This is a genomic window from Ferrovum sp. PN-J185, assembly GCF_001581925.1.
In the GTDB taxonomy this organism is placed as follows: Bacteria; Pseudomonadota; Gammaproteobacteria; order Burkholderiales; family Ferrovaceae; genus PN-J185.
In genome coordinates this window covers 57,672-115,342 of the sequence record NZ_LQZA01000001.1, presented here as the reverse complement: position 1 = coordinate 115,342, position 57,671 = coordinate 57,672, and the positions used below count along the sequence as shown (strand labels likewise).

Genomic DNA, 57,671 nt, shown 5'->3' with positions numbered 1-57,671 from the left:
ATAATACTAGGAATGGCTGCCAATAATTCAATGGCAGTTCCCAAGGGACGTCGTAACCATTTAGGAGACATCTCTGTCAGAAAAATAGAAATACCAAAGCTAATTGGTAAGGCAATAATTAGGGCAATGAAAGAACTCACTAAGGTGCCGTAGATTTGCACTAAAGCACCGAATTTTTCCTGAACAGGATCCCAATCGTCAGAAAAAAGAAAACCAATTCCAAATGCCTTAATAGAAGGCATACTGGATATAACTAAAGACACTAAAATAGCCGCTAATATTAACAATACTAGTAGAGCAAAAAAGCGGGTTATGTTTTCAAAAAACACATCCCCTAAGCGATACAACCGCTCCTTAGAGGAGCGGTTGACTTGAGATAATTGAGGCTCTTGAGTGCTCATCTGTAATAGTAACTACATTAATTATTTATTAGGATTAACAATCACAACACTGCCTCAGATTTGATACCACATTAGTAAACTGACTTACCAGACGTATCTTTAATGTTTTTCCAAGTTTCTTCAACCTGTTTTACAACAGCCTTAGGCATAGGAATGTAATCTAATTCAAGTGCTGCTTTAGACCCATTATTATAAGCCCAATTAAAGAATTTAAGCGCTGCTTTTGCATTGTCAGGCTTTTCTTGCTCTTTATGCATCAAGATAAATGTGGCAGCAGTAATTGGCCAAGAATCAGCACCAGGCTCATCGGTTAAGATCTCATGAAAACCCTCTTCAGCAACCCAGTGAGCGTTAGCTGCAGCAGCAGCAAAAGTCTTACTCTCAGGTGCTACAAAATGACCTGACTTATTTTTCATCAATACATAAGTCATTTTATTTTGCAGAGCATAGGCGTATTCAACATAACCAATAGATCCATCTTGTTGTTTCACGTAAGAGGCAACACCTTCATTACCTTTACCGCTAATACCAACAGGCCATTTAACAGAAGTACTGCTACCTACTTTGGTTTTCCAGTTATCGCTCACTTTAACCAAGTAATTGGTAAAGTTAAATGTGGTACCAGAACCATCGGAACGGGATACGACTACGATATCTTGATCAGGAAGGCTAACACCTTTGTTTAAAGCGGCAATAGCAGGGTCATTCCATTTTTTAACATTACCCAAGTAAATATCTGCCAATAACTCACCAGATAATTTTAATTGACCTGGCTTAACACTGCTTAAATGTACTACAGGCACAACACCACCAATTACCATTGGCCATTGCATTAAACCATTCTTTTCTAGATCAGCTTTTTCTAAAGGCTTGTCTGATGCACCAAAATCCACTGTTTTAGCTTCAATTTGTTTAATACCACCACCAGAACCAATAGATTGATAGTTCAATCCAACGCCGGTTTTAGCTTTGTACGCTTCAGCCCATTTAGCATAGATGGGGTAAGGAAAAGTGGCGCCTGCACCAGTAATATTGGCAGCAGAAGCACTTACTGCAAGTGACGCAAATCCTAGAGCAACAATCAGTCTAGATAAAGTTTTAGTCATGGTTAAAACTCTCCAATCAAAAATGAAAATAAATGTTTCAGGCGTAGGTTACAGTTCAATCATTACACTTTCATTACGATCGTACTTATTACGCTACTTATTTCTTACAACAAGACTTTTACCAAGCTCGCTCCAATGCTCAGATTCGATAGTCAAATTAGCCGCACTTAAAGGATTGTGTTGCAACCAGCGCGCACTGATGGTTAAAGCATATCCTTTAGTATTGGGTGACAGCCTCATGATTGGTTCTGATAATTGACGTCGATCACGATGAATAAGTACCGCTAAGCGTAAGGCAAGAATCATTGACCACCCAATATCATTAGTTACTCGTGGTTGAACCTTGGTTAATCTACCCCGCTGAGCCTGCAATAATCCACCAACAATGGCTTGTTCTTGTTTGGAAAACCCCGGCATATCGGCATTATCAATAATGTAGGCTGCGTGACGATGGTATCCGGCATGGGCAATAGATAAACCAATCTCATGTAATTGAGCAGCCCAACCTAGATAAAGCGCATAGCGCTGATAGTTCTCTTTATCAACCAATTGCTTAAATAGTTTTAAGGCCAGTTGTTTAACACGTAAAGCTTGAGCACTGTCAGTATGGTAGCGCTGTGCGAATTCATTAACAGTGGTGACGCGAATATCCTCTTGATGTTCTATACGCCCTAACATTTCATAGAGTACGCCCTCACGTAAACCACAATCGGTGGTCACCATCTCAGTGATTGCTAACTCTTTAAAAATACTGAGCATAATGGCAAGACCGCCGGCTAATACAGGAATACGATCACTTTTAAGACCAGGAAGCTTTAAATTATAGGTATCGCCTGCCGCAATCAAACGCTCTTTGAGAAACTCAAGACCTTTTCTCGTGATAAGGCCTGCTGGAAAACCATTTTGCTCTAATAGTTCAGTGAGCGCTTTAGCGGTACCTGAGGAGCCCACTGCCACTTGCCACTGATGACCACCAAACTGTTTTTTTAACACTTGGCACTCAGTTGCTGCAGCAAGTTCAGCTTGTTTAAACGCTTTGTGGCTGACTTTAGCCTCAGGAAAAAAACGCGACGAATAGGTGACGCAGCCCATATAAAGACTCTCTACCACCAGAGGGCGATAGCGCTGACCTATAATAAACTCTGTGGATCCTCCACCGATATCAACGACCAAGCGTTTTTCATTGCTGCGCGGCAGAAAATGGGACACACCAATGTAAATTAATCGTGCTTCTTCATGGCCTGCAATTATCTCAATGGGTACACCTAAGATAGCTTCTGCTTGACGCAAAAATTGTGTGGCATTCTTAGCAACGCGAAGTGTGTTCGTGCCCACCACTCTCACCGCTCCTGCTGGTAAACCACGGATACGCTCAGAGAAACGTTTTAAACAGTTAAGCGCGCGTTGCTGAGAGGTATGATCAAGTGTTTTATCTTCTTTTAAGCCTGCTGCTAAACGTATGGTTTCTTTTAGTGCATCTAATGTATACAACTGACCGTTAACAACTCGAGCCACCTCAAGTCTAAAACTATTTGAACCCAGATCAATGGCAGCAATGACCGAATGAGACATAACTCACTTCGCTTAAGATAAAAACCATAGTCTACCAAATAAAAAGCCTGATTATAATTATTTACCACATTCGTATAGAAAGTCCTGTCGTTCAGAGCAAAGATATAAGACAAGGACGCCAAAAAAAATCCCTTCTTTTAGGGAAGGGAAAATATCAATAGACTTTTCTATTATTTGAAACCCTCTACAGAAGTTTTTCTGTCACAGATTGCTTCATAAAATGACGGGAATAGCGGTGGTCCATATTAGCTGTCGGCAATAACAATAGACAGTCAGCTGTATTAAAATCAGGATCCCAAGCCGGCTCACCACACACATAAGCACCTACTCGTAAGTAAGCTTTAATTAACGGCGGGACTTCAGCATTTACCGCCGAAGCGCTTTCTAAACGCTCTAAAGGTAAAGGGCATTTCGGGAACACGCGCCAATCAATTGGAGCGAGATTATGTTCTGCTAATTGTCGGTAAATGTTAGCTGCAGCAAATCCACCATCAATCATACTGATGCTGGCGCAACCCATTAAATATTGTACTTGATGAGACTTAATATAATCGGCTAATCCTGCCCATAACACAGCAATGGTGGCACCACTACGGTAATCAGGATGGACACAGGCGCGGCCCACTTCCATAACGTGATCTCTAACGTGCGCTAGACGAGATAAATCAAATTCCGTATCAGAGTAAAAGCCTCCCGCTTGCTCAGCTTGGCGAGCATTAAGAATGCGATAGGTCCCCACCACTTCATTAGTTCTGGTGTCACGAGCCAACAAGTGGTCGCATAATGCGTCAAAACGGTCCATGTCCACGCCAGGTTCAGGGCTAGATAAGCTCGCCCCCATTTCGTCAGCAAATACGCGCCAACGTAATTTTTGGGCCGCACGAATATCAGCTTCGGAGCGGGCATATTGAAAAACCAAACGGGGTTGCTTGGTTATTTCTAATTTTTTTTCAAGTTGAAACATTAATGACGTCCTTTTGTCACAATTATGGCGTTAATATGTAGCTTTGCTTTTACTAAAGCGTGAAGCTTTTATTAAACTTTTATGAAAAATTCACCTCAATCCATTCAAAAACAGTTTCTTAACCGAGAATTGGGCTTATTGGCTTTTAATCGACGTGTGCTAAATATGGCTCAAAGCGACGATACGCCGCTGCTGGAACGATTACGCTACCTGTGTATTGTCAGTAGTAATCTTGATGAATTTTTTGAAATTCGGGTCGCTGGTTTAAAACAACAAATTAACCAGGGTATTACTACTTCCGGTCCTGATGGCTTACCACCACAAAAAGTATTTGAGCTCGTCAGCCAAGAAGCACATGCACTCATTGATGAACAATACGCTCTACTCAATGACATTATTTTACCACGCCTGGCTCTGGAGGGCATTTGTTTTCATCGTCGTGGACACTGGACAGAGGAGCAAAAAGCCTGGGCAAGAGACTATTTCTTCCGTGAAATTTTCCCCGTATTAACACCTATTGGCTTAGATCCTGCCCATCCTTTCCCTCGTATTCTCAATAAAAGTTTGAATTTTGCCGTGGAGTTAAGTGGTGTGGATGCCTTTGGTCGTAATGCCACCCATGCTGTTGTTCAAGCTCCACGCAGCCTTCCTCGCTTTATCCGTTTGCCAGAAAAAATTGCTGGTTGTCCTTATGGTTTTATTTTTCTATCATCGATTTTACATGCTAATGTGGGTGAGCTTTTCCAAGGGATGACAGTGAATGGCTGTTATCAATTTCGCGTTACCCGTAACAGTGAATTGTTTTTAGAAGAAGAGGATGCAAAAAATTTACGTTTAGCTCTTGAAGGAGAGTTAAGTCATCGTCAATTTGGTGATGAAGTACGCTTGGAAGTAGCAGAAAACTGCTCTGATAGTATGGCCTCATTTCTATTAAATACTTTTGAGTTATCAGAGCGCGATTTATATCGCGTTAATGGGCCAGTAAATTTAGTGCGCTTGATGCAAGTGGCTGATATGGTGGATCGCCCTGATCTTCGTTTCCCACGTTTTAATCAAAACAATCCCAAGGAATTAAATGGTAAAAATAGTGACATCTTTACGTCACTGAAGAAAAAAGATGTATTACTTCATCACCCTTTTCAATCGTTTTCCTCAGTGGTTGATTTCATTGCCGTAGCGGCACAAGACCCACAGGTATTGGCTATCAAACAAACGGTATATCGAGCAGGGACTGATTCAGAATTAATTGAAGCCTTGATTGATGCAGCTCACCAAGGTAAAGAAGTGACTGTGGTGGTGGAACTCTTGGCGCGTTTTGATGAAGAGGCTAATATCAACTGGGCGGCTAAATTAGAAGAAGCTGGAGCACATGTGGTGTATGGTGTGTATGGTTTTAAAACCCATGCCAAAATGGCTTTAGTCATTCGCCGAGAAAACGGCGTACTCAAACGCTATGTGCACTTAGGTACGGGTAACTACCACTCAAAAACCACTAAAATTTATACTGATTTTGGTCTACTCACCGCCCATGAGGGTATTACCAGCGATGTGAATGAAGTGTTCTTACAGATAACAGGGTTAGGTAAACATGCTCCATTAAAACATTTGTTTCAATCACCCTTCACGCTCCACCCAGAGCTTATTCATGCTATACAAAAAGAAATTAGCATTGCTCAAGCAGGACGGCAAGCACACATCATTGCAAAAATGAATTCGCTCACCGAACCGTCAATTATTCAAGAGTTATACCAAGCATCTCAAGCAGGGGTTAAAGTGGATTTAATTGTACGTGGGGTATGTTTATTGCGTCCTGGAGTAAAAAATCTATCAGAGAATATTCGTGTGTTCTCTATTATTGGTCGCTTTCTTGAGCATCATCGTATCTTTTACTTTCAGCACGATGTCGATGAAACAGTTTATATATCGAGTGCAGATTGGATGGAAAGAAACTTTTTCAGACGTATTGAAGTCTGTGTTCCCATACTCGATAACACCATTAAAAAACGAGTTTTAAACGAAGGGCTTAAACCTTATTTACGCGATAATCTACGTGCTTGGCAAATGGATAGTAATGGCACCTATCATCAGCGCCAACCGCGTAGCGGAAAGGGTTTTGATGTTCATCACTATTTACTAAATCGTTATGATACAAATAAATCTTAATATTTTATCATTCACCAATAAGGGGTGATTATGGATTTAATTCTATGGCGTCACGCTGAAGCAGAAGATGGTTCACCCGATCATTTAAGAGCCCTCACAGCTCGCGGCGAAGATCAGGCAATACGTGTGGCCAAATGGCTCAATCAATCTCTATCTGACAATAATTATAGATTAATAGTAAGCCCTGCTAAACGCACACAAAGTACTGCTAAAGCACTTAATCATACTATTGAAACCAATCGTTTACTGGCTGTGGGAGCTCACGCGGAAGATATAATTCGCGCGGCACAATGGCCACACTCTCCTTTACCCGTTGTGGTGGTAGGACATCAACCTACTCTCGGCCAAGTGGCGTCACTGTTACTCTCAGGCAAACAACACAACTGGAGTATTAAAAAAGGAGCGATTTGGTGGCTCAGTTATCGCGAGCGCCACCATCACCCCGAGGTGGTTTTACGAGCTGTACTCAATCCTGATATGGTATGAGTGCTTTAATTGATAACATGCTGGGCGATATGTTTTGCCCAATAACTGACCTTTCCTTTATCCTGCCCTTCAACCATTACTCTTACTACAGGCTCTGTTCCAGAGGGGCGCAATAGTACTCTTCCTTGTTGTTGAAGATCTTGTTCTGCTTCTTTGACAACAGTCCATACAGGAGCACTATCAGTTAATTTAAATCCTTGCGGGGTGGGTACATTGATTAATATTTGTGGGTATAAGCTTAATGACCCCAACCACTCTGACAAGGAACACTGTTGATATTTCAGAGCAGCTAAAACTTGTAATGCAGAAACAATGCCATCACCTGTTGTATGTTTATCTAAACAGAGAATGTGTCCTGAATTTTCACCACCATAATACCAACCACGTTGCGTAAGGGCTTCGAGCACATAGCGATCTCCTACTTTGGCTCTAAAGAATGGAATAGCTAATTCTTTAAACGCATTTTCTACGGCAAGATTAGTCATGAGTGTGCCAACCACCCCACCTTGTAACTGTTGACGTACCTGGCGATCTTTCACAATAGCAAACAATAATTCGTCACCATCATAAAGACGTCCTGCTTGATCAACCATAACCAAGCGATCACCATCGCCATCTAAAGCAATGCCTAAATCAGCTCGATTTTCAATTACCTGCTGTTGTAATGACTGAGGAGCAGTAGCCCCTACCCCGTCATTAATATTTAATCCGTTAGGTTGATTACCTATTGTAATCACTTCAGCACCCAGTTCATGAAAGACCCACGGTGCCACGTGATAGGTAGCACCATGAGCACAATCGACCACGAGCTTCATCCCTTTTAAATCAAGTTGACTGGGGAATGTGCTTTTACAAAATTCAATATAGCGGCCAGGCGCATCATCAATACGTTTAACGCGCCCAAGTAAATCAGACTCAAGGCATACCATGGGACGCTCTAACTCTTCTTCTATGGCCTGCTCAACCGCATCGGGAAGTTTCTCCCCTTCTTCAGAAAAGAATTTAATTCCATTATCAGGATAAGGGTTATGCGAGGCGCTAATCATAATACCGGCCTGTAAACGTAGCGCCTTAGTCAAGTAAGCCACCGCAGGGGTTGGCATTGGCCCCACCAACAACACATCTACCCCTGCTGCAGAGAGTCCTGCCTCTAAGGCAGACTCCAACATATAACCAGACACTCTGGTGTCTTTACCGATAATCACTCGCGGACGCGTACTGTGGGTATTGGTGGATTGCGTTAATACCTTACCTGCAGCAAAACCTAAACGTAATACAAAATCAGGGGTAATAGGGGTATGCCCCACCCGTCCGCGAATACCATCCGTACCAAAGTAACGTCTTGCCATTATCGATATTCTCCCTCAGCGATTGCTTGCCACATTATTAGAGCTTGCTTAGTTTGTTTTACATCATGTACACGCAATATATCCGCACCAGATAATGTCGCCCAGAGAGCAGCGATAACACTGGGTAGCATACGCTCATTGACCTCTGTGTTTGTTACCTTACCGAGAAAACTTTTACGTGACACACCAATTAACAAAGGACAACCTAACTCTCTAAAACGTGATAGTTGTTGTAATAACTTTAAATTATGATCTACTGTTTTACCAAAACCGAACCCTGGATCAATATAAATTTTATCTCTATTTATGCCAGCTGTAACAAGTTCATCAATACGCTTATTTAAAAAACTATAAATCTCCTCAACCACATTGGTGTAGTGAGGTTGATGTTGCATGGTATTAGGTTCACCTTGCATGTGCATAATGCACACCTTGACCTGCGCTTGACGACAACAGTCAACTGCTAATGGATCAATTAAAGCGGTGACATCATTAATCATCTCCACGCCTACATCAAGCACCCTCTGCATCAACTCATGATGCCTTGTATCAATTGACAGTGGCACACCACAATCTTTCAGTGCATAGACTACCGGCAATACCCGGTTTATTTCTTCCTCAATACTGACAGGGTCAGCACCAGGGCGCGTGGACTCGCCACCAATATCAAGCATATCAGCACCCTCTGCAATGAGCTGGTGGGCATGAGCAACAGCTGAATCAACCTGATTAAACCGTCCTCCATCTGAAAAGGAATCAGGGGTGACATTTATAATACCCATCACCTGGGGTTGGGTGGTCCATTGAGAAGTTAACATGATTAGCTAAATAGAAAAAACAATCCCGGTATAACCGGGATTGTTATGAGACAAAACTACACTTCTTCGGCAGGTCGGGTGGTATGCCCGATAGTTGCACCAGATGTGCCTGTTGGATTTTTGGGTGGGGCTTTTTGCGAGGTAGTAGGTTTGGGAGGACGTGGGGGACGGCCTTCCATAATATCCTCGATTTGTTCAGAGTCAATAGTTTCCCACTCCAAAAGAGCTTGTGCCATGGCTTCGATTTTATCGCGATTGCTTTCAATCAAATGACGTGCCAGAGCATACTGTTCATCAATAATGCGACGAATTTCTGTATCCACTTTTTGCATGGTGGATTCTGACACATTTTTATGAGTGGTAACCGTACGTCCTAGGAAAACCTCTCCTTCATTTTCACCATACACCATAGGCCCTAACGAGTCAGACATACCCCATTGAGTTACCATACGACGAGCCATATCAGTGGCACGTTCAAAGTCGTTGCTAGCCCCAGTAGTCATTTGATTCATAAACACTTCTTCAGCAATACGGCCACCAAAGAGTACCGAAATGTTTTGTAGAATCTGATCGCGGTTCATGCTGTAGCGATCTTCTGTAGGCAATTGCATGGTCACCCCCAGCGCACGTCCACGAGGAATAATAGTCACTTTGTGCACAGGATCCGTTCTACTTAATAAACGAGCCACCACTGCGTGTCCAGACTCATGGTAAGCCGTATTGCGACGCTCATCTTCAGGCATAACCATGGAACGACGCTCAGCACCCATAATGATCTTGTCTTTAGCACGTTCAAAATCATCCATATCAACTAAGCGTTTGTTAAAGCGCGCTGCAAATAAAGCTGCTTCGTTAACAAGGTTAGCCAAATCAGCTCCAGAAAAGCCAGGTGTACCACGAGCAATGATATCCGCCTTAACATCAGGAGCAATAGGCACTTTACGCATGTGCACCATTAAAATTTGCTCACGACCACGAATATCAGGTAAAGGAACGACCACTTGACGGTCAAAACGACCTGGACGAAGAAGAGCAGGATCAAGTACATCAGGACGGTTAGTCGCAGCAATCACAATAACTCCTGAGGTACCTTCAAACCCATCCATCTCAACCAGTAACTGGTTTAAAGTCTGTTCACGTTCATCGTTACCACCACCAAGCCCAGCACCACGTTGACGGCCTACTGCATCAATCTCGTCAATAAAAACAATACACGGCGCATTTTTTTTGGCTTGTTCAAACATGTCTCGAACACGTGCAGCCCCGACACCAACAAACATTTCAACAAAATCAGATCCTGAAATACTAAAGAAAGGTACCTTTGCTTCACCTGCGATAGCACGCGCTAACAATGTTTTACCTGTTCCAGGATTACCCACCATTAGTACACCTCGGGGAATTTTGCCGCCAAGTTTCTGGAATTTACTGGGGTCACGTAAAAATTCAACCAATTCACCCACTTCTTCTTTCGCTTCGTCAACACCTGCCACATCAGCGAAGGTTACGGGGTTGGTATTTTCATCAAGCATTTTCGCTCGGCTTTTACCGAAGGAGAATGCCCCACCTCGTCCACCACCTTGCATTTGTCTCATGAAAAAGATCCATACGGCAATCAACAGCAGCATAGGGAACCATGACATCAACAGGTTCATGAATATAGAGGGCTCTTCCTCAGGTTTCGCTGAGACATTGACGCCATATTTTAATAAATCACTGACCATCCATGGATCAGATGGCGTATAGGTAGTAAAAGATTTACCGTCTGTTTTCTCGCCACGCAAAGCATGACCATCGATCACCACTCTACTGACGTGACCAGCTTTCATTTCATTAATAAATGCGGAATAGGAAAGGACTTCTCCTGAACTGGTTCGACCTTGAAATTGGCTAACCAATAACATTAAGACGACACCAACGAAGACCCAAGCCAGCACATTTTTGAAGATATTGTTCAAGACAGCAACCTCCAAGACATTACAAATTTAACCGTGGAACAACCCACGTCAATCCATTGTACTACTAAATAACTGATTTATTCAGCCCCTAAGTACCTATCGAGAGCGCTTTGCGCATCTTCTCGTAGGGTTTTTCCCAACAAATACACTTCCGTAGATCGATCCCTGGACGCAGCGGGCTTTCGCGTTTGCACTGTAATAAATACAGCGCGCATTAACCTGACAAAGTCTTCAAAATCAATACCATGAAAAACTTTGACTAAAAACTGGCCATTTGGTTTCAAACATTGCACAGCAAATTCCAAGGCAGCCACCCATAATTCTGTGGCACGGGCTTGATCATATAACGCCACACCACTTATATTGGGGGCTAAATCCGATAAAACAAGGTCTATTTGAGGGCTGGGCAATCTTTCTTTTAACAATTGCCTGATGTGGGGATCATTAAAGTCGCCCTCTAGAAAATCCACTCCCTGAATAGGCACCATAGGCAAAATATCAATTGCAACAACTCGCCCTCGCCCTTTTAAGCGCTCCTTGGCAACCTGCGACCAACCTCCAGGCGTGGCACCCAAATCAACCACCGAACTACCTGGGACAATAAGCTTGTCCCGGTCATCAATTTCCATTAATTTGTAAGAAGCACGGGAACGATAACCCTCTAACTTTGCCTTTTTGACAAAAGGGTCATTCACATGCTCGCGCATCCATGCTTTACTGGTGCGGGTTGGTTTCATGCAAAGGGCGATAAATAACTAAAATTTTACCCACCTGCTGCACCCATGCAGCGCCCAAACGCTGACAAATGGTTTGCGACCACTCATCACGAACTTGTCTGTCATCACTGGCTAACTTAATTTTAATTAAAGGATGAGATAACAGCGTGCGATGGGTTTCAAGGAGGACTGCTTCTGTCAAACCCGCCTGTCCTAACAAGATCACAGGATTAAGAGCATGAGCTCGTGAGCGCAAAAGAGCACGTTGCTGAGAATTCAATTGAGGAGCAACGAGCCCCTCTGGAATCACATTATAAGTATCTGACGTCGAGGATTTCATACTCTTTCACCCCCCCTGGAGTGATGACTTCTACTACATCACCAGCATATTTACCAATTAAAGCACGCGCTATGGGAGAACTAATGGATACTTTACCTTCTTTAATATCCGCCTCATCCTCACCCACGATCTGATAGGTGAATGTTTCTTGATTGGCTAAATCTTCAATTTCCACTGTAGAAGCAAAAACACAACGACCCTCAGCATCAAGTAAGGTGGGATCAATAATTTGCGCATTGGATAATTTAGATTCCAATTCGACAATACGCCCTTCAATAAAAGACTGACGCTCTTTAGCAGCATCATATTCAGCATTCTCAGACAAATCACCCTGGGCTCTTGCCTCACTGATAGCCTGAATGACATTGGGGCGCTCCACATGTTTTAAGCGATGTAATTCTGCTTTTAAACGTTCGGCACCGACAACGGTCAGTGGAATGGTACTCATACTAATACTCCCTACTTAACTATAGATTGTTGTAACGATTGTAGATCATACACAGATAAATTCTCTGATTGAGCCAGCGCCATACCAAGACATGCCGCCTTAGCACCGGCAATGGTTGTGTAATAAGTAATACGCCCTTGTAGCGCTGCATTACGAATCGACCATGAATCCTGAACTGCTCGCGACTGCTCTTCAACTGTGTTAATAATCATACTGATTTCACGGTTTTTAATCATATCCACAATATGCGGGCGTCCTTCAGCAACTTTGTTCACTGATATAACTTGGATACCAGCAGCTTGTAGTGCTTGCGCTGTACCTTTAGTGGCCACCACCGTAAAGCCCAATTGCGATAATTGTCTTGCCACATCTACCGCTTGCGCTTTATCGTTATTTTTAACACTCAAAAACACTTTACCTGAGGTTGGGTATTTCACCCCTGCAGCAATTTGCGATTTCAAAAAGGCTTCTGCAAAAGTGGCTCCCACTCCCATCACCTCGCCCGTGGATTTCATCTCAGGACCCAAAATGGTATCAACACCAGGAAACTTAATAAAGGGGAATACCGCCTCTTTTACTGAAAAGTGAGGAGGAATAATTTCACTCACCACCCCCTGATCTTTCAAGCTTTGCCCTACCATACAGCGTGCAGCGACTTTAGCTAATTGTCTACCGGTAGCTTTAGCAACATAAGGCACCGTCCGTGAAGCACGCGGATTGACTTCTAACACATAGACCGTCTCACCTTGAATGGCAAATTGTACATTCATTAAACCTACCACATTCAATGCCTTGGCCATGGCCACAGTCTGACGACGTAATTCATTTTGTAGTGATTCGCTAAGACTAAAGGGTGGCAGAGAACAGGCTGAATCACCAGAGTGAACGCCAGCTTGTTCAATATGCTCCATAATACCGCCGATGATAACTTGTTCACCATCGCTCACTGCATCCACATCCACTTCCAGCGCATCATTTAAAAAGCGGTCAAGAAGAATAGGCGCATCCTCTGTGACCGCCACACCATTCATCCCATCTGTGTCAGATATCACGTCGCGTAAATATTTTTCTAAATCAGCTTGGGTGTGAACAATTTGCATAGCACGACCACCCAATACATAACTAGGGCGAACAACAATAGGGTAACCTAATTCTTGCGCTAACTTAAGTGTTGATTCGCGATTAAATGCTGTACGGTTATCAGGTTGTTTTAATCCTAAATCATGCAGTAATTGCTGAAAGCGTTTACGGTCTTCGGCACGATCAATACTATCTGGTTGAGTACCCACAATGGGCACCCCCATTCTCTCCAAACCACGTGCTAATTTAAGAGGGGTTTGACCACCAAACTGAACAATCACACCGTGTGGTTTTTCAATGGCCACTATCTCCAATACATCCTCAAGAGTAAGTGGCTCAAAATACAAACGATCAGAGGTGTCATAGTCAGTTGAAACGGTTTCAGGGTTACAATTAACCATGATTGTTTCATAACCATCTTCACGTAAAGCCAAGGCGGCATGAACGCAACAATAATCAAACTCAATGCCCTGACCAATGCGGTTAGGCCCACCACCTAACACCATGATTTTTTTACGATCACTGGGGTTAGCCTCACACTCTTCATCATACGATGAATAGAGATACGCAGTGGCAGTCGCAAACTCAGCAGCACAGGTGTCCACACGTTTATATACCGGACGAATAGCGTGACTATGTCTTGCTTCACGAACACTGTCTTCGTTACGGTTGATGAGCGTTGCCAGACGTCTATCTGAAAACCCTTTACGCTTTAATCGTCTCAAATGATCCTTAGATAAGGCGGCGTCAGGGTTATTTTTCACCCACTGCTCTTCAGCAACCAAATCCTCAATTTCTGCCAAGAACCATGGATCAATATGACTTAATGTGTAAATCTCATGCAGACTCATGCCATCGCGAAAGGCTTGACCCACATACCACAAACGATAGGGACCAGGGTTAGCTAACTCAGCCTCAATACTAGCGCGATCAGCTGGCATATCATCCAGACCTTGAGCACCTGTCTCAAGGCCACGCAACGCTTTTTGCAAAGACTCTTGGAAAGAACGGCCAATGGCCATCACTTCTCCCACTGATTTCATTTGCGTGGTTAAACGATCATTGGCTTGAGGAAATTTCTCAAAAGCAAAACGGGGGATCTTGGTGACCACATAATCAATGGTTGGCTCGAAAGAGGCTGGTGTAGCACCTTGGGTAATATCGTTACTTAATTCATCAAGGGTATAGCCTACTGCCAATTTTGCCGCCACCTTAGCAATCGGAAAGCCGGTGGCTTTGGACGCTAAAGCTGAAGAGCGTGATACACGCGGATTCATTTCAATAACAATCATCCGACCATCTTTGGGATTAACCGCAAACTGAACGTTTGAACCACCTGTCTCGACACCAATCTCTCTTAATACCGCCAGAGAAGCATCACGCATAATTTGATATTCTTTATCCGTCAACGTTTGGGCAGGAGCCACGGTAATTGAGTCACCGGTGTGCACTCCCATGGCGTCTAAGTTTTCAATGGAACAAATAATGATGCAATTGTCTTTGCGATCACGTACCACTTCCATTTCATATTCTTTCCAGCCAATAACTGACTCTTCCACTAACAATTCACGGGTTGGCGAGGCATCCAAGCCACGCTCACAAATCGCAACAAACTCTTCGTGATTGTAAGCAATTCCTCCGCCACTCCCGCCCATCGTGAAGGATGGACGTATGATGGCAGGGTACCCCACCAATGCCTGTACCTGCAGTGCTTCTTCCATACTATGAGCAATAGCAGAGCGTGGAGTGTGTAAACCAATACGAGTCATTGCCGCTTTAAACTTTTCACGGTCTTCAGCTTTATCAATGGCCTCTTTACGTGCACCAATCATTTCCACCGAGTAGCGCTCAAGCACTCCCTCACGGGCCAAATCAAGCGCGCAATTTAAGGCTGTTTGACCACCCATGGTAGGTAACAATGCATCAGGTTTTTCTTTGGCGATGATTTTTTCTATGGTTTTCCAATTAATGGGCTCAATGTAGGTCACATCGGCCATTTCTGGATCAGTCATGATGGTAGCAGGATTCGAGTTAACCAAAATCACACGGTACCCTTCCTCTCTTAACGCCTTACATGCTTGCGCCCCAGAGTAATCAAACTCACACGCCTGACCAATAACAATCGGTCCAGCACCAATGATTAAAATAGAATGGATATCAGTTCTTTTTGGCATAACACAATCTCAACGTCAGTTAGCTTTCATTAAGTCAATAAAATGGTCAAATAACAGCGAGGCTTCATGCGGGCCGGGACTCGCTTCTGGGTGACCCTGGAAGCTAAATGCAGGACAATCCACTCGCTCAATTCCCTGCAAGCTTTGATCAAACAAAGACACATGGGTAATGCGACAGGTATCAGGTAACGTCTTTGCATCAACGGCAAAACCATGGTTTTGGCTGGTAATCATTACTCTGCCAGTGGCTAAGTCCTGCACAGGATGGTTGGCACCATGATGACCAAACTTCATTTTCATGGTCTTAGCTCCTGATGCCAAGCCAAGCAATTGATGGCCCAAACAAATGCCAAACAAAGGAATTTTTTTCTCAGTAAACACCTTAATGGCTTCAATAGCATAATCACAGGGCTCAGGATCTCCCGGGCCATTGGATAAAAATATGCCATCAGGCTGATAAGATAAGGCCTCTTGGGCTGAGGTTTGAGCAGGAACCACCACCACCTCACAACCGCGCTCAACGAGCATACGTAGAATGTTGTGTTTCACACCAAAATCGTAGGCAACTACTTTAAACTGCTTTTCAACCACAGCTTCTTTAATCGGATTAGCCGCTAAACGCCATACATTATCAGTCCAAGTATAAGCAGTTTTAGTGCTCACCACCTTGGCCAAATCAAGACCGGCAAGACCACCAAAAGCACGCGCTTGAGTTAAGGCCTGCTCTTCGTTGATATGAACGCCCGCCATAATGCAGCCAGATTGAGCACCTTTTTCTCTTAACAAGCGAGTTAAGCGACGTGTATCAATGCCTGCAATAGCAACAACATTGTTTTTTTGTAAGTAAGCAGGTAGTGATTGTTGTGCACGAAAATTTGATAACAAACGAGGTAAATCGCGAATAATAAGTCCCGCAGCCCACACAGCTGTAGACTCCTTATCCTCATTATTTACGCCGACATTCCCAATATGAGGGTAGGTTAACGTCACCATTTGCTGAGCGTAGGATGGATCGGTAAGAATTTCCTGGTACCCAGTCATGGCAGTATTAAACACCACCTCACCAACACTAGTACCTTCTGCACCAATAGACACACCTTGGAATACCGACCCATCTGCTAGAACCAAAACAGCAGGCACGGTCGTATTATTTGATCTATCCAAGACCATGACAATGAACTCCAGACGGGATTAGATATGAAAAACGGGAAGGACGCTTAATTACACACGTCTTCCCGTTTCCGATTGTTAGAATCTTACCAGATTAAGCCAATTAAATCAAGGCGATGAACTGAAGACTCAATCATTTTAAACGTTTATGTCCTTAAATAATTGTCGAATTGCTTTTAATCCCAACACATCTTCCATATCAAAAAATCCCGCAGACTGGGTGTGTAAAAATTTCGCCGCTCGCAGTGCACCCTTAGCAAATGTATCTCTACCACTTGCCTTATGAGTAATCTCTACTCTCTCGCCATCACCCAAAAACGATACGGTATGATCACCCACCACATCGCCACCGCGAATTGTTGCAAAACCAATAGTATTAGGGTCTCTCTCGCCCATGATCCCCTCTCTACCATATAAAGCCACCTCAGAAAGCTTAACACCACGCGCTTGAGCAATGACTTCTCCTAATCGTAGTGCAGTGCCTGATGGGGCATCCACTTTATGACGATGATGCGCTTCCGTAATTTCCACATCAAAGCCTTCTTTTAGCATACGGGCAGCCAAATCCAACAAAGAAAGAGTAACATTGACGCCGACACTCATATTAGGAGCCATCAAAATAGGAATGGTTTGCGCGCTTTGGTAAATCAATTCACGCTCTGCTGCACTAAAACCCGTGGTTCCAATCACCATCGCAACACCCAACTCACGACATACTTGAAGATGCGCCAATGTTGCCTCGGGACGAGTAAAATCCACTAGTACTTCTGTATTAGCAAGCTCATCAGGTGATAAGCAAGCGATTTGTACATTGGTTGCCACACCAACCCAGTCTCCTGGATCACGTCCCAATAAAGAATGACCCCTTCTTTCTAATGCAGCACTTAATGTTAACTCGTTATCAGATAACACTTCATCAATGAGCGTCCTTCCCATTCTGCCGGTACTGCCGGCTATCGCAATACGAATACTCATTTCTCGCCGTTCGCTCCCTCATATTCAGCAGGCTTAACTGGAGGATAATCGTTAGTAAAGTGATCCAAATGGTCTTTCACAAAATAAACCGTTAAATGATAAGGTTTACTTAACACCCCTTTCTCTCGGGTATAAAAAATATAATCCCATTGATTGGCATGGAAGGGATCAGCCAGTAGTGGCGTTCCTAAAACAAGACTGACTTGGGTTCTTGTCATTCCAGGCTTTAAGCGCTCAACCATTTTTGAGTCAATAGCGGTACCCTGCTGAATCTCCATTTTGTATGGATGAAGATCAAAGCTACAGGCCGATAGTAATACCCAACTCAATAGCCATCCTTTTCTTAACCACTTAATTTTACCCACAGAAACTTTAACCTCAACGATAATCAACAGTTTTTTACGAATCTGCCTATAATACCCTATCTTGATCATAAAACACGATTCATGAGCGATCCACAAAACTTAAAAGACATTGGTCTTAAAGCCACTCTACCTCGACTTAAAGTATTGAGTCTATTTGAACAGTCCGATCTACGCCACATGAGCGCCGAGGAAGTATATCGTCGTCTACTCCAAGAGGGAATGGAAATTGGTTTAGCCACGGTCTATCGTGTACTCACCCAATTTGAACAAGCAGGGCTCCTCGTGCGCCATCATTTTGAAGGAAATCGCGCGGTCTACGAACTGAATGCAGGGGAACATCACGATCATTTGGTGTGCATGCAATGCGGTCACGTTGAAGAATTTTATGATTCTGAAATCGAAAAAAGACAAAGTAAAGTTGCTAAAGACCGTGGCTTTGTTATTCACGATCATTCACTACAAATTTACGCGGACTGTATTCGCGAGAATTGTCCGCGTAAATTACTTAACACTATTTAAGAACTGATTTAAGGGTTTTACCCATTTCAGCTGGATTACGAGTTACTTTAATACCACTCTCTTCCATCACAGCAAGCTTTTCTTGAGCTGTACCATGACCACCTGAAATAATCGCCCCAGCGTGTCCCATGCGTTTTCCGGGAGGGGCTGTGACGCCAGCAATAAAACCAATTACCGGTTTAGTCATGTTGTCTTTAATCCAGCGCGCGCAAGTTTCCTCATCATCGCCACCGATCTCACCCACCATAATCACCGCCTCTGTGTCAGGATCATCATTAAATAGCTTTAACACATCAATGTGTTTCATACCGTTCACAGGATCCCCTCCAATGCCCACACAAGAGGACTGACCCAAACCTAATTCACGTAATTGTCCCACCGCTTCATAGGTTAACGTACCAGAACGAGAGACCACCCCTATTGGGCCTTTTTTATGAATATGGCCTGGCATAATACCGATTTTAATTTCATCAGGAGTGATCAATCCCGGGCAATTAGGACCAATCAGAATGGTTTTCTTGCCCTGCATCTTGTAACGTGTGCGAATCATATCGCGCACAGGAATTCCCTCTGTAATACAAATCACCAAATCCATATCAGCATCGACCGCCTCATCGATCGCTGCAGCGGCAAAGGGTGGCGGGACATAGATTACCGACACATTGGCGCCGGTAGCTTCTTTAGCTTCTTTCACACTATCAAAAATGGGAATTCCCTCATAAGACTGCCCACCTTTTTTAGGTGTCACCCCAGCGACAAAACACTCTCTACCGAATGCGTATTCCTGACACATTTTGGTATGAAACATACCAGTTTTACCGGTGATACCTTGAGTGAGTACTCGTGTATTGCGATTGATAAGTATAGACATATTAACCTCGCGCAGCTTGAACTACTTTTTCAGCAGCATCAGCCATGTTATTAGCAGAAATAATAGGTAACCCTGATTGGGCCAAGATTTGTTTACCCAGCTCCACATTAGTCCCCTCAAGACGAACCACTAAAGGCACACCAAGCTTTACCTGTTTTGCTGCTTCAACAACACCCGTAGCAATCACATCACATTTCATAATGCCACCAAAAATATTGACTAAAATAGCTTTAAGATCAGGGTTTTTAAGCATTAACTTGAACGCTTCGGTAACTTTTTCCGTGGTCGCCCCTCCACCAACATCAAGGAAGTTTGCCGGGTTACCGCCATAGAGTTTAACAATATCCATGGTAGCCATCGCCAATCCCGCACCATTCACCAAGCAGCCGATATTACCGTCTAATGAAATGTAAGATAAATCAAAACGTGAAGCCTCAATCTCACTCGGATCCTCTTCATCCAAATCTCTCAGCGCCACAACATCAGGATGACGATATAAAGCATTACTATCAAAATTCATTTTGGCATCTAAAGCCAACACGCGACCATCACCGGTAATCACCATAGGATTAATTTCAGCAAGACTGGCATCTTTTTCATCAAAGGCTTTATATAAACCCTGAAATAAGCCCTCAGCTTGTGTCCATAACTCTTTAGGAACGCCAATGAATTCAGAGACTTGATTGGCCTGCGCAGTGGTTAATCCTGTCATTGGATCAATCAATACAGTGAGAATTTTTTCCGGAGTATGGGCTGCCACCTCCTCAATATCCATACCGCCCTCAGGGCTTGCCATAAGAGCCACACGCTGGGATTTACGATCAACCACCATACCAATATAGAGCTCTTTCTTAATATCAGCGCCTTCCTCAATTAACAAACGACGCACAGGCTGTCCCTGAGGACCAGTTTGATGGGTAATTAAATTCATACCCAATATTTGATTAGCATAAGCCTTTAACTCTTCAGGAGATTTCGCAACCTTCACCCCCCCGCCCTTGCCTCGTCCACCAGCGTGAATTTGCGCTTTAACCACTAGCACAGGTTGAGCCAATGTTTGGCCGGCTTTGATTGCTTCGTCAACGCTAAAACAGGGAATCCCTTTCGGGGTGGGAACGCCATACTGGCGCAGTATTTCTTTTGCTTGGTACTCATGAATTTTCATGGATTAGCCTTATCGATATACAAGTTAATCAAGTAAAAATCTACCTAAAACTTTTTTTATTCTATCAGATAGTATCGTGATGAAAAGCGCATTCTCTGTTACGTTTACTCACTATTTTTTATCTACTTTCCATTGTGAATAAAATTTAGCTACCACCGGACCTGTTGTATCCAACGCATGACAGCCATCTAAGTGCGGCGGTTTGTTAGGGGAATGGGACTCCGCTGAGCCATAACGCGTTTGAAAGGCAACCGTTGCAAGAGTACCAATCATTTCGGTTAAGTGCGTACATCCTCTAACGCCACCAAAACGCTCTTTCACGGCCTTGGTAAATCCAGGCGCAATTTTCAACCCTCTTAAAGACTGATAATGGTCTGTGATCGTCTCACAAAACCCAGGGTAAGGCCGCGCGCGTGTTTTGGCATAGGCATCAATAATAGTCATATCAGCATCAATGGTAATACCTAGTACCATGTCATGAATCGGTTCACCGGTTTTTCTTATGCCATTCATTACCGGAAAATCGTACCCTTTGATATCGACTAAATGCCCCTCGATATCATAGTGACCATCATCACGCTCATATCCTTCAATAGTAATCGTTCTGCGATGTAATAATTTACGTTGACTAGATTCAACCTCTGCCATATACACCCTCACAAAAAAACAATTCTTAATAACCCTACTATGATACTCTTTAATTTACTATTTCAACCTGAATTAAGGTCAAGTATAAAAAAAGAAAAAAGAGGCGAGGCTTGAGAGTTTTTTTTGTTTGTATAGTCACCATAGCGCTGACCCTACCCGGTCTTGTTAGCGCTGACAATGAAACCAATCACGATACTTTATTGGTCAAGGCTTTCAATGCACATAGAAAGCAACAAAGCAGAGTTCTAGAAGCCATTAGCAATCAGATTGGCAATGATGATCTTGCTGATTACCCTCACTTTTGGTATTTGAGCTCTCTCATTGATCAAGGTGTTAACCAAGAGACCATTAACCAAGTGCATCGTTTTAAAGACAAGTATCCTCACAGCCCTCTCTACCCTGCATTACATAACAATTTACTCTATGCGCTTTTTAATAGTCATCAAGGTGACACTTTTTTATCTGAGCTAGAAGCACAAGATAATAATACCCTTGGTTTACAGTGCGCCAAACTTGTCCTTACCCTTAATCAAGACACACCAAAAAATGTAGTAACAGAAGCCAAATCACTATGGCTTAATAATCCTGACAATCATCTTTGCAGTCAGCTTGTGGCACCACTCACCTCGTTATCGGTTATTGATACAGAAGAATTATGGCAATCTCTTCATTTGGCTCTCCATAATCACCAAGATGTCCGTGCTGACTTGATTAATCAATCACTGCCTAATGCGCAACATATCTCCTCACGGGATTGGCAAGAGGCCAACAATCATCCCAAGCGTTTTTTAAATCAACAACTGACTCATCCTCATCTTGATAATGCTCATTATGTCTTGATAGTTCATGCCATTCAGCTCTTTGCTAAAGACGATGATATTGAAGCCTCACAGTGGTGGCAAAACCATGCAAGCATGCTACCGCCTCATTGGCGTGACTTAGGCTGGGCAGAAATTGCTTATCAAGGTGCTTTAAATCTCAATCCATCGAGTCTTGACTGGTTTCACAGGGCCCACAATGGTATTAACCAAGATCATTATCGCGCTTGGCATGTACGCATGGCATTAAGAAATAAAAAGTGGCAAGAGGTACTTAATACCATAGAGACCATGCCTCCTAAAGAACAAAAACTAAGAATGTGGCAATATTGGCAAGCTGAAGCATTAATGCATTTAGAAAAGAAAGACTCAGCCAAAGTCTTATTGCAAGAGCTCACCCACGAATCTGATTTCTATGGTCTACTCGCTCAGGATGAACTAGGGGTTCATCCCACCAAAAAGGTAGAGATGGCTCCTATTACTGATAATGATACAAAAGAGCTGTTACCTCATATGGAGCGTGCTCTTCGACTACATCGTTTGAATATTAAACCAATGGATAGAATAGAGTGGAACTGGGCCAACCAAAAACTAACAGCAAGACAACATTTAATCGCAGCCCAAATTGCCAAAGAGGCTAACTGGCTTGATCGTTCAATTTACAGTGCAAGCCAAGTGGGACTCTATGAAGACTTAGCGTTGAGTTACCCCACTCCATTTGAAGACACGTTAAAAAACACAGTTAAAAAACGCCATTTAGATGAAGCATGGGTATATGGTTTAATTCGCCAAGAAAGCCAATTTGCTCCCCAGGCTTTATCCAGAACCGGCGCACAAGGGTTAATGCAAATCATGCCGATGACCGCACGCTGGATTGCCAAACATCTCTCTTTAAAACGTTTTCTGCCCGATCAAACCACAGAACTTGAAACCAATCTTAATTTAGGTACCTATTACTTACAGCATTTACAGGAACAGCTGAATACCCCAGCACTCGCTACCGCAGGCTATAACGCAGGACCCAGACGAGTAAAACAATGGCTCAGTACACAACCCATGGATGGTGTTATTTTTATTGATACCATCCCCTTTAATGAAACGCGCGACTATGTAAAACGCGTTATGACGAATACGGTACTCTACAGTAAACGTTTACAACAACCGTATATTCCCCTTAAACAACGTATTGGTCTGGTGCCTGCGGTAGACAATCTGCAGCCTATCCATCTGGGTGAACCATGAAAATCTATCAGGTAGGTGGCGCTGTTCGTGATGAGATCCTTAATCTTCCTGTGCAAGACCGTGATTATGTGGTGGTTGGAGCCAGTGTTGAGGAAATGCTAAAGCAAGGCTTTATTCCTGTGGGTAATGATTTTCCTGTGTTTCTTCATCCCACTACTCACGAAGAATACGCTCTGGCACGCACCGAAAGAAAACAAGGACGAGGTTATAAAGGATTTGTTATTCATGCCAGTCCTGAGGTTACTCTAGAAGAGGATTTACAGCGCCGCGATCTTACTATTAACGCCATGGCACGGGATGCAGAAGGCCATCTCATCGACCCTTACGGCGGCCTTCGAGACTGCCAGGAACGAGTTTTGCGTCATGTGAGTGATGCCTTTATTGAAGACCCTGTGCGCATCCTTCGTGTGGCTCGTTTTGCTGCGCGTTTTAGTCATCCCTTAGGTTTTAGTGTAGCACCTGAAACCATGGCACTGATGCAATACATGAGCGCTTCAGGTGAAGTAGATGCTTTGGTTGCAGAGCGAGTGTGGCAAGAAATTGCGCGCGGCTTAATGGAAAACACCCCATCAGAATTATTTCGTGTTCTTGAACAATGTGGCGCATTGTACAAAATCATACCTCAATTGATTAACGTATATCCTTCATATCATGAGTTAACACTGCCATTTATCGATCAGTTAGCACAACTCAACTTGCCATTGCGTCAACGCTTTGCGGGATTAGTGTTAACTCTTTTTAGCCAAACAAAAGAGGCTAATCAAACGATCGCCTTACTGTGTCGACAATTAAAATGCCCAAAAGAATGTAATGAATTAGCTACACTAACTTATCAGCTCGCTCATGAACCCCTCTTCAATAAAGAATTATCTGCCGAGTATGCCCTGTCTTTAATTGAAAGGGCTGATGCCATTAGACGGCCGCAGCGTTATCAAGAGGCTTTTGAATTGGTGATGTTATTCTATAAAAAACCACTCACTGAAATCCCCCATCATCCGCTGTGGTTAGTTCATCACGAGTTAATCGCAGTAAAATTAACTGATCCAGAAACGCTTAGCGTCCCTGAAAAAATTGCCACTTTAAAAGCATTACGTTTAGCTAAATTAAGGCAATATGGATTTAACTAAGTCCCAATTGCACTAAGGCACTTTCCTCTTCCTCTCCTCTGCCCAACACCAACACTTTAAACAATTCCCCCATTTCAGCAGGGCTCATCAACATATTCACTTCTTGCGACTGACGTACCATATCGACATTCATGTCTGTTACAAATGCTGTCAAACAATTAATTAAACCGTGATGCAGTAAAAATTGCGCTTGGGTGGCATAGTCTTTGATAACTAATCCTTCCTGTCTCGCGGCTCTCGCCACTGACGTAAAATCAATATGGCTTGTGATATCTTGTAAACCAAATAAACACATGGGGTTAGGATGAGCATAGTGACGGTAGTGACACATTAATGTGCCCTCTGCGCGTTGCGGATGATAAAACTCACGCTCTGGAAAACCATAATCAATAAAATACGCCCTACCCTCACGCAAGCTTTCTGCAACTGCCTTCATTAACGCCATAGCCGAGAGATTGACTTCAGTCATATAAGGCAAATACTCATTATTGATGGGAGGTAAGCACTCCATTAACGCATGATTAGTTAGCACTCTCGACTCTTCTCTTAATTCATTTTCATGAACGCTAACACCCCATTCAAACCATCCCTCGGAACGACGTTCTATACGATGTACGGCAAAGGCATCCAATACTTCATTAGCAATTAATACCCCATCAAATTGAGTAGGCCAACAGCTGGCCCACTCAATCTGTGTGCTAATGTGTTGCGGTAGACGAGATAAGAGTGTTTGCTGGCGACTTGTAAGTTCAGGACTGACATCAAGAATGATGTAGCGCTTAGGTAACTGACCGCGTTCAGCGAGAGCCAATAATAAATCATGGGCAAGCTGACCACTTCCTGCCCCCAATTCCAGCACCACCGACTCTTTGGTGGATAATTGATTCAAAACTGGGACAATGGCTTGTGCCAGTGTTTTGGCAAAGAGATTGCCCAATTGAGGGGCAGTAACAAAATCACCATGGCTTCCCAGTTTTGCAGAGCCTGCCACATAGTAACCAAGACCTGGTTCGTATAACACCATATTCATAAAAGTAGCAAAATCAATCCAGCCACCTTGTTCGTGAATCCTATCAATAATCGTATTGAGCAATTTTTTACTGTGCGCTAACTGAATGTCGTTAGGGGCCACAGAGTCGGGTAAAATAGGAGGTATTAATTTTTTCATAAGCAGTATTTTATGACATTTTCAGATGTTCCATTGTCCGCTAATATGACACGTCTCAAAGAACGCCTGCTCACCGAAATGGGCAAGGCAATTGGCGACTATCAGATGATCGACAACAATGATCGATTAATGGTGTGCTTAAGTGGCGGTAAAGACTCTCATACCTTACTTGATCTGTTGCTGGAGATGAAAAAAAGGGCACCAATTCATTTTGATATCATTGCCGTTAATCTCGATCAAAAGCAACCAGGGTTCCCAGAGCACACGCTACCCCACTATTTAGAACAACGTGGCGTGGATTATCGCATTATTGAAGCGGATACCTATTCTCTTGTCAAAGAGAAAATCCCCGCCGGCAAAACCACCTGTTCATTATGCTCACGACTACGTCGCGGTATTCTCTACCGCAGCGCTAAAGAGCTTAAAGCCACTAAAATTGTACTAGGGCATCATCAAGACGATATATTACAAACCTTTTTCTTGAATCTGTTTTACGGCGGTCGCTTAAAAGGGATGCCCGCCAAATTGGTATCAGATGATGGTCACCATGTGGTAATCCGTCCTCTGGCTTACAGCCGCGAGAAAGACATCGCACGCTATGCCAAGCATCGTAATTTTCCGATTATCCCTTGCGACCTATGTGGTTCACAGGACAATTTAAAAAGACAGCAAATAAAAGAGTGGTTAACCACCATGGAACGAGATTTTCCTGGGCGTATAAATAGTATTACCCAAGGTCTACAACAGGTTAGCCCCTCCCACCTCAATGATCGGAACCTCTTTGACTTTACTACCCTCAAAGCAACAGGACAAACTGATCAAAATGGGGATACCCTATTTGACGAACAAGAATTAGAGCGCGGCGCTTTTCGTTTAAATGGGCAAGAAGACAAACGCATCCATTTCATGAGAGTCGCTAATTCTGATAAACTAAAAGATTAGATTAAGGAAAAGATAGTTATGAATCCTACCATTGCATATTTACCACCTAAAAAGATTAATTCTTTTTATCCACCGCAACGTACCATGATGGGTCCTGGTCCCTCAGAGATCGCTCCACGTGTATTAGCTGCCATGTCCTTACCCTGTATTGGCTACTTAGATCCCATCTTTGTTGAAATGATGGATGAGCTCAAGTCTTTACTGCGCTATGTCTACCAAACAGACAATCCTCTCACTTTCCCTGCATCAGGTCCTGGTTCAGTGGGCATGGAAATGTGTTTCGTGAACATGGTCGCTCCTGGAGATAAAGTAATTGTTTGCCGTAATGGTGTATTTGGCGGCAGAATGATCGAAAACGTTGAGCGTTGTGGCGGTATTCCTGTGATTGTTGAAGACAACTGGGGTGAACCCGTTGATCCTAACAAGCTCGAAGATGCGCTTAAGAAAAACCCAGACACCAAGGTAGTAGCGTTTGTCTTAGCAGAAACCTCAACAGGTTGTATGTCTGATGCTAAAACCTTAGTGGAAATCGCCCACCGCTATGGTGCGTTAACTATTGTTGATGCAGTAACCCAATTGACAGGTGCGCCATTGTTTGTTGATGCGTGGAATATTGATGCCATCTACTCCGGTAGCCAAAAGTGTTTATCCTGCACCCCCGGTTTGTCCCCCGTGTCATTCAGCGAACGCGTAGTGGAGTTAGTTAAAAACCGTAAAAGAAAAAGCCAAAGCTGGTTCATGGATTTAGAGCTCGTATTAGGTTACTGGGGTAATACCAACCGTACCTATCACCACACTGCTCCAACCAACGGCTTATACGCCTTACATGAAGCCTTGTTGCTGGTTCGTGAAGAGGGCTTAGAAAACTCTTGGGCAAGACATAACCGTCATTACTTGGCGTTTAAAGCAGGTATTGAAGCCATGGGCTTAGAGTATTTGGTGAAAGAAGAATACCGCTTACCACAAATGAATGCCGTGAAGGTGCCTGAAGGTATTGATGAAGCTAAAGTGAGAAAAACGCTGTTAACTGAATTCAATCTAGAAATCGGTGCAGGGTTAGGTCCCTTGGCAGGCAAAATCTGGCGCTTTGGTTTAATGGGCTACTCCGCTAAATCAGAGAACGTTATGCTATGCCTCTCAGCATTGGGTTCTGTATTGCTTGACTTAGGCTACCCTATTCATCTTGGCCACCCAGAGGCTGCTGCCCATCAGTCTTATGCTGAACAGCACGCTGCTGAAGCTGCTAGAAAGAAAATTAAAGTAGCTTAAGTTTTGTAGCTTGATAAATGCAGCCGGTCCCAGATAACACTGGTTAGACCGGCTGAATTCATTGTATAGAAGTGTAATCCAGGGGCGCCTGCTGACAGCAAGGTATCACATAAGTGTGTGACCACATCCAAACCAAAAGCACGAATTGACGCCGCATCATCACCATAACCTGCCATCTTCTGGCGAATCCAACGCGGAATTTCAGCACCACAGGCATCAGAAAAGCGGCTAAGCTGACTAAAGTTTGCGATGGGCATTATGCCCGGCACAATAGGAATTGTGATTTGATGCTGTTCACAGCGCTCAACAAAATCAAAATACGCATCTGGATTATAAAAATACTGAGTAATAGCCGCATTAGCTCCTGCCTCGACCTTTTCTTTAAAGTGCAGCAGATCCTCTTGAGCAGAGCGGGCTTGAGGATGGGTTTCAGGATAAGCGGCTACTTCAATGATTAATTCTTTACTCACTTCTTGGCGAATAAAATGGACTAACTCACTGGCATAACGAAATTCACCACCGCCATAAGTCCCTGAAGGTAAATCTCCACGTAAAGCGACTACGTGGCGAATACCGTTCGCAAGATATTGTTCTAAGATGTCTTTGAGCGTGTCTTTAGTGGTACCAATACAAGAGATATGAGGAGCAGCCTGATCCCCTTCTTTCAAAATATCAAGAACAGTACCTAGCGTTCGTTCACGGGTTGAGCCACCGGCACCAAAGGTAACCGAAAAGAATGCCGGATGAAGTTGCGACAACTGACGTTGAGTTTGACGCAACTTCTCCATGCCTTCCGGTGTTTTAGGCGGAAAAAATTCAAAACTAAATAACTTAGGGTGACCCTTTTGACTATCCACTGTTAGTAACGATAATGAAGAGGTTTATAAGGACCCTGAGGGCTAATACTCAAGTACGTTGCTTGCTCTTGAGTGAGCGTTGTTAAATGCGCTCCGATTTTTTTCAAGTGTAATCTTGCCACTTTTTCATCAAGATGTTTGGGCAGAATATACACACCTACAGAATATTTTCCTGGGTTATTCCATAACTCAATTTGTGCCATCACTTGGTTAGTAAATGATGCTGACATCACAAAACTAGGATGACCTGTAGCACAACCCAAGTTCACCAGACGTCCCTCAGCTAAAACAATAATACGTTTACCATCAGGGAAAATCACATGATCCACTTGTGGCTTAATGTTTTCCCACTGATATTGACGCAGTGATGCAATATCAATCTCTGAATCAAAGTGGCCAATGTTACAAACAATAGCATCATGCTTCATGGCACGTAAATGCTCATGGGTGATAACGTTCACATTCCCTGTTGCTGTTACAAAAATATCTGCAGTGGCAGCCGCTTGATCCATAGTCACAATTCTAAAGCCTTCCATAGCAGCTTGTAGCGCGCAAATGGGATCAATTTCTGTAACCCAAACCGTGGCACCCATACCGCGGAAAGCTTGAGCACAGCCTTTACCCACGTCACCATAACCTGCTACCACAGCAATCTTGCCGGCCACCATAACATCGGTGGCGCGCTTGATACCGTCAAGTAAGGACTCACGGCAACCATACAAATTATCAAATTTAGATTTAGTAACTGAGTCATTAACATTGAAAGCGGGACACTTTAATTCGCCTTTTTTCAACATTTCATTTAAGCGATGAACCCCTGTGGTGGTTTCTTCAGAAATACCACGGATATTCTCTAATAGATGAGGATACTTATCATGCATGACCAGGGTTAAGTCGCCACCATCATCTAAAATCATATTAGGTAGCCAACCATTGGGGCCAAAAATGGTTTTCTCAACACACCACCAGAACTCTTCTTCCGTCTCACCTTTCCAGGCAAATACAGGAATACCAGCTTGGGCAACGGCTGCAGCGGCTTGATCTTGGGTAGAGAAAATATTGCAAGAGCTCCAACGTACTTCAGCACCTAAGTCAACCAAAGTTTCAATCAATACCGCAGTTTGAATGGTCATATGTAAGCACCCTGCAATACGTGCGCCTTTTAAAGGCTTGCTACCTTCGTATTCTTCTCTTAAAGCCATCAAACCTGGCATTTCACGCTCAGCAATCAAGATCTCTTTGCGACCCCAATCAGCTAAACCAATATCAGCAACTTTAAAATCAGCTTCATTCTGTGTTTTAGGTAATGCACTCATTTCATTTACTCCTTAAATCGCTTGTTTTAGGGCAGCAACACGATCCAACGCTTCCCAAGAGAACTCAGGCTCTTCGCGGCCAAAATGACCGTAGGCGGCAGTTTTGCTGTAAATCGGACGTAATAAATTCAATGACTGAATGATACCTTTAGGACGTAAATCAAAATGTTCCAACACCAATTCAGCCAAACGCTCATCTGAGACTTTACCCGTACCAAAAGAGTTCACCATCAGACTCACTGGTTTAGCAATACCAATGGCATAGGCCACTTGTACCTCACAACGTTGAGCAAGTCCTGCTGCCACAATATTTTTTGCCACATGACGCATGGCGTAGGCTGCTGAACGATCAACTTTAGATGGATCTTTACCTGAGAATGCTCCACCACCGTGGTGAGCTGCTCCACCATATGTATCCACGATGATCTTGCGCCCTGTTAATCCACAATCCCCCATGGGACCACCCACCACAAAGCGACCTGTGGGATTAACCAAATACTTGGTGTCAGGAGTAATCATGTTTTTGGGCAACACAGGCTTGATCACTTCTTCTATCACCGCCTCTTTTAAATCAGCATGGCTGATTTCTGGATTATGTTGGGTAGACAGAACAATGGTATCAATTGCCACTGCTTGACCGTTTTCATAGCGAATGGTTACCTGTGATTTGGCATCTGGTCGTAAAAATGGCAAACGACCATCTTTTCTTAGTTCTGATTGACGCTGAACTAATCGGTGAGCCAAATGAATGGCTAACGGCATGTAAGTATCTGTTTCGTCAGTGGCATAACCAAACATTAAACCTTGGTCACCTGCCCCCTGATCAAGATCAAGCCCCGATCCTTCATTAACGCCAATGGCGATGTCAGGACTTTGGCGATTTAAGGCTGTTAATACAGCACAAGTTTGATAATCAAAACCGATCTCTGAACTGTTGTAACCAATACGTTTCACCACATCTCGAGCCACATCGATGTAGTTTATATTAGCTGTAGTAGTGATTTCCCCTGATATAACAATCAGTCCCGTGCTAGTTAATACTTCACAGGCTACACGAGCACGTGGATCCTGCGCTAGAATAGCATCTAAGACACCATCAGAGATTTGATCGGCAACTTTATCCGGATGACCTTCGGAGACGGACTCCGAGGTGAAAAGATATTGACTCATATGGCGACCCCCGCCTTTTCTCAAAAAAATGAGTATAAATAATATCGTTATTGAAATCAACAAGGTTTATTGACTTTATAATTATGCGTATCGGTTTGTTATTTTTATGGTTACTTCATTTTTTACCCATGCCTTGGGTGAATTACTTAGGATCAAAGCTGGGAAGCTTGGCTTTTTTGGTGGCAAGACAGCGTCGTTTAGTCACCTTAACCAATTTAGCATTGTGCTTTCCACAATGGAGTGAGAGTGAACGACAGTCAATTGCTAAAAAACATTTCCAAGCCTTCGCGACCCATATTCTCTCACAAGGTATGGCATGGTTTAGCCCGCTGCACACAATGAAACAGATTGTGCGTTATGAACACTTTGACTATCTGGAAGAGGCGCTAAAAGAAGGACCAGTCATTATTCTTGCTCCACACTTTTTTGGCATGGATACGGGAGGAATTTGTCTGGCAGCGGATGTGAATATTTTGTCATTGTATGCTCGTCATAAAAACCCTGATATAGACAAACAAATTCAACGTCATAGACTGCGCTGGGCACGCGGCAAGATGTTCTCACGCCAAGATGGAATTCGTCCTATTGTTAAAGATTTAAAAACAGGCTGGGCATTTTATTATCATCCTGATTTGGATTTTGGTGCTAAAGAATCAATTTTTGTTGATTTCTTTACTCAACAGGCAGCCACGGTTCCTGCTCTATCACGATTGAGTAAACTCACTCATGCCAAAGTGGTTCCTAGTTACGCTTATCAAGATTATGCCAAGGGTACTCTTACCATTCGTTTTTATAAAGCATGGGATAATTATCCTTCTAACGATGTATATGCAGACACAAGACGCATGAATGCCTTTATTGAAGAGAGGGTACTAGAAAAGCCTGAACTGTATTTATGGAGTCATAAACGCTTTAAAACGCGCCCGGAAGGAATGCTTTCCCCTTACAATTAGGATAGGCAAAGTCAACAAAACGAGCTAGCATCCTCATTAACAACAGCGCAGGCATATCATGAAATTTCAGTTCACTAAAATGCAAGGCTCAGGCAATGATTTCATTGTTATTGATGCCATTCATCAAAACATTCATTTGTCAGAACAGGATTGCCAGTGGCTTGCCGACAGACATTTTGGTGTAGGCTGCGACCAAATTCTTTTGGTCGAGAAAGCGTTGCATCAAGAACACGATTTTCGTTATCGTATTCTCAATGCTGATGGCAGTGAAGTTGAGAATTGTGGCAATGGAGCACGCTGCTTTGCGCGCTTTGTGTTTGACAAACAACTCACTCACAAACATCAACTAGTGGTTGAAACAGCAGGTGGACTTATCTCACCCACCCTCCTTGATGATGGACGTGTGACGGTCAATATGGGTATCCCTAAATTTCATCCGGTAGAAATTCCTTTCATAGCAGAGAGTGAATCACTTATTTATCCGGTTGAGGTAAACGGACATGTGAGTAAATTATCCGTGGTATCAATGGGTAACCCTCACGCAGTGCAAGTGGTAGAGGATATTCAACTTGCACCCGTTCTAACAGACGGGCCTGTCATTGAACACCATCCGCGTTTTCCACAACGTGTCAATGCTGGATTTATGCAAATCATCAATAAGCATCACATTCAACTACGTGTATATGAACGAGGTGCAGGAGAAACGTTGGCTTGTGGAACAGGAGCTTGCGCTGCGGTGGTGAGCGGTATTCGTCAACATCTGTTAGATGGGCAAGTCAACGTCACCACACGCGGTGGCGTATTAACTATTCAATGGGCGGGCGAAGGGTCCCCTGTTTTAATGACAGGTGATGCAGTAACAGTTTTTGAAGGTAGTGTTACACTGCCAGAACACACGAGGTAAATATGTCTTTTTCATCCAAACAAGTAGCAAACTGGTTAACCCTACATCCAGAATTTTTTAATGAGCACAGTCAATTACTCACACAACTGTCTATCCCTCATCCTCATGGCAGTCACGCCGTGTCTCTTAATGAGCGGCAATTAATTGCTTTTCGTGAAAAAAACCGCGCACTGGAAAGTAAATTAAACGAACTACTTAGCTACGCTAAAGAAAATGATGATATCAGTAACAAAATTCATCACTTTAGTTGCGAGTTAATTAGTCAACGACAACTCTCTGGCGTCTTGGCAACCACCTATCATGCCTTGTCAGAACACTTTAGTGTTCCCTATGTCACATTACGATTATGGGGTGTTAGTTCTGATGAAACCCATAAAGAGGAAGCTAGCGAATTTTTAGCAGTGAGTCACGAAATTCAACATACCCTAAGTGAGCTAAGCGAACCACTATGCGGGAGTGAACTACCTCATGATATTCATACCTGGTTGTCTTCTGATGAGGCAACCTGTCAGTCTTTTGCATTATTACCACTAAAACAACATCGTTGCTTTGGCGCTTTATTATTAGGCTCTCCTGACAGTAAACGTTTTTTTTCAGGGATGGGCACACTCTACCTAGAGCGCCTTGCTGAATTAATTGCATTCAGTATTAAACGTCACGCTCATGAGCAAGATATCACCGACTGACCCACAGATAGACCGCTATTGTCGCTACCTCGCTGAGGAGCGACGATTGTCACTACTAACCGTCAAACATTACCATCGTGATTTATTGTTATTAGCGCAACACCTCAATCCACTTAATGTTACTGAGGCTAAACCTCCACTCATTCGCCAGGTTATCGCAACACTTCACGCGCAAGGCTTAGGTGAGAGAAGTTTAAGTCGCCTACTATCAGCATGGCGTGGTTTTTATCAATTTTTAATTCGCCAACGAATAGTCACTCAGAATCCGTGTCATGATGTACGCTCACCTAAGGTCAAGAAAAATCTTCCTCACGCTCTCTCTCCTGATCGAGCCCAATTGTTAATGTCTGACTTAGGGAGTGACCCTATTGCACTGCGTGATCATGCGCTATTAGAACTATTTTATTCATCAGGATTGCGTCTACAGGAACTCGCTTCATTAAATCGACAGGATATTCAATGGGATGAGAATACAGTGAGGGTCACGGGTAAGGGTGCTAAAACTCGCATCGTCCCAATTGGACGTTTTGCCAAAGAGGCGTTAGAGCGCTGGCTCAAGATAGCGCAAGCTCAATGCAAAGATAATCCCGCGCTCTTTTTAAGCCGTGATGGACAACGCTTAAGTATGAGAAGCATTCAACAGCGGATAACCTTAAGAGCTCAACAAGTGGGGCTCCCTGACCATGTACATCCCCATGTGTTACGTCATTCCTTTGCTTCTCATGTTTTACAGTCCAGTGGAGATCTGCGTGCTGTACAAGAAATGTTAGGTCATGCCAGCATCGTATCCACTCAAGTGTATACCCATTTGGATTTTCAGCATTTGTCTAAAATCTACGACCAGACTCATCCGCGCGCCAAAAATAAAGCTAAAAAGGATAACTCATCGTCATCAGAATAGTTCGTCTAAATCCATATTGTGGCGCCCCTACGCCAATTCCTGTTCCATCGCGCAGTAAATAGCTGCGGTCAAATATATTCAACACAGTCAAACGTGTTTCTACATCGTGATAAGACTTAAAACGATGACTAATTGAACCATTGAGTGTGGCATAAGCGGGTAATGTTTGTGTGTTAGCAAAGCCACTACGTAAACCACTACCAAACAACCCATCTAACGAATAGGTCGCTAATTGTCCGCGATAAAGAAGTGAGCCTGATAAGGTATAGCGCTGATCATGATCTAAATATACCCAGTTTTGGCTAATATAATTAATTTCATTTTGAGGGAAATTATATTGTCCTGTTTGAACCCCATTGGCTTCAGCTCGATTTACTGAAAAATTAATATTTCCCGACCATCGATCATGATGGTAATTTGCCGACCATTCACTGCCATAAATAACACCGAGATTGTAATTAAAGGCAGAGTAAATTAACGCGTTACCAAATTGTCCTTCATCTTGTAGGCTTTTGACGGAACTGTAGTAGTTATCCCAATTGATATTCCAGTCACTATTCAAACGGTAATCAATTCCCATATCAACATATTGTGTACGTTCTGCTTGAACAGTTAAGTTGGCTCCCGAAGGTGACGCGTTAGTGGTATTGGCATAGGTTGTGACAGTGGTCGTATTAATTAACTCATTAGCAGGAGGGGTGAAATAATTAGCATAGCCCACATGCCAGGTAGTACGCTGATTAGGTTGATATAAGAAATTTACACGTGGACTTAATTGATTGGCATTAGTAATACCAGCCACTTGATCAAAACGTAGTCCATAATTCATGGTCCATAGTGGCATAAAATGCCATTGATCAGATACATAAACGCCCAAATAACGGCTATTTGAATTGGTATTGTTCACCACATTAGCAGGCAATGTTGAGGCAATGTTATTGGCATTTAACTGATTTAGGTAATACACCTGAGAATTATTGTCAGTTAAAAAGCGCTCATTTTGAGCCATTAACCCCCACGACAGAGTGTGCTGTAAATTAACCACATAGTGCGTATCATTTTCTATACCTAACGCCTCATTGCGACGGGTAATATTACTACTCACCCCGGTAAAAAATAGATCACCTAACTGACCATCGGGTAGATATTGAATTTGACTGAGACGATGATAAACAGACCATTGTGAATCTAGTGATGAAGATAAATGACTTTTTAAGGTCAGTACCTGAAAACTATTTAATTCATTTTGTTGATCATTTAATTGGCTCGATGGTGGTGCAGGCGTTATGGTTGAATTGTAGAGTGGTGTTAAGCCAACCCGATTAGGAATTTGAAACGCATTATTAGCCTGTCCAAACATAACACTGATTTGTTCATCAGCATTCACATCATAGGCAAGAAAACCAAAACCATTTCCTTGTTGCGTTCGATCATGAAGCGCATTCAGCCCTGCTTGGGGATTATTAATACCAATTTCATTAGTCAGCCACGAGGCCGATAGGTTATAGCTTAATTTGCCACGGGAGCCATTAGCCACAATTCCTGTCTGAAAATAATTACGTGTGCCGGCACTTACCGACACTTCACCATAGGGATCCGATTTGGCTCCTGCGGTGTGCATATCCACCACTCCTGCCGTGTCATAACCATAATCTGCTGGCAACGCTCCTGTTAATAGATTCATGCTAGAGATCATGCGTGAATCAAAAATCTGGCCAAAGCCACTTAAACCAGAGGGAATGAGAATACCATTTAAACGATATTGTAAATTGCCATGATTACCTCTCACATGAATTTGACCAAAGCCATCCTGTACCACACCAGGTGCTTGTAAGAGGACTTCATTCAGTGGGGTATTGTCTCCTTGCGGAAGAGACTGAATATCTGTATCAGAAAAATGATACTGAGACACTCCCTCTTGGCTTACACGATTGCGCCCTGAACTCTCTGGTGGTGTGGCATCCACAATCACGGGACTCATCATTACCACGGGGGGATTATCCTCAGCAAAGGACAATATGGGGTAAAAACATAATAGCGCTAAGGCGCGTAACTTAATGGGCTTGATCATGAGCCTCACTCCTACTAATCAACAATGAAAAAACCACACACTATGAGCGGTATTGATTACATCAATTAAGAGGAGGAGGAGCGCGAGTTGAATAGGAAAAAGAAAAAACTATATGTAAAGAACTGACGCTTAATAGCGCACACAATACAAACAAAACAAACCAGTGTTGTGTGTGTGTTTGAATAACATCATCACCCATCAGTTGCGATTGATGTGAAACCAATTGGCATACCGTACAAGTATGATCAATACTAGTACGGTGATAATGAGTGCTTTCCAACCATTGAATGGCACAGAGCATGGTAATCAATACCATGACTCTTAACCATTTATATGTGTGAGGAAGGACTAATCGTTTACTCATGAAAAGACATTAATTTTTTGCCACGCCCGTGACTGCCAGCGTAACCATAAAGACAATCCTAAACAAATAGTATATACCAAGGCGGCAATCCAACCACCCATCGCGCCCCATCCCCACTGTGGCAGAAAATCTACCCATCCATGGTGTGGGGCAAAGGTGAGCATATGACATAGCGGCATAAATACCAACCACGATAATAATAACAGCATAATAGTGGGGAAACGTACATCTCCAGCTCCTCTTAAACAAAAGGAACTCGATAAATTCAAGCCATCAAATACCTGGTAGGCTGCTGCAATCCAGAGAAGTTTTTCACCCAATTGAATGACATCACTATCTTGACTATGGTTAGAGACAAAAAGACTCATTACCCACTGACCATTGAATGCCAATAATAATCCCATCACACCCATATAAATCATCGCCATCATCATAATGACTTTAGCGCACTGCATAGCCCAATTTTTATCGCCCGCACCAATTGATTGCCCTACCAATGTTGTTCCAGCAAGAGCAATACCAATGGCGGGCATATACGCCACAGAAGTCAACATCATCACAATTTGCGTGGCGGCACCATCCACTGCACTCAAACGTACTTGCATTAATTGAAATAACGCCAAACCAATCACATCTACCGCAGGAAAAAGGCCAGTTGGAATACCCAGACGAAAAACTTGCACTAAGCCTTTCCATTCAGGTCGCCATGACTGAAAAGTATTAAATTCACGCACAAAAATAGGGCTCATAAAAAACAGCAAAGCAACCACCACACCAATCAATAAAGCAAGCGTACTAGCCCATGCAGCACCTCTAATACCCATAGCAAAATGAACAATGAATAATTGATTTAATAAAGCATTAATGAGCATCACAGATAACATGGTCCACAATGTTACTCTTGGGCGACTAACCCCATTAAAAAATGAATTTAATGAATATAAAACAGCAGATATAGAGCCACCTAAAAGACGTGGCAACCAAAATTGGTCAGCTAACTCGTTAACAGACTCAGTTAAACCAAACGGACTTAAAAACCAATGACCATTAAATGCTACCCATAAAAAAAGTGGGGTCGTCAATAATGACCCCCATATACCGCACCATGCAGCATGTGCTGCGTGGCTGTATCGACCTGCACCATAAGCTTGAGCCACCAGAGTTTGCACTCCCATGCCAACTCCACCTATGATTAAAAAGAAAACAAAGACCAAGTAATAACACGCACCCATCGCAGCCATGGCATCAGTGGACAACTTACCAATAAACCATGTATCAGTTAAGTTAAGTACCACCTGTAAACTACTATTAATAAAAAGAGGCATAGCTAAAGCAATAATGGCTTTAACATCTACGTGAGTATGACCGTACTCATCAATACGCTGAGCAGGAAGGATATGAACCATCACCACAAATCTCTTTCTTTAACTTGCAATAGTAAAGGGCGAGCAAATATAACAAGAATTAATAAAAACAGCACATTTATCCCACCCACAATGCCAAAGAGTTGACTAATTGATAACCCCATCGATAAACCAAATAAAATCAACAATGAAGCGATAATCATAAAGAGCGCATTAAGCATATTGGTTAAGCCCAATATAGCGGCACGTTGATGAATTGCTGTGCGCCGTTGAATCCATACATACATTGGCACAATATAAAGCCCCGCAAAAAAACCCAGAAACACCACATCAATTAATGCCATGACAACTGTGTTCATACTTCCCCCCTCCAACACAGAAAGTGGCCATGACAATATACTCATACCAGTCAAGGCAACAGGCAGTAACCATGTAGAGCAACGTGTGCTTAACAATCGACCACTTAATAACGATCCTAATGCCACCGAAAAAGCAAGCAAAGTCCAAAACAACGTCACAAGGTAAGGAGTGCTTTGTAACACCTCTTTGCAATAGTTAGGTAATTGAGTGAGATACACCGCACCAAAAAACCAAAACCAAGAGTTGCCTATAATAGCTGCCCATAATCCTTTTGTTTGCGAGGCTAGCAATAAATGTCCTACTACCCCTTGAAAGGGATTAACCCCAATCTGTATAGAGTCATCTTTAACAGAGGTTAATCTCATATTAAAACTCGATATTAATCCTATTAGCGCTACTATAAGGACTGTACTCACCAACAAGTACTCCCCCACTCTCCCCTGAGGAATAAGTAATGCACTTAAATTGGTACCAAGAATAATTGCCATAAAAGTGCCAAGCTCCACCCAACCATTAGCCAATGCTAATTCTTCGCTATTAACAAGCTCAGGCAGAATGGCATATTTCACAGGACCAAAGAAAGTCGAATGAACACCTAATAAAAAAATAATACTTAAAATGCCCCATAGTGAATGGATCAACAGGGCGAGAGAACCCAACAACATGAGCGCCACTTCAATGGTTTTAAGTAACCTGATTAAGCGCGTTTTATTAAAACGATCAGCTACTCGTCCAGCCATTAAAGAAAACAATAAAAAAGGTAAAATAAACAAGGCGGCAATGATGTTAACCCACGAGCCACCTTGGTTTATTCCCCAGCTTTGCGCTTGAAAGGTAAAAATAATAATGAGCGCATTTTTATACAAGTTGTCATTGAAGGCGCCACAAAATTGCGTCCACCAAAGAGGAAAAAGCGCTCGCCGCAAAGACATGTTATGTACATTTCACCTTAGCAAATTTACGTTTACCAACTTGTATCACGCCAGCCATTCCAGGTTGCATTAAGAAAGCCTTATCACGAATGGTTTCTGCATTAAACTTAACACCATTGTTTTGAATTAAGCGTATCCCTTCACTAGAGCTCTCCACCAAGTTGATTTGTTTCATCAGTTGCGGTAATGCCAAGCCCTTTTCCCCTACAGAGATCACCCTCTCTTCCAGATCCTCAGGAACCCCACCATGACGAAAACGTGATTCAAAGTCTTCTAACGCTTTAACTGCTGCCTGCTGCCCATGAAAACGCCTAACAATCTCTTGAGCTAACAATACTTTAATGTCACGGGGATTACGTCCTTCCTGCACCTCTTTTTGGTAGCCGGCAATGGTTGATAAGGAGGAGAAGGACAATAATTCATAGTATCGCCACATTAACTCATCAGAAATAGACATCAATTTACCAAATTGACTGCCAGGCTCTTCGTTAATGCCAATATAATTATTTTGTGATTTGGACATTTTGTTGATACCATCCGTCCCCTCTAAAAGCGGCATAGTGAGTATGGATTGTGGAGTTTGTCCAAAATGCTTTTGTAGTTCACGACCCATAAGTAAATTAAACTTCTGATCAGTACCCCCCAATTCCAAATCAGCCTTAAGAGCAACTGAGTCATAGCCTTGTACTAAAGGATAGAGAAACTCATGAATGGCGATGGGCTGCTCACTTTTGAAGCGCTTAGCAAAGTCATCACGCTCTAACATACGTGCCACAGTATGCGTTGCAGCAAGTTTAATTAACCCAGCAGCCCCCAACTCATTCATCCAGGTAGAGTTAAAAGCAATGGTAGTGCGCTTGGGATCTAAAATCTTAAATACCTGCGCTTGATAAGTATCTGCATTTTGCGCCACTTGTTCAGGAGTAAGAGGCGGACGGGTAGCATTACGCCCAGTAGGGTCGCCTATTAACCCAGTAAAATCACCAATCAAAAAGACAATATCATGCCCCATGTCTTGCAGGGTTTTCATTTTATTGATCAAGACCGTATGCCCCAGATGTAAATCAGGGGCTGTGGGGTCAAAGCCTGCTTTAACTTTAAGCGCTTTACCAGTGGCTAGACGCTCTTTAAATTGGGTTTCTGGTAGGATTTCATCACTACCACGTTTAATTTCATCAAAATCACTTAATATGCTCATTTAATAGGCGAGTCCTACAGGAAAATCGTTAAAAATTGACACAATTTGCCGGTTTGTCCAAAAAGCCAGCTTCTGGTAAACTTACGCAGATGAAAACTATAAAAATCAAAATCCAAGATATTAAACATTGGATTTTAACTCAAAATTCACTAACAAAGGCTTCAGATTCACGCCGCAGCGGTATGGTAGCTTCGCTACTAATGCTCAGTTTCGGTGTGGCAACAGCCTTTGGTATTACTCCAGGGCTCTCCACCGGTGGTCATGGTGTTACTCCTGTTATTGAAGACATTACCCGTACCCAATTGTCAGGGGTTGCCACACCTGGCTTATATGTGCAGCAAGACAGCGTCCATAATGGTGACACCTTGGCTTCTCTTCTTTTTAGAATGGGGGTGGATGACCAGGAAGCCCTATCTTTTATTAGAGAAGATAAAACTGCAAAAGAGATTTTTAGGAGTATGGCCCCTGGCAAACCTATCCGTATACAAAAAAATACCAGTGGTACGTTGGTGAGCCTGCGCTTTCCTCTCAATGATAAAGACATATTGAAAATTACCCGTGTTAACGATCATTTTGAAGCCAGTATCGCTCCTGCTACTGAAACCAAACAACTATTGCAAGCCACTGGCACTATCTATAGTTCACTTTTTGCCGCAGCAGATAATGCAGGACTCCCTGACAGCGTCACCAGACAATTAACTCATCTTTTCTCTACTGACATTGATTTTCACAATGATTTACGTAGAGGGGATACTTTTTCGGTGATTTATGAAGCGGACACTGACGAGTTTGACCAAATCAAGCCAGGTCGCATTATGGCAGCTGAGTTTGTTAATAAAGGACAAGCCTATCGCCGCGTATTTTTCAATAACGCCGATGGTGGTGATTACTTTACTCCTGAAGGGGTAGGAATTAAGGCCTCTTTCTTGCGTTCGCCCATTCCCTTTTCACGCGTCACCTCAGGATTTACCACTGAACGCTTTCATCCGATTCTCAAGATGTGGCGAGCCCATAAGGGTATTGATTTAGCAGCCCCCATGGGCACTCCCGTTGAAGCTGTAGCCAATGCAACGGTCGTGTTTGCTGGCTGGAAGAATGGTTATGGTAATGTCATTGAACTTCGCCACAGTAATGGTGTAGATACGGTTTACGGTCATCTGTCAGGTTTTGTCAGGGGATTACGAGTTGGTGAACATATCCGCCAAGGTGAGCTAATTGGTTATGTTGGTATGACTGGTTGGGCAACGGGCCCCCATCTACATTATGAATTTAAGATTAATAACGTTCAACGCGACCCCCAGGGTCCTGAGGTACGTCGTTATCTAAGAGCCTCTGTCAATGTTGCAGGTCACGCTAAAAATCAATTTTTAGCAGCCACAGCACCGTTAATCAAAGAACTCAATGCCATCCGTGGCACATCCACCGCTCAAGCCAATTTCGAATAATCCTCATTCACCACTCTACATCGGGTTGATGTCGGGAACTAGTATGGATGGGGTTGATGGCGTGTTGGTGGATTTTAGTTCAAGTTTTCCTCAAGTTGTTCGTCATGCCCACCTGCCCTTTAATGAGGCTTTAAAAAAAACACTGATAAAGCTTAACTACTCAGGTGAAACACCACATGAATTAGAAATTGCCACAACAACAGCTATTGAACTCAGTCATCTGTATGCTCAATGCGTTAATCAACTAAAAGATCCGCAAGTAACCATTAGGGCAATAGGTTGCCACGGGCAAACTATTCGTCACCAACCCGACAAGGGGTTTACTATCCAATTGGTTAATGGTGCACTCCTTGCTGAATTAACTGGGATTGATACTCTATGCGATTTTAGAGCACGTGATATTGCCGCAGGTGGTCAGGGTGCACCTCTGGTTCCTCGTGTACACCAAGCGTGGTTTAGTACAGATCATTGTCACAGAGTGATCGTTAATCTGGGTGGCATTGCCAATATTACCAATCTTGATCCCCATGCCTCCGTTATCGGTTTTGATTGTGGCCCTGCCAATATCTTGTTAGATGAATGGATACGGCATTGTAAGGGTGTTGCCTATGATAAAAATGGCGCTTGGGGTCGTTTGGGTCAAGTGAATAATGCTTTATTAAATGCATTACTGACTCATCCCTTTTTGGCCATACCTCCCCCTAAAAGCACTGGCAGAGAAGCCTTTAATCTGAATTGGTTACTTAGCTTTAATTTAGTGCATAAATTAACACCGGAAGATGTACAAGCCACATTGACTGAATTTACCACCTTATGTGTTGCAAGAGCGATTCAGCCTTTAAGAGGTAATTTGCCGTTAGAGGTCGTATTATGTGGCGGCGGGGCACTAAATCAATTACTCGTTGAACGATTAGCTGCCAATCTTCCCAATGTTACTCTTACCAGTACAGATCAATTAGGAATTCCCGTGGATCAAGTGGAAGCCACCGCCTTTGCTTGGTTTGCTATGGCCTTTGATCAAAGAATTCCTGGGAATCTAGTTTCTGTAACGGGGGCCAAGCATCCTGTTGTCTTAGGGACGCTCTACCCCGCTTAAGTGAGCAACAACTAAGAGTGCGCCCGATTGGCAGCTGCGCCGCGAATTAATGTACCAATTCCCTCATCGGTTAGTACTTCAAGTAACAGGGCATGCGGCACACGACCATCAATAATATGAGAGGTTTTAACGCCATTTTTAACTGCATCAAGGGCACAATCCACTTTAGGTAACATACCACCAGAAATAGTGCCATCAGCAATTAACGCTTGAACAGTTGAAGTATTCAGTCCAGTTAATACCTGACCTTCTTTATCTAACACTCCTGAAGTGTTGGTAAGAAGTAATAGTTTTTCTGCTTGTAGTGTGACAGCAAGCTTACCTGCTACCAAGTCTGCGTTAATGTTGTACGCCTCACCTTCCTCGCCCACACCCAAAGGGGCGATCACTGGAATAAAGTTTTGTTTGGACAGCAAATTAACGATATTAGGGTCAATACTAACCACTTCCCCCACCTGACCAATATCAATCTCTTCGTCAGATAACTGAGGATTGCGAATCTTTAGTTTTCTGGCATGGATAAAGTTACCATCTTTACCTGTTAACCCAACCGCATTTCCTCCTGCCCGATTAATTAACGTGACGATATCTTGGTTCACTAATCCACCCAAGACCATTTCCACCACATCCAAGGTTTCTTCATCAGTTACACGCATACCTTGGATAAACTCGCTTTGTTTACCCACTCGCTTCAATAACTCACCAATTTGTGGGCCACCACCGTGAACCACCACTGGGTTCATACCGATCAGCTTTAATAACACCACATCGCGGGCAAACCCTTCTTGCAGTGCTACATCAGTCATAGCATTACCGCCGTACTTAATGACGATAGTCTTACCATGAAAGCGTTGTATATAAGGAAGGGCTTCAATTAAAACAGTTGTTTTAAACTCAGGGGAGATTAGGCTCGTCATGGCAGACACTCAAAATGGATAAACTGTGCACATTTTATGATAAAAACGCGCTAAACCCAATAGACAGTTTTAGTCATAATCGATGAACTGAGTTTCATAGCCTCTTTCAACCATCGTGGAAACTCATAGGCCCCCAAAGATTGAGCAAGTTCTGCGTGCCCCTTTTCATCATCTCGCATGACTTGAACAATAGCTCTGGTCTTTAAATCTTCAACAGCTAGTTTTTGTAAATGGCTATTTAAATGGTTTTCAACTTGTTTTTCTGTTTCTTTAAGAAAAGCCAAATTCCAACCATCTCCTGCAATCCCAGCAGCAACCCCCATACTAAAGGCACCTAAGTACCATAACGTATTGAGATAACTCACCCGTCCACCTAATTCGTTAATTCTCTGCTCACACCACGCAAGATGATCAATTTCCTCTAGCGCAGCATTTTTTAATGCATCTCGTGTTTGAGTACTTCTTGCTGTTAGTGCTTGGCCTTGATAAAGAGCTTGAGCACATACTTCACCTGTATGATTAATTCTCATTAATCGTGCTGCATGCTGTCGATCTGACTCACTAAGGGAGGTTTCTTGAAATTCGTTTGCTGGAGTAGCCCTTTTTGACTGAGGGGAAGTTGCTAATACTCTCAGACCACGATCAAAAGCAATAATCAACTGATCAACTGTCATCATCATAGTAGGTCCTTCCATTTCTTCTTTAATGTTTTATTCTAACAACTCTAGTCACAGAAATTAAGTGGATACCATAGCCGATTCTTGAATAAATATATGTTAATAACTGTTAAGTTTTAACAAGAAAAAATATTGCTTTATGAAAGAAATATTTCAACTTGTTAAAAACCAGCTCAGACAATTATATTCATTTGATCATTTGTAAATTATCTAACGGTTAATTTAGTAACAAACAGTATAATTTTCTCATTTGTAAACCATCATAAATCCACTTCATAACTACCCTTATGATTTAAAAAATAAAATAATAAATTTATAAGCTTCATTTGTAATAGATGGAGTTTACACATGAAAAAATCGCTACTCGCTTTAGCAGCTTTAGCTAGCGTTGCATCAGTTGCGCACGCACAAGATGGTATTCAGTTATACGGCGTTTTGGATGCTGGTGTTGTACAAGCGACAAACGCTGCTGATATTTCACCTACCTTCGTAACCGGTTTAGTACCTACTGGCTCCTCAGCAAAAGCTGCTGACCGTGGCACAGTTTTAGGTATGATGAACGGTGGTGAATCAGCTACACGTTGGGGTATCAAAGGTTCAGAAGACTTAGGCTCAGGTCGTAAAGTGAGCTTTACTTTAGAGTCAGGTTTTAGCATTGGTAACGGAACTTTAGCACAAGCAGGTTTGGCTGGTAGCAGCACAAACTTATCTGCTGCTGACACAAGCTTGAACGGTCAGTTATTTGGTCGCCAAGCACACTTAGACTTATCAGATGCAACCTATGGCACATTACAGATTGGTCGTGTTTATAACTTACAAGCAGATATCGTAGCTGGTGGTTATGATCCAGTTGATTTCCAAATGTTTTCACCAATCGCTTTCTCAGGATTCTACGGTGGTGGTGGTACAACAGACAACTTCCGTATTGATAACTCATTGAAATATATTAAAAACTACGGAAATTACACCTTTAAATATTTACATTCATTTGGTGGTGTCTCAAATAGTTACAATGCTAGAAGTTCAGACCAAGCTACCTTAGGTTACGAAAATGCTCGTTTTGGTTTACAAGGTGGTTATCAGTATACTCATGATGTTTCAGAACTTGCGGTGCCAGGTACAATTACAGCTAATTCAACTACATTTGTTCCAGGCAACGCTGTAGCTGTAACTTATAATGATTTAAGATCTTATATTTTAGCTGGCAAGTATAACTTTAACCAAAAATTAACAGTTAAAGGTGGATATGAGTTTGTTCAGTATTTACCACCTAGTAATTTTGCAGCCGATCAACAGTTAACAAGTATTTATACTTATACTGTTGCATCAAGCACAGCCGGCGGAGCTAAACAATACAACGTGTATTGGTTAGGTGCCGATTACAATCTATCTGAAAGAATTAAATTATCAGGTGGATACTACTGGGTCACTCTACAAGCTGGTGGGACCAGTGGTGATGGCTACGATAAATATGCATCAGTTGCTGCTGAGTATTATTTGAGCAAACGTACAAACTTCTACGCTGCTGTTATGAATGATACTAAACAAGGTGCTGCTGCTGCAGGTGCAGCCTATCCTTCAACATTCAATACCTACGGTATTGGTGTACGTACTAAATTCTAATCCCACGCTGGCCTAGTCCAGTTTGTAGATTAGTGTAGTAAAACTAGACCCACTGTGGCGACACAGTGGGTTTTTTTAATGACATAAATTTTGTAGGGATAATTAGTTAGTAGGAACAGTGGTTTTTTAAAATACCTAAAATTTTGAGTAATACAATCAAGATAATTAAAATGAATACTACTTAACTATGAATATGATCTATTTTCATTTCCGCACTGACTTCGCTAGCATAATATTTATCAATCATATCTATACTTGTCCGGGCATTTCTTGCAAGTGTTAAGAGATCAGTTTTCTTACCATATAAAAGACGGTATGTAATTGCTGAATGACGTAAAGAATAGAGAGTTCTTTTTAGACCGTTTGTAGAAACTCTTAAATTACAATGAATAAGTAATTTTCTAAAGTTGTTTTCAAGAATAGTAATAGCAGCTTGACGGTCGTTAATTTCTGGTAAAAACAAATAATCAGATGGCTTAGCAAGGTTAAATTGTTTGTAATACTTAACTAAACTTTGATAAGCAAAAACCGCTCCAGGTAAAGTAATTATTTGTCCAATATGTCTCTTGGTTTCGGGAAGATTAAGTCTTAAATAAGTATATTTACCTTTAACAATTTCAATATGTTGATGTTGAATAATTTTAAGATCAACGGGCCTTATAAATGAATTGACCATAAAACGAATGACCCAATTTAACCCAATTATTAAGTTTTGTTGATTTGTGAAAATGCCATCACGTTTATTTCTATGAGACGGTGGGGTAATTACGGTATGAAATAAGGATAATTTTATACTTTCTTTATAAAGTGTCTTATATTCAGACAATGTAAACCATCCTCGTGCTTTTTTTTGTACTTTAACTTTAGGTATATATGGTACTTCATTGATCCAAGAGTGGGCTTTAGCGGTCTCTAATACCTTTTTTAAGGCAACTAGGTACTGCGACAAAGTAATGGCGCTATAACCCTCTAAACTTAAGTGATTATAGAATCTGTTAATATCTTCATAGGCAATTGATTCAACCATGTAATTCTTAAAAAAGGGAACAATATGTTTTGAAATTCTTGAATATGTCATTCTATAAGTATGTTGTGTAATTTCATTTCTTAATACTTTAGCTTGTTCGTTTTGAAGAGTAATTTTCACTACATCTAATAGACTATGTTGTTTTGTTTTAGAGATTAAAAAATCAAAATAATCTTGTTTAATTGTGGGGTAGTCTGACTCTGTTTGCGCAAGCGAAGTATGATTTTGATATAAAGCTTTGTCATTCTTTGAATCTACAGTTACTTTATTTGATTTAGTGCTTTTATTTTCTTCTTTTGGAACAACTGCTATTTGGGTGTTTTCAATGGGTATAAAAAATTCATCACTAGAAGAAAAGTACTCTTTATTTTGATTAATAATTTGTGGAGTATCAAATAATTTACTGTCCGAAGAGTTTACATAAAGTAGTTTTCCGGTCAGTAAAATAAGATGGTTATCTTGTGCAAGATAATTGTCTACTTTTTGGCCAAGCCTATATTCTTTAACTACCATATATTCAACCTTTATAGGTTAATTTGTATTAACAACTACAATAAAAAAAAATGGTTTAAATTTCTTAACTCTTTTATTTCAAAATATTTGTATCTATAAGTGTGTAAATATATAAAAATAATAATAATTGTAAAAATTTGTAATTTATATGGTCTCAAAAAAACCCGCTATATTTCTATAGCGGGTTATATTTACTACACTAATCTTAACTGGACTAAGCCAGTGTGAGATTAGAACTTGGTACGTACACCAATACCGTAGGTATTGAATACTGAAGGGTAACCAATTCCGTAATTTAAAGCTTCAGAACCGGTTTTGGTATCATTCATAACTGCAGCATAGAAGTTTGTACGTTTACTTAAGTAGTATTCAGCTGCAAATGACGCATAACGATCAGCACCATTTAACTGTACGCCATTCTCAGCACCAGGCAATTGAGCAGCGTAATAGTAACCAGCAGAAAGTTTAATACGATCTGTAACGTTATAATTACCACCTAACCAAAATACATTAACAGTTTTATTGAAACCGTTTTGTGATGCTAAGCCAACATTAGCCACTGTATAAGAGTAAATGCTAGTTAAGGCCTGGTCTGCACTTAAATTGCTAGGTGCAGAGTATTGAATTAATTCAACACCACCTTTTACAGTGAATTTACTGTTAAAGTTGTATTTGCCAGCTATCATGAATGAACGTAAATCAAAATATGATACGTTTACAGAATTTGGAATTGGAACTCCAGAAGCTCCTGTAGAAATTGCCGAGCTCGTGAAAGTGCCTGGGAAACCAATATTGCTTACATCATGTGTGTACTCATATGCTGTTTGTAATCCAAATCGAGCATTTTCATAGCCCAAACTTGCTTGATCGGAACTTCTTGCACCATAACTATTTGAAATACCACCAAATGAATGTAAGTATTTAAAGGTGTAGTTTCCGTAGTTTTTAATATACTTTAATGAATTATCAACGCGGAAGTTATCTGTAAAGCCACCACCACCATATGAGCCTGAGAAGTTAATTGGTGAGAACATTTGGAAGTCAACTGGATCGTATCCGCCAGTGATGATGTCAGCTTGAACGTTATAAACACGACCAATCTGTAACATACCATACGTTGGGTCAGATAAATCCAAGTGAGCTTGGCGACCAAACAACTGACCATTCAAACTCGTATCAGCATTTGAGTAGATATTGCTAGAACCAGCCAAACCTGAGGTTGCTAGTTGACCATTATTAATACTGAAACCAGATTCTAATGTAAAGCCAACTTTACGGCCTTGACCTAAATCTTCATTACCTTTAATACCCCAACGAGTAGCGGATTCACCACCGTTCATCATACCTGTAACAGTTCCTAAGTGGGTGCTATTAGCAAGGTAAGGAGCACTTGTAGGTGTTTGACCAGTTACAAAGTTAGGTGAAATATTACCGCTGTTAGTTGCTTGAACAACACCAGCATCTAAAACACCGTATAACTGAATACCATCTTGAGCGTGTGCAACTGATGCAACGCTTGCTAAAGCTGCTAAAGCGAGTAGCGATTTTTTCATGTGTAAACTCCATCTATTAAAAATGAATTATGTAAAACTTAACTTAAAAGATTTACAAAAACAGTAAAAACCCAAGTAACTAGGCTCTCATAGTCTAACTATAACGTGAAACTATTGAATTAATCCACTTTGTAAAGGTAATTTGTAAACTAACAACACTATTGTTGCGCTTTTGCAACATTTTTAAATCACCATCCGCCACCAATGGCTTTAACAAAGCTCACCACGGCAATCATTTGTGCTGATTTAACTTTGGTCTCTGCAATTTGAGTTGTTAGTTTTGTGTTTTCTGCATCAATGACTTCAAGGTAGCTACTAGCCCCTCCTAAATAGCGGTTAACCGCTAAATCATAAGTGGTGTTAGCTGCGATAGCTGCCTTTGACTGTTCTGTTAATTGGCTTTGTAAGTGATTGAGAGACGCCATGCTGTCTTCTACTTCTTTAAAGGCGTTTAAAACGGTTTGACGATAAGTCACAATTAACTCTTTATTTTGTGCATTAGCCAAGTCAACTAAACTTTGTCTTCTGCCCTCATCAATGATAGGCAAGAAGGCTAAGGGCCCTAACATCCAGGTACTATTAGGAGTGGTTAAAAGATTACCGTAACCGCTGTTCTGGTATCCGCCAAAGGCTAAAAGATTAATGGTCGGGAAAAAAGCAGCTTTTGCTACACCAATTTCAGCATTGGCTGATGCCACACGTCTTTCTGCGGCAGCAATATCTGGACGACGTTGCAGCACTGCTGAAGGAAGTTCAGTAGGTAAATGTGGGTAAGCCTCTACAAAATTATCCACTGGCGCCACACTAAAAGAGCTAGGGCTTTCACCTATTAATACTGCAAGGGCGTGTTCAAGATTAGCTCTTTGGGCTAGTAAATCTTGTAATTGCCCTTTTACTTGATCCAATAAACTCTCAGCTCTTGCCACATCTAAACCAGAGACCACTCCTTCATCATGCCTATTTTTAATAATAGTGAACTCTCGCTCATAGGCTTTAATAGAGTCTTTAAAAATAGCAATTTGAGTGTCATAGCCTCTCAGCTGAAAATATATTGACGCGAGCAATGCCTGTTGGCTTAAGCGCACAGTTTCAATATCAGCGCGACTTGCCTGTTCTAATAAGGCGGAGGCTTTGGCTTGATTACGAAGTCTTCCCCAAAAATCTAACTCATAGTTAATACCAGCACCAATAGCGGTATTACCATACACACTATAATTGAGACTTGAGCTTCTTAAGGGTCTATTGAGTGATTGACGATTGGTTAAGTAATTACCTGATGCATCCACTTCGGGATAAAGTTGCGCCTCGTTTTCATTAGCAATTGCTAAAGCTTGATCGTGACGTGCTAGAGCAATACCTAACTGAAGGTTGCCCTTGTCAATCTTAGCCTCTAACTCGTTTAAAACTGAATCATTAAAGTAATGCCACCAATCGCCCTTAGACTTGTCATCCATTGGCGCTGCTGTTCGCCATACTCCATCCTCTTTAAAATTAGTTGCTAGAGGTACATCGGGGCGCTTGTAATCCGGCGCAAAAGAACACGCATTAAGTACAATTGGTAAAGCAACGAGAGCCAAATACCACTGTTTCATGATCAATGTCCACCTGATTGATTACCAGAATTAGTTTGTGGTTTAACCAAATCACCGTTCTCAATAGAGTCAGAGGGACTATCAATGACCTGGTCATTAATCGATAAACCACTCACTACCTCAACCTCACTACCGTAATCTCTACCCACAACAATCGGTTTTAACATTACATGATTGTCAGCACCAAGCACCGCCACTCTCAAACCACCTGATCTAAAAATAAGACAACTTGATGGAACACGTACAGCACTCTTATTTTCAGGTAAATCAAATCTTACTTGAGAATAGTCACCTGGTTTTAGCGTTTCATCTATGTTTTGTACCAATAACTCAACTAACATGGTACCGCTGGTATTACTAATTCCACCTGATGTGGTTTCCACTTTGGCCGAGAAGGTACGATTTGGAAATTCTGGCACGGTTAAGGTAGCAGTTTGGCCATTTTTAATTTGATCACTGTAGACCTGAGGTACGGGAACATACAAACGCAGCGGATCAACGCTTGAGACATTAAAGAGTTCAGTACCTTTGCCTGCACTAATTAAAAAACCCACGTCAGTTTTTCTGGCAGTAATAATTCCGTCAAAGGGAGCCACCACTCGTTTAAAATTTTCAAAGGCTTCAATTCTTGCTACATCAGCTTTAGCTGCTAATACATCAGCCTTACGTGCCTCAAAGTCTGCAATATGTACATCCGTTTCCTGCTTTGATACCGAGTCTTTAGCTAGTAAAGCTTTCCAACGTTTCATGGTAACTTCAGCTAATTTTTCATCAGCCTTTTTTCTGACTAGATTGGCTTTCGCTTGACTGAGTTGTTGATCTAACTCAGGGGTATCAATTACAGCCAGCAACTCACCTTTTTTTACTTTGGCGCCGATATCGTGATACCAAATTTTAAGGTAGCCATCCACCCGGGCAAGAATTGGCGCATCGATATAAGGTTGCAAAGTACCTGGTAAAACCAAGGTGTTACCATGAATACCAATATGAGGATGAATAACAGCAACAGATTCTACTGCTTGTTCAGCGCTCCATTTTGCCTCTTTATTGTAGTCAAGATAACGTTTAATCCCACCCCATAGCGCAATTAATACAATCACTGCGACAGCAATGACGAGTTTACGCCTGAGGTTTGGAATCGACTTAACATCAAAATGAACTTCATCAGAATCGTGATGCATTCCCAAACTCCTTTAAATCATTACTAACTTACACGGGATCATGTGATTCATCGTCCCATGATTGTTCAACTTCATCAAATCGATCATTACGATGAACCAAACTAAATACCGCTGGCACAAACAATAATGTCGCAAAAGTAGCAAATAACAAACCACCAATCACCGCACGCCCTAAAGGTGCGTTTTGTTCTCCACCGTCCCCCAAGCCCAATGCCATCGGGATCATACCAATCACCATGGCAGCTGCTGTCATCAGCACAGGTCGAAAACGTGTTACTCCAGCTTCTAATGCAGCTTGTACTGGATGCTTCAGTTCTTGTAATCGCTCACGCGCAAAGCTCACCACTAAAATACTGTTAGCAGTGGCGACCCCCATACACATAATGGCACCCGTTAGTGCAGGTACGGAAAGGGTGGTGTAGGTGGTAAAGAGCATCCACACAATACCAGCCAAAGCTGCAGGAAGCGCTGTAATAATCACAAATGGATCAAGCCAAGACTCAAAATTGATCACAATTAAAAAGTAAATCAACACGATTGAGGCAATCAACCCTAGGCTTAAGCCCATATAGGAGTTTTCCATAATGGGAACTTGGCCACGTAGCTCAATGATGGCACCGCGTGGTAAGTCTTTTTTGTTTTTATCAATAATTTTCTGAATATCAGCAGACACACTCCCTAAATCACGCCCTTGAGTGGAAGCATAAATATCAAAAGCAGGTTTAATGTTGTAGTGTGAAATCACCGAATCCGACTGGGTACGCGTAATCGACCCCAAACCACCTAAAACTTGCAATCCTTTTGATTTAGGAGCGGTGATAGGAATATTCTCTAAATCAGCCAATGAATTAATACGATACTGAGGCATCTGAATAACAATTGGATAGGATACGCCATTACTTGGATTGAGCCAGAATGTGGGAGCCACCTGACTGGTCCCCGCTAAGGTTGCCACCAAGCTATTGGTTACATCCGCTTCCGTTAAACCATAACTATTAGCCTGAACACGATCAATATCCACATTAAACTGAGGATAGTTTGTTGCTTGTTGTAACCTTACGTCAGCAATGCCAGGTACTTCTCGAGTCGCTTTTTCAATTTTCTTGATAAACGCTAAATTCTCATATTTGTTAGGACCATTAACTTGAATATCAATCGGGGCTGGCGCACCAAAGTTAAGAATCTGACTCGTAATATCAGCGGGCAAGAAAGCAAAACTTACTCCAGGGAAATCACGCGGCAAGAATTCTCTTAACTGCTTCACATAGGCACTTGTGGAACTATGGTTTTCATTGAGGTGAATTAAAATATCACCATCTTGTGGTCCGATGGTTCCTGTATTACTGTATGACGTATTAATACCACTCACTGACAAACCAATGTTGTCCACAATGGTATCCAATTGATTCGTGGGAATATGACGTCTGATATCACCTTCCACTAAGTCAAATAATTTGGCCGTTTCTTCAATACGCGTTCCCACTTGAGCGCGTACGTGAATTTTCATGTCACCTGAGTCTACTGTTGGAAAGAAATTTCTTCCCAGCATTGGATACAAACCAGCACAAGATACCAATACAAAAAGCGTAAAGCCCCAAGTAAATTTTTTCGGGTTAGCTAACACCATTATCAAGAAAGAGCGATAACCATTACGAAAAGCAGCAAACTGTTTTTCAAATTGATGCTGAAAGCTAATAAAGAAATGAATTAAAGAAGCTAAAGATGAACGCTTAACACCCGCTTCCGTTAACTCTTCTTTATTATGATCATGAGGCTGATGGGCTTTTAAAAATTTATTAGCCATCATAGGCACAAAGGTTTGCGACAGAATAAAGGATGCCAACATCCCAAACACCACCGCTTCAGCCATAGGAACGAACAAATAGCGTGGTACCCCAGTTAAGGAAAACATTGGCACAAACACAATACAGAAACACAATGTAGATACGAAAGCAGGTTGAATAATCTGTTTGGCCGCATCAATAATTGCAACGGTTACCTCTTTACCCTGCTCCAAATGATAATTGATGTTTTCAATCACCACTGTCGCATTATCAACAAGCATCCCCACCGCCAGAGCCAATCCACCTAAGGTCATCACATTAAGAGAATTACCCGTTATAGATAATAGAATCACAGCAGACAATAAAGACAGTGGAATGGATAAAGAAATAATAATCGTCGAGCGCCAACTGCCTAAGAAAAGCAGAATCATAATACTCGTCAGAACAATCGCAATCATCCCCTCTCGCACCACACCAGCTAATGCTGCTTTAACGAAGATGGATTGATCTCCCACCAAATCTATATGTAAGCTTTTTGGAAGAGTTTCTTCTAGCTTTGGAATAATATCCTTAGTTCCTTGAATAATATCCAAGGTTGATGTAGCCCCATTTTTTAAAATGGTCATCAATACTGATCGTCTGCCATCATTTCTAACCACGTTAATCTGCGGTGGATAACCATCTCTCACATGAGCCACATCACGTATAAAAATGATCACCCCATTAATTTTTTTAATAGGTAAGTCATTAAGCTGCTCAAACGCTTCTGGACTGTCATTAATTTTAATGTTGTATTCAAAAGTACCGATTTTCTCGGTCCCTGCTGACAAAATTAAGTTCTGATTTTTTAATGCGTTCGCCACATCATCAGGAGAGATTCCCTTAGACTGCATAGCCTGTGGGTTCAAATCAATTTGTATCTGACGCACTTTACCGCCATAGGGGGAAGGCACTGCACTACCGCGAACGGTAGCCAACTGCGGACGAATAAAGTTTTGTCCTAAGTCAAAGATTCTGTCTTCTGAGAGTACTTTGCTCGATAAGGCTAACTGCAAAATAGGAACAGTGGCAGCGTTATAGTTCAAGATTAAAGGTGGTGTAATGCCTGGCGGCATCATCTTTAATACGGTTTGTGAAATAGCGGTAACCTGTGCGTTAGCAGTACGAATATCCACATCAGGTTGAAAGAAGATCTTAACAATCCCATAACCAAACAGTGATTGGGATTCAATGTGTTCGATGTCATTAACCGTCGAACTTAAAGAGCGTTCATAGTAGTAAACAATACGCCCTGCCATGTCCTCAGGGGGCATACCACTGTATGTCCAGACGGCACTGATCACCGGGATATTGATTTGAGGAAAGATATCAACCGGAGTTTTGAAAGCAGATATCACACCAAATAATGTGATGATGAGTGACATCACAATAAAGGTGTTAGGTCGCTTCAGCGCTAGCTTAACAATCCCTATCAAAACTAAAACTCCTCAAATCCTGTGCGTATTTTATAAAAAGGTGATGCATTGTGACATAAGAATAAGAAACTTCTGTTACTGATTGTAAATAAATCAGTTAAATCCAAATAACTGTTTTAGTGCGGCTCCTGGCTCAAGCGCTTTCATAAAAGCTTCACCTACTAGAAAGCTATTTACGCCGTGAGAGCGCATGATATCAACATTTTCTCTAGTTAAAATGCCGCTCTCTGTGATCACTATTCGATCATGAGGAACCATACCCATTAGATCCAAGGTAACATTTAAAGAGGTTTCAAAGGTTTTAAGATTACGATTGTTTATACCAATGAGTTTAGTGGGTAAGCGTAAAGCCCTCTCTAACTCATCTTTATTATGAGACTCCACAAGCACTGCCAAGCCTAAACTCTGTGCTAATTGACTTAATGCATGCATCTGATCATCCTCTAGAGCTGCCACAATCAATAAAATAGCATCTGCTCCAATGGCTTTAGACTCGTATATCTGGTATTCGTCTACCATAAAATCTTTTCTTAGAATAGGTAGCGAGGAGGCATAACGGGCTTCGCGTAGAAACTCAATACTGCCATGGAAATATTGTTCATCAGTTAACACCGACAAACAGGCAGCTCCGTTTTTTTCATAACTTTCGGCAATAGCTGCAGGATCAAAATCTTGACGTAATATTCCCTTACTTGGACTAGCACGTTTAATTTCTGAAATGACTGCAGCTTGTTGCTGACTGAGTTTTGCTTCTAGCGCACCTACAAAGTCTCTTGCAGGTGCCGCTGATAAAGCCAAATCACGCATTACCTCTAGAGACACTTGTTGTTTCGCAAAACCGATCTCTTCAAATTTGGTGTTAATTATTTGTGTTAATACATCATCCATATTGAGCCTCTTTAATCTTATCTCTTAGCGCTTTTGCTTGACCTGAGGCAATCGTTGCTAAAGCTTTCTTTATTCCATTTTCAAGGGTATCAGCAAAACCTGTTACATAGATAGCGGCTCCTGCATTTAAAGCAACAATATCGCGCGCAGGGCCAGGTTGATTATTCAGCACTTCATCAATGAAAAACATAGATTCCATCGCATTTTTAACCAACAAGGTATCCAATGGTGCTCTAGCAAAACCAAACTGCTCAGGAGTAATTTCGTAGTGCGATACCTGTCCTGCTTTTAGCTCAGAGATAAGTGTGGGTCCAGATATTGAAATCTCATCTAAACCTTCTCTACCATGAACAACGAGCGCCCTCTGGCTACCCAACTGTTTAAGTACCTGCGCCATAACCTCAGTTAAATGAGCGCTAAATACTCCTAATACCTGACAAGAAGCATTAGCAGGATTAGTTAAAGGGCCCAATATATTAAAAATAGTCCTAATGCCCAGTTCTTTTCGCACATTTGCCGTTCGTTTCATGGCGGAATGATGGTTAGGGGCAAACATGAAAGTCCAGCGAAAATGCTCTAAAAAGTATTCTACGCGTGATAAGTCCCAATGACTCACCGCAATCCCCATGGCTTCTAATACGTCCACACTACCACTTGAAGAGGAAACAGAGCGTCCTCCGTGCTTCGCCACCGCGGCCCCGGCAGCGGCCACCACAAATGAGGAAGCTGTTGAGATATTAAAGGTATGTAAACCATCACCACCGGTACCACAGGTATCAACTAATGTAACTGTAGGGGGTGCCGCTACCTGTTGAGATAAACGACGCATCACTTGAGCTGCAGCAGCAATCTCCTCAATACTCTCCCCTTTTTTAGCCAGTAAAGCTAAAATGGCTGCAGCCTGAATATCAGAGATATGTCCAGCAAAAACCCCCTCCATAACCTCTGTCATCTGTTGAGAATCAAGGGAATT

49 protein-coding genes (2 of these 49 cut by a window edge) are annotated in these 57,671 nt (G+C 42.2%); 14 read left to right on the top strand and 35 right to left on the bottom strand.

Annotated features, from left to right (window positions below):
• The 4 genes from pstC to FV185_RS00580 form a co-directional block, all read right to left on the bottom strand.
• Positions 1-401: the 5' end (the start) of a phosphate ABC transporter permease subunit PstC gene (gene pstC, locus FV185_RS00595; protein WP_082786963.1), read on the bottom strand. 583 nt of this gene lie to the left of the window's left edge; the window shows 401 of its 984 coding nt (coding positions 1-401); it begins with the start codon at positions 399-401; the stop codon falls past the left edge of the window.
• 71 nt (positions 402-472) lie between these two features.
• Positions 473-1,507 (bottom strand): phosphate ABC transporter substrate-binding protein PstS, encoded by a 1,035-nt coding sequence (pstS, locus tag FV185_RS00590; protein WP_067492579.1) that lies wholly within the window; start codon positions 1,505-1,507, stop codon positions 473-475.
• 93 nt (positions 1,508-1,600) lie between these two features.
• On the bottom strand, positions 1,601-3,079 hold the full coding sequence (ppx, locus tag FV185_RS00585) for an exopolyphosphatase (RefSeq protein WP_067492577.1): 1,479 nt from the start codon (positions 3,077-3,079) through the stop codon (positions 1,601-1,603).
• A gap of 184 nt (positions 3,080-3,263) precedes the next feature.
• Positions 3,264-4,043: a GNAT family N-acetyltransferase gene (locus tag FV185_RS00580; RefSeq protein WP_067492575.1), complete on the bottom strand. Its 780-nt coding sequence runs from the start codon at positions 4,041-4,043 to the stop codon at positions 3,264-3,266.
• Positions 4,044-4,124: 81 nt separating this feature from the next.
• Here FV185_RS00580 and ppk1 point away from each other — a divergent pair, with 81 nt between their 5' ends.
• Both ppk1 and FV185_RS00570 read left to right on the top strand, forming a co-directional pair.
• Positions 4,125-6,206, top strand: a complete 2,082-nt coding sequence (gene ppk1 / locus FV185_RS00575) for a polyphosphate kinase 1 (protein WP_067492573.1) — start codon at positions 4,125-4,127, stop codon at positions 6,204-6,206.
• A gap of 30 nt (positions 6,207-6,236) precedes the next feature.
• Positions 6,237-6,692, top strand: a complete 456-nt coding sequence (locus FV185_RS00570; RefSeq protein WP_067492571.1) for a SixA phosphatase family protein — start codon at positions 6,237-6,239, stop codon at positions 6,690-6,692.
• 5 nt (positions 6,693-6,697) lie between these two features.
• Here the strand turns inward: FV185_RS00570 and glmM are convergent, their stop codons facing one another.
• The 10 genes from glmM to FV185_RS00520 form a co-directional block, all read right to left on the bottom strand.
• Positions 6,698-8,041 carry a phosphoglucosamine mutase gene (gene glmM, locus FV185_RS00565; RefSeq protein ID WP_067492569.1) on the bottom strand — a complete coding sequence of 448 codons (1,344 nt, stop codon included), beginning with the start codon at positions 8,039-8,041 and terminating at the stop codon, positions 6,698-6,700.
• Positions 8,041-8,859: a dihydropteroate synthase gene (folP, locus tag FV185_RS00560; RefSeq protein WP_067492567.1), complete on the bottom strand. Its 819-nt coding sequence runs from the start codon at positions 8,857-8,859 to the stop codon at positions 8,041-8,043. Before folP ends, glmM begins: the two co-directional genes overlap by 1 nt.
• A gap of 56 nt (positions 8,860-8,915) precedes the next feature.
• Positions 8,916-10,814 carry an ATP-dependent zinc metalloprotease FtsH gene (gene ftsH, locus FV185_RS00555; RefSeq protein ID WP_067492564.1) on the bottom strand — a complete coding sequence of 633 codons (1,899 nt, stop codon included), beginning with the start codon at positions 10,812-10,814 and terminating at the stop codon, positions 8,916-8,918.
• Between the two features lie 77 nt (positions 10,815-10,891).
• Positions 10,892-11,551, bottom strand: coding sequence for an RlmE family RNA methyltransferase (locus FV185_RS00550; RefSeq protein ID WP_067492562.1), 660 nt, complete (start codon positions 11,549-11,551; stop codon positions 10,892-10,894).
• Positions 11,529-11,870: a YhbY family RNA-binding protein gene (locus FV185_RS00545; RefSeq protein WP_067492560.1), complete on the bottom strand. Its 342-nt coding sequence runs from the start codon at positions 11,868-11,870 to the stop codon at positions 11,529-11,531. The genes FV185_RS00550 and FV185_RS00545 overlap by 23 nt, the downstream gene beginning before the upstream one ends.
• On the bottom strand, positions 11,842-12,318 hold the full coding sequence (gene greA / locus FV185_RS00540; protein WP_067492558.1) for a transcription elongation factor GreA: 477 nt from the start codon (positions 12,316-12,318) through the stop codon (positions 11,842-11,844). The genes FV185_RS00545 and greA overlap by 29 nt, the downstream gene beginning before the upstream one ends.
• An 11-nt stretch (positions 12,319-12,329) precedes the next feature.
• Positions 12,330-15,572, bottom strand: a complete 3,243-nt coding sequence (gene carB, locus FV185_RS00535) for a carbamoyl-phosphate synthase large subunit (RefSeq protein WP_067492556.1) — start codon at positions 15,570-15,572, stop codon at positions 12,330-12,332.
• Positions 15,573-15,587: 15 nt separating this feature from the next.
• Positions 15,588-16,742 carry a glutamine-hydrolyzing carbamoyl-phosphate synthase small subunit gene (carA, locus tag FV185_RS00530; RefSeq protein WP_067492554.1) on the bottom strand — a complete coding sequence of 385 codons (1,155 nt, stop codon included), beginning with the start codon at positions 16,740-16,742 and terminating at the stop codon, positions 15,588-15,590.
• Positions 16,743-16,880: 138 nt separating this feature from the next.
• The gene (gene dapB, locus FV185_RS00525; protein WP_067492552.1) at positions 16,881-17,717 is read right to left on the bottom strand and encodes a 4-hydroxy-tetrahydrodipicolinate reductase; all 837 of its coding nucleotides are present in this window, start codon (positions 17,715-17,717) and stop codon (positions 16,881-16,883) included.
• Positions 17,714-18,151 (bottom strand): outer membrane protein assembly factor BamE, encoded by a 438-nt coding sequence (locus tag FV185_RS00520; protein WP_067492550.1) that lies wholly within the window; start codon positions 18,149-18,151, stop codon positions 17,714-17,716. The genes dapB and FV185_RS00520 overlap by 4 nt, the downstream gene beginning before the upstream one ends.
• 12 nt (positions 18,152-18,163) lie before the next feature.
• On the opposite strand from FV185_RS00520, the gene fur reads away from it, so the two are divergent.
• The gene (fur, locus tag FV185_RS00515) at positions 18,164-18,601 is read left to right on the top strand and encodes a ferric iron uptake transcriptional regulator (protein WP_067492548.1); all 438 of its coding nucleotides are present in this window, start codon (positions 18,164-18,166) and stop codon (positions 18,599-18,601) included.
• Here the strand turns inward: fur and sucD are convergent.
• The 3 genes from sucD to FV185_RS00500 all read right to left on the bottom strand — a co-directional run bounded on the left by sucD (position 18,594) and on the right by FV185_RS00500 (position 21,285).
• Positions 18,594-19,472 carry a succinate--CoA ligase subunit alpha gene (gene sucD / locus FV185_RS00510; protein ID WP_067492546.1) on the bottom strand — a complete coding sequence of 293 codons (879 nt, stop codon included), beginning with the start codon at positions 19,470-19,472 and terminating at the stop codon, positions 18,594-18,596. The two genes, fur and sucD, sit on opposite strands and share 8 nt — an antisense overlap.
• Position 19,473: 1 nt before the next feature.
• Positions 19,474-20,637 carry an ADP-forming succinate--CoA ligase subunit beta gene (gene sucC, locus FV185_RS00505; protein ID WP_067492544.1) on the bottom strand — a complete coding sequence of 388 codons (1,164 nt, stop codon included), beginning with the start codon at positions 20,635-20,637 and terminating at the stop codon, positions 19,474-19,476.
• A 111-nt stretch (positions 20,638-20,748) separates the two neighbouring features.
• Complete coding sequence (locus FV185_RS00500; protein ID WP_067492542.1) at positions 20,749-21,285, bottom strand: DUF2889 domain-containing protein; 537 nt, start codon at positions 21,283-21,285, stop codon at positions 20,749-20,751.
• 110 nt (positions 21,286-21,395) lie between these two features.
• Between FV185_RS00500 and FV185_RS00495 the strand changes: the two genes are divergently transcribed.
• Positions 21,396-23,345, top strand: a complete 1,950-nt coding sequence (locus FV185_RS00495; RefSeq protein ID WP_067492541.1) for a lytic transglycosylase domain-containing protein — start codon at positions 21,396-21,398, stop codon at positions 23,343-23,345.
• Positions 23,342-24,472, top strand: a complete 1,131-nt coding sequence (locus FV185_RS00490) for a CCA tRNA nucleotidyltransferase (RefSeq protein ID WP_067492539.1) — start codon at positions 23,342-23,344, stop codon at positions 24,470-24,472. Before FV185_RS00495 ends, FV185_RS00490 begins: the two co-directional genes overlap by 4 nt.
• On the opposite strand, the gene FV185_RS00485 is transcribed toward FV185_RS00490, so the two are convergent.
• Positions 24,465-25,640: a class I SAM-dependent methyltransferase gene (locus FV185_RS00485; protein WP_067492537.1), complete on the bottom strand. Its 1,176-nt coding sequence runs from the start codon at positions 25,638-25,640 to the stop codon at positions 24,465-24,467. The two genes, FV185_RS00490 and FV185_RS00485, sit on opposite strands and share 8 nt — an antisense overlap.
• 12 nt (positions 25,641-25,652) lie before the next feature.
• On the opposite strand from FV185_RS00485, the gene ttcA reads away from it, so the two are divergent.
• Positions 25,653-26,582 (top strand): tRNA 2-thiocytidine(32) synthetase TtcA, encoded by a 930-nt coding sequence (ttcA, locus tag FV185_RS00480; RefSeq protein WP_067492535.1) that lies wholly within the window; start codon positions 25,653-25,655, stop codon positions 26,580-26,582.
• Positions 26,583-26,600: 18 nt separating this feature from the next.
• Positions 26,601-27,851 (top strand): pyridoxal-phosphate-dependent aminotransferase family protein, encoded by a 1,251-nt coding sequence (locus FV185_RS00475; RefSeq protein WP_067492533.1) that lies wholly within the window; start codon positions 26,601-26,603, stop codon positions 27,849-27,851.
• Here the strand turns inward: FV185_RS00475 and metF are convergent.
• From metF to metK, 3 genes are read right to left on the bottom strand one after another with little or no spacing between them, the layout of a single operon-like run.
• Complete coding sequence (gene metF, locus FV185_RS00470) at positions 27,848-28,708, bottom strand: methylenetetrahydrofolate reductase [NAD(P)H] (protein ID WP_082786962.1); 861 nt, start codon at positions 28,706-28,708, stop codon at positions 27,848-27,850. The two genes, FV185_RS00475 and metF, sit on opposite strands and share 4 nt — an antisense overlap.
• A 2-nt stretch (positions 28,709-28,710) precedes the next feature.
• Positions 28,711-30,024, bottom strand: coding sequence for an adenosylhomocysteinase (gene ahcY, locus FV185_RS00465; RefSeq protein WP_067492531.1), 1,314 nt, complete (start codon positions 30,022-30,024; stop codon positions 28,711-28,713).
• A gap of 12 nt (positions 30,025-30,036) precedes the next feature.
• Complete coding sequence (metK, locus tag FV185_RS00460) at positions 30,037-31,194, bottom strand: methionine adenosyltransferase (protein ID WP_067492529.1); 1,158 nt, start codon at positions 31,192-31,194, stop codon at positions 30,037-30,039.
• A gap of 83 nt (positions 31,195-31,277) precedes the next feature.
• Here metK and FV185_RS00455 point away from each other — a divergent pair, with 83 nt between their 5' ends.
• From FV185_RS00455 to xerC, 4 genes are read left to right on the top strand one after another with little or no spacing between them, the layout of a single operon-like run.
• On the top strand, positions 31,278-32,147 hold the full coding sequence (locus FV185_RS00455; protein ID WP_067492527.1) for an LpxL/LpxP family acyltransferase: 870 nt from the start codon (positions 31,278-31,280) through the stop codon (positions 32,145-32,147).
• A gap of 58 nt (positions 32,148-32,205) precedes the next feature.
• Entirely contained in the window at positions 32,206-33,051 is an 846-nt protein-coding gene (gene dapF, locus FV185_RS00450; RefSeq protein WP_067492525.1) for a diaminopimelate epimerase, read from the top strand.
• Positions 33,052-33,053: 2 nt separating this feature from the next.
• Positions 33,054-33,737 (top strand): DUF484 family protein, encoded by a 684-nt coding sequence (locus tag FV185_RS00445; RefSeq protein WP_067492523.1) that lies wholly within the window; start codon positions 33,054-33,056, stop codon positions 33,735-33,737.
• Entirely contained in the window at positions 33,715-34,638 is a 924-nt protein-coding gene (xerC, locus tag FV185_RS00440; protein ID WP_067492521.1) for a tyrosine recombinase XerC, read from the top strand. The genes FV185_RS00445 and xerC overlap by 23 nt, the downstream gene beginning before the upstream one ends.
• Here xerC and FV185_RS00435 read toward each other — a convergent pair.
• The 5 genes from FV185_RS00435 to tyrS form a co-directional block, all read right to left on the bottom strand.
• Entirely contained in the window at positions 34,607-36,709 is a 2,103-nt protein-coding gene (locus FV185_RS00435; RefSeq protein WP_067492519.1) for a TonB-dependent receptor, read from the bottom strand. The two genes, xerC and FV185_RS00435, sit on opposite strands and share 32 nt — an antisense overlap.
• Before the next feature lie 61 nt (positions 36,710-36,770).
• Positions 36,771-37,073 (bottom strand): hypothetical protein, encoded by a 303-nt coding sequence (locus tag FV185_RS00430; RefSeq protein WP_156474138.1) that lies wholly within the window; start codon positions 37,071-37,073, stop codon positions 36,771-36,773.
• Positions 37,070-38,479 (bottom strand): MATE family efflux transporter, encoded by a 1,410-nt coding sequence (locus FV185_RS00425; protein ID WP_067492515.1) that lies wholly within the window; start codon positions 38,477-38,479, stop codon positions 37,070-37,072. The genes FV185_RS00430 and FV185_RS00425 overlap by 4 nt, the downstream gene beginning before the upstream one ends.
• Complete coding sequence (locus FV185_RS00420; protein ID WP_067492512.1) at positions 38,479-39,729, bottom strand: MFS transporter; 1,251 nt, start codon at positions 39,727-39,729, stop codon at positions 38,479-38,481. The genes FV185_RS00425 and FV185_RS00420 overlap by 1 nt, the downstream gene beginning before the upstream one ends.
• 1 nt (position 39,730) lies before the next feature.
• On the bottom strand, positions 39,731-40,927 hold the full coding sequence (gene tyrS, locus FV185_RS00415) for a tyrosine--tRNA ligase (RefSeq protein WP_067492510.1): 1,197 nt from the start codon (positions 40,925-40,927) through the stop codon (positions 39,731-39,733).
• A gap of 89 nt (positions 40,928-41,016) precedes the next feature.
• On the opposite strand from tyrS, the gene FV185_RS00410 reads away from it, so the two are divergent.
• Positions 41,017-42,372 (top strand): M23 family metallopeptidase, encoded by a 1,356-nt coding sequence (locus FV185_RS00410; RefSeq protein WP_156474137.1) that lies wholly within the window; start codon positions 41,017-41,019, stop codon positions 42,370-42,372.
• On the top strand, positions 42,329-43,468 hold the full coding sequence (locus FV185_RS00405) for an anhydro-N-acetylmuramic acid kinase (RefSeq protein WP_067492506.1): 1,140 nt from the start codon (positions 42,329-42,331) through the stop codon (positions 43,466-43,468). Before FV185_RS00410 ends, FV185_RS00405 begins: the two co-directional genes overlap by 44 nt.
• Positions 43,469-43,479: 11 nt before the next feature.
• Here FV185_RS00405 and argB read toward each other — a convergent pair whose 3' ends face one another.
• Both argB and coq7 read right to left on the bottom strand, forming a co-directional pair.
• Positions 43,480-44,385 carry an acetylglutamate kinase gene (argB, locus tag FV185_RS00400; RefSeq protein WP_067492504.1) on the bottom strand — a complete coding sequence of 302 codons (906 nt, stop codon included), beginning with the start codon at positions 44,383-44,385 and terminating at the stop codon, positions 43,480-43,482.
• 50 nt (positions 44,386-44,435) lie between these two features.
• Positions 44,436-45,062 (bottom strand): 2-polyprenyl-3-methyl-6-methoxy-1,4-benzoquinone monooxygenase, encoded by a 627-nt coding sequence (gene coq7, locus FV185_RS00395; protein WP_067494123.1) that lies wholly within the window; start codon positions 45,060-45,062, stop codon positions 44,436-44,438.
• A gap of 348 nt (positions 45,063-45,410) precedes the next feature.
• Between coq7 and FV185_RS00390 the strand changes: the two genes are divergently transcribed.
• Complete coding sequence (locus FV185_RS00390; RefSeq protein ID WP_067492502.1) at positions 45,411-46,685, top strand: porin; 1,275 nt, start codon at positions 45,411-45,413, stop codon at positions 46,683-46,685.
• A gap of 181 nt (positions 46,686-46,866) precedes the next feature.
• Here FV185_RS00390 and FV185_RS00385 read toward each other — a convergent pair whose 3' ends face one another.
• The 7 genes from FV185_RS00385 to trpD form a co-directional block, all read right to left on the bottom strand.
• Positions 46,867-48,225, bottom strand: a complete 1,359-nt coding sequence (locus FV185_RS00385) for a phage integrase SAM-like domain-containing protein (protein ID WP_067492500.1) — start codon at positions 48,223-48,225, stop codon at positions 46,867-46,869.
• Between the two features lie 230 nt (positions 48,226-48,455).
• A complete protein-coding gene (locus FV185_RS00380; protein WP_067492498.1) occupies positions 48,456-49,778 on the bottom strand; it encodes a porin in 1,323 nt (440 codons plus the stop codon).
• 188 nt (positions 49,779-49,966) lie between these two features.
• The gene (locus FV185_RS00375) at positions 49,967-51,370 is read right to left on the bottom strand and encodes an efflux transporter outer membrane subunit (protein ID WP_082786961.1); all 1,404 of its coding nucleotides are present in this window, start codon (positions 51,368-51,370) and stop codon (positions 49,967-49,969) included.
• A 2-nt stretch (positions 51,371-51,372) separates the two neighbouring features.
• Positions 51,373-52,551 (bottom strand): efflux RND transporter periplasmic adaptor subunit, encoded by a 1,179-nt coding sequence (locus tag FV185_RS00370; protein ID WP_067492497.1) that lies wholly within the window; start codon positions 52,549-52,551, stop codon positions 51,373-51,375.
• Between the two features lie 28 nt (positions 52,552-52,579).
• A complete protein-coding gene (locus FV185_RS00365; protein ID WP_067492495.1) occupies positions 52,580-55,810 on the bottom strand; it encodes an efflux RND transporter permease subunit in 3,231 nt (1,076 codons plus the stop codon).
• Positions 55,811-55,903: 93 nt separating this feature from the next.
• Positions 55,904-56,698, bottom strand: coding sequence for an indole-3-glycerol phosphate synthase TrpC (trpC, locus tag FV185_RS00360; RefSeq protein ID WP_067492493.1), 795 nt, complete (start codon positions 56,696-56,698; stop codon positions 55,904-55,906).
• On the bottom strand, positions 56,691-57,671 hold the 3' portion of the coding sequence (gene trpD / locus FV185_RS00355) for an anthranilate phosphoribosyltransferase (protein ID WP_067492491.1). Its footprint extends 39 nt past the window's final position; only the last 981 of its 1,020 coding nucleotides appear in the window; its start codon lies beyond the right edge, outside the window; it ends in the stop codon at positions 56,691-56,693. The genes trpC and trpD overlap by 8 nt, the downstream gene beginning before the upstream one ends.

Excerpts from the sequence above, each read along its gene's own strand:
- pstS (WP_067492579.1), bottom strand. The coding sequence starts at position 1,507 with ATGACTAAAACTTTATCTAGACTGATTGTTGCTCTAGGATTTGCGTCA.
- ppx (WP_067492577.1), bottom strand. The coding sequence starts at position 3,079 with ATGTCTCATTCGGTCATTGCTGCCATTGATCTGGGTTCAAATAGTTTT.
- FV185_RS00580 (WP_067492575.1), bottom strand. The coding sequence starts at position 4,043 with ATGTTTCAACTTGAAAAAAAATTAGAAATAACCAAGCAACCCCGTTTG.
- ppk1 (WP_067492573.1), top strand. The coding sequence starts at position 4,125 with ATGAAAAATTCACCTCAATCCATTCAAAAACAGTTTCTTAACCGAGAA.
- FV185_RS00570 (WP_067492571.1), top strand. The coding sequence starts at position 6,237 with ATGGATTTAATTCTATGGCGTCACGCTGAAGCAGAAGATGGTTCACCC.
- glmM (WP_067492569.1), bottom strand. The coding sequence starts at position 8,041 with ATGGCAAGACGTTACTTTGGTACGGATGGTATTCGCGGACGGGTGGGG.
- folP (WP_067492567.1), bottom strand. The coding sequence starts at position 8,859 with ATGTTAACTTCTCAATGGACCACCCAACCCCAGGTGATGGGTATTATA.
- FV185_RS00550 (WP_067492562.1), bottom strand. The coding sequence starts at position 11,551 with ATGAAACCAACCCGCACCAGTAAAGCATGGATGCGCGAGCATGTGAAT.
- FV185_RS00545 (WP_067492560.1), bottom strand. The coding sequence starts at position 11,870 with ATGAAATCCTCGACGTCAGATACTTATAATGTGATTCCAGAGGGGCTC.
- greA (WP_067492558.1), bottom strand. The coding sequence starts at position 12,318 with ATGAGTACCATTCCACTGACCGTTGTCGGTGCCGAACGTTTAAAAGCA.
- carB (WP_067492556.1), bottom strand. The coding sequence starts at position 15,572 with ATGCCAAAAAGAACTGATATCCATTCTATTTTAATCATTGGTGCTGGA.
- carA (WP_067492554.1), bottom strand. The coding sequence starts at position 16,742 with ATGGTCTTGGATAGATCAAATAATACGACCGTGCCTGCTGTTTTGGTT.
- dapB (WP_067492552.1), bottom strand. The coding sequence starts at position 17,717 with ATGAGTATTCGTATTGCGATAGCCGGCAGTACCGGCAGAATGGGAAGG.
- FV185_RS00520 (WP_067492550.1), bottom strand. The coding sequence starts at position 18,151 with ATGATCAAGATAGGGTATTATAGGCAGATTCGTAAAAAACTGTTGATT.
- fur (WP_067492548.1), top strand. The coding sequence starts at position 18,164 with ATGAGCGATCCACAAAACTTAAAAGACATTGGTCTTAAAGCCACTCTA.
- sucD (WP_067492546.1), bottom strand. The coding sequence starts at position 19,472 with ATGTCTATACTTATCAATCGCAATACACGAGTACTCACTCAAGGTATC.
- sucC (WP_067492544.1), bottom strand. The coding sequence starts at position 20,637 with ATGAAAATTCATGAGTACCAAGCAAAAGAAATACTGCGCCAGTATGGC.
- FV185_RS00500 (WP_067492542.1), bottom strand. The coding sequence starts at position 21,285 with ATGGCAGAGGTTGAATCTAGTCAACGTAAATTATTACATCGCAGAACG.
- FV185_RS00490 (WP_067492539.1), top strand. The coding sequence starts at position 23,342 with ATGAAAATCTATCAGGTAGGTGGCGCTGTTCGTGATGAGATCCTTAAT.
- FV185_RS00485 (WP_067492537.1), bottom strand. The coding sequence starts at position 25,640 with ATGAAAAAATTAATACCTCCTATTTTACCCGACTCTGTGGCCCCTAAC.
- ttcA (WP_067492535.1), top strand. The coding sequence starts at position 25,653 with ATGACATTTTCAGATGTTCCATTGTCCGCTAATATGACACGTCTCAAA.
- FV185_RS00475 (WP_067492533.1), top strand. The coding sequence starts at position 26,601 with ATGAATCCTACCATTGCATATTTACCACCTAAAAAGATTAATTCTTTT.
- ahcY (WP_067492531.1), bottom strand. The coding sequence starts at position 30,024 with ATGAGTGCATTACCTAAAACACAGAATGAAGCTGATTTTAAAGTTGCT.
- metK (WP_067492529.1), bottom strand. The coding sequence starts at position 31,194 with ATGAGTCAATATCTTTTCACCTCGGAGTCCGTCTCCGAAGGTCATCCG.
- FV185_RS00455 (WP_067492527.1), top strand. The coding sequence starts at position 31,278 with ATGCGTATCGGTTTGTTATTTTTATGGTTACTTCATTTTTTACCCATG.
- dapF (WP_067492525.1), top strand. The coding sequence starts at position 32,206 with ATGAAATTTCAGTTCACTAAAATGCAAGGCTCAGGCAATGATTTCATT.
- FV185_RS00445 (WP_067492523.1), top strand. The coding sequence starts at position 33,054 with ATGTCTTTTTCATCCAAACAAGTAGCAAACTGGTTAACCCTACATCCA.
- xerC (WP_067492521.1), top strand. The coding sequence starts at position 33,715 with ATGAGCAAGATATCACCGACTGACCCACAGATAGACCGCTATTGTCGC.
- FV185_RS00435 (WP_067492519.1), bottom strand. The coding sequence starts at position 36,709 with ATGATCAAGCCCATTAAGTTACGCGCCTTAGCGCTATTATGTTTTTAC.
- FV185_RS00430 (WP_156474138.1), bottom strand. The coding sequence starts at position 37,073 with ATGAGTAAACGATTAGTCCTTCCTCACACATATAAATGGTTAAGAGTC.
- FV185_RS00425 (WP_067492515.1), bottom strand. The coding sequence starts at position 38,479 with ATGGTTCATATCCTTCCTGCTCAGCGTATTGATGAGTACGGTCATACT.
- FV185_RS00420 (WP_067492512.1), bottom strand. The coding sequence starts at position 39,729 with ATGTCTTTGCGGCGAGCGCTTTTTCCTCTTTGGTGGACGCAATTTTGT.
- tyrS (WP_067492510.1), bottom strand. The coding sequence starts at position 40,927 with ATGAGCATATTAAGTGATTTTGATGAAATTAAACGTGGTAGTGATGAA.
- FV185_RS00410 (WP_156474137.1), top strand. The coding sequence starts at position 41,017 with ATGAAAACTATAAAAATCAAAATCCAAGATATTAAACATTGGATTTTA.
- FV185_RS00405 (WP_067492506.1), top strand. The coding sequence starts at position 42,329 with ATGCCATCCGTGGCACATCCACCGCTCAAGCCAATTTCGAATAATCCT.
- argB (WP_067492504.1), bottom strand. The coding sequence starts at position 44,385 with ATGACGAGCCTAATCTCCCCTGAGTTTAAAACAACTGTTTTAATTGAA.
- coq7 (WP_067494123.1), bottom strand. The coding sequence starts at position 45,062 with ATGATGACAGTTGATCAGTTGATTATTGCTTTTGATCGTGGTCTGAGA.
- FV185_RS00390 (WP_067492502.1), top strand. The coding sequence starts at position 45,411 with ATGAAAAAATCGCTACTCGCTTTAGCAGCTTTAGCTAGCGTTGCATCA.
- FV185_RS00385 (WP_067492500.1), bottom strand. The coding sequence starts at position 48,225 with ATGGTAGTTAAAGAATATAGGCTTGGCCAAAAAGTAGACAATTATCTT.
- FV185_RS00380 (WP_067492498.1), bottom strand. The coding sequence starts at position 49,778 with ATGAAAAAATCGCTACTCGCTTTAGCAGCTTTAGCAAGCGTTGCATCA.
- FV185_RS00375 (WP_082786961.1), bottom strand. The coding sequence starts at position 51,370 with ATGAAACAGTGGTATTTGGCTCTCGTTGCTTTACCAATTGTACTTAAT.
- FV185_RS00370 (WP_067492497.1), bottom strand. The coding sequence starts at position 52,551 with ATGCATCACGATTCTGATGAAGTTCATTTTGATGTTAAGTCGATTCCA.
- trpC (WP_067492493.1), bottom strand. The coding sequence starts at position 56,698 with ATGGATGATGTATTAACACAAATAATTAACACCAAATTTGAAGAGATC.